General features: G+C 71.8%; 56 protein-coding genes and 1 pseudogene (2 of these 57 running past the window's edge). 23 read left to right on the forward strand and 34 right to left on the reverse strand.

Annotation, left to right across the window (positions count from 1 at the left end; all coding sequences use genetic code 11):
• From ACFZDI_RS34350 to ACFZDI_RS34385, 8 genes are all read right to left on the reverse strand, one after another.
• A protein-coding gene (locus ACFZDI_RS34350; protein WP_391256172.1) for a substrate-binding domain-containing protein crosses the window boundary here: on the reverse strand, positions 1–363 show its beginning. The gene continues 684 nt to the left of window position 1, outside the view; only the first 363 of its 1,047 coding nucleotides appear in the window; its start codon is at positions 361–363; its stop codon lies off the left edge, out of view.
• Positions 364–380: 17 nt separating this feature from the next.
• Complete coding sequence (locus ACFZDI_RS34355; protein ID WP_234847710.1) at positions 381–1,397, reverse strand: ABC transporter permease; 1,017 nt, start codon at positions 1,395–1,397, stop codon at positions 381–383.
• Entirely contained in the window at positions 1,394–2,911 is a 1,518-nt protein-coding gene (locus ACFZDI_RS34360; RefSeq protein ID WP_391256175.1) for an ATP-binding cassette domain-containing protein, read from the reverse strand. Before ACFZDI_RS34360 ends, ACFZDI_RS34355 begins: the two co-directional genes overlap by 4 nt.
• An 88-nt stretch (positions 2,912–2,999) precedes the next feature.
• Positions 3,000–4,181, reverse strand: a complete 1,182-nt coding sequence (locus ACFZDI_RS34365; RefSeq protein ID WP_234847712.1) for an ROK family transcriptional regulator — start codon at positions 4,179–4,181, stop codon at positions 3,000–3,002.
• Between the two features lie 232 nt (positions 4,182–4,413).
• Positions 4,414–5,091, reverse strand: coding sequence for an FCD domain-containing protein (locus ACFZDI_RS34370; RefSeq protein ID WP_391256178.1), 678 nt, complete (start codon positions 5,089–5,091; stop codon positions 4,414–4,416).
• 156 nt (positions 5,092–5,247) lie between these two features.
• Positions 5,248–6,186: a beta-ketoacyl-ACP synthase 3 gene (locus ACFZDI_RS34375; protein ID WP_391256181.1), complete on the reverse strand. Its 939-nt coding sequence runs from the start codon at positions 6,184–6,186 to the stop codon at positions 5,248–5,250.
• Positions 6,187–6,368: 182 nt separating this feature from the next.
• A complete protein-coding gene (locus ACFZDI_RS34380) occupies positions 6,369–6,509 on the reverse strand; it encodes a hypothetical protein (RefSeq protein ID WP_234847715.1) in 141 nt (46 codons plus the stop codon).
• A complete protein-coding gene (locus tag ACFZDI_RS34385; protein WP_234847716.1) occupies positions 6,478–7,812 on the reverse strand; it encodes an OFA family MFS transporter in 1,335 nt (444 codons plus the stop codon). The genes ACFZDI_RS34380 and ACFZDI_RS34385 overlap by 32 nt, the downstream gene beginning before the upstream one ends.
• Positions 7,813–7,952: 140 nt before the next feature.
• Between ACFZDI_RS34385 and ACFZDI_RS34390 the strand changes: the two are divergent.
• Positions 7,953–8,243, forward strand: a pseudogene (locus tag ACFZDI_RS34390) (Fe-S-binding domain-containing protein); the annotation flags it as partial.
• Positions 8,244–8,250: 7 nt separating this feature from the next.
• Positions 8,251–9,099, forward strand: coding sequence for a formate dehydrogenase accessory sulfurtransferase FdhD (gene fdhD, locus ACFZDI_RS34395; protein WP_391256185.1), 849 nt, complete (start codon positions 8,251–8,253; stop codon positions 9,097–9,099).
• A 213-nt stretch (positions 9,100–9,312) separates the two neighbouring features.
• On the opposite strand, the gene ACFZDI_RS34400 is transcribed toward fdhD, so the two are convergent.
• Positions 9,313–9,750 carry a MarR family transcriptional regulator gene (locus ACFZDI_RS34400; RefSeq protein ID WP_391256187.1) on the reverse strand — a complete coding sequence of 146 codons (438 nt, stop codon included), beginning with the start codon at positions 9,748–9,750 and terminating at the stop codon, positions 9,313–9,315.
• A gap of 103 nt (positions 9,751–9,853) precedes the next feature.
• On the opposite strand from ACFZDI_RS34400, the gene ACFZDI_RS34405 reads away from it, so the two are divergent.
• The 3 genes from ACFZDI_RS34405 to ACFZDI_RS34415 all read left to right on the forward strand — a co-directional run bounded on the left by ACFZDI_RS34405 (position 9,854) and on the right by ACFZDI_RS34415 (position 14,027).
• Positions 9,854–10,771, forward strand: coding sequence for a zinc-binding dehydrogenase (locus ACFZDI_RS34405; protein ID WP_391256190.1), 918 nt, complete (start codon positions 9,854–9,856; stop codon positions 10,769–10,771).
• 137 nt (positions 10,772–10,908) lie between these two features.
• Positions 10,909–12,780 (forward strand): exo-alpha-sialidase, encoded by a 1,872-nt coding sequence (locus tag ACFZDI_RS34410; protein ID WP_391256192.1) that lies wholly within the window; start codon positions 10,909–10,911, stop codon positions 12,778–12,780.
• 11 nt (positions 12,781–12,791) lie between these two features.
• The gene (locus ACFZDI_RS34415; protein WP_391256195.1) at positions 12,792–14,027 is read left to right on the forward strand and encodes a DUF4185 domain-containing protein; all 1,236 of its coding nucleotides are present in this window, start codon (positions 12,792–12,794) and stop codon (positions 14,025–14,027) included.
• Here ACFZDI_RS34415 and ACFZDI_RS34420 read toward each other — a convergent pair.
• Positions 13,963–14,976, reverse strand: coding sequence for a bile acid:sodium symporter (locus ACFZDI_RS34420; RefSeq protein ID WP_391256414.1), 1,014 nt, complete (start codon positions 14,974–14,976; stop codon positions 13,963–13,965). The two genes, ACFZDI_RS34415 and ACFZDI_RS34420, sit on opposite strands and share 65 nt — an antisense overlap.
• A 159-nt stretch (positions 14,977–15,135) precedes the next feature.
• On the opposite strand from ACFZDI_RS34420, the gene ACFZDI_RS34425 reads away from it, so the two are divergent.
• From ACFZDI_RS34425 to ACFZDI_RS34435, 3 genes are all read left to right on the forward strand, one after another.
• On the forward strand, positions 15,136–16,014 hold the full coding sequence (locus ACFZDI_RS34425; RefSeq protein ID WP_391256198.1) for a LysR substrate-binding domain-containing protein: 879 nt from the start codon (positions 15,136–15,138) through the stop codon (positions 16,012–16,014).
• 323 nt (positions 16,015–16,337) lie between these two features.
• Positions 16,338–18,164 (forward strand): long-chain fatty acid--CoA ligase, encoded by a 1,827-nt coding sequence (locus tag ACFZDI_RS34430; RefSeq protein ID WP_234847723.1) that lies wholly within the window; start codon positions 16,338–16,340, stop codon positions 18,162–18,164.
• A gap of 157 nt (positions 18,165–18,321) precedes the next feature.
• On the forward strand, positions 18,322–19,113 hold the full coding sequence (locus tag ACFZDI_RS34435) for an aldo/keto reductase (protein ID WP_391256417.1): 792 nt from the start codon (positions 18,322–18,324) through the stop codon (positions 19,111–19,113).
• A 72-nt stretch (positions 19,114–19,185) separates the two neighbouring features.
• Here ACFZDI_RS34435 and ACFZDI_RS34440 read toward each other — a convergent pair whose 3' ends face one another.
• From ACFZDI_RS34440 to ACFZDI_RS34450, 3 genes are all read right to left on the reverse strand, one after another.
• Complete coding sequence (locus ACFZDI_RS34440) at positions 19,186–19,887, reverse strand: SDR family oxidoreductase (RefSeq protein ID WP_234847724.1); 702 nt, start codon at positions 19,885–19,887, stop codon at positions 19,186–19,188.
• 82 nt (positions 19,888–19,969) lie between these two features.
• A complete protein-coding gene (locus ACFZDI_RS34445; RefSeq protein ID WP_391256201.1) occupies positions 19,970–20,875 on the reverse strand; it encodes a methyltransferase in 906 nt (301 codons plus the stop codon).
• Between the two features lie 129 nt (positions 20,876–21,004).
• Positions 21,005–22,720: a glycoside hydrolase family 6 protein gene (locus tag ACFZDI_RS34450; protein WP_391256204.1), complete on the reverse strand. Its 1,716-nt coding sequence runs from the start codon at positions 22,718–22,720 to the stop codon at positions 21,005–21,007.
• Between the two features lie 449 nt (positions 22,721–23,169).
• On the opposite strand from ACFZDI_RS34450, the gene ACFZDI_RS34455 reads away from it, so the two are divergent.
• Entirely contained in the window at positions 23,170–26,088 is a 2,919-nt protein-coding gene (locus ACFZDI_RS34455) for a glycoside hydrolase family 48 protein (RefSeq protein WP_391256206.1), read from the forward strand.
• Between the two features lie 399 nt (positions 26,089–26,487).
• On the forward strand, positions 26,488–26,802 hold the full coding sequence (locus ACFZDI_RS34460; protein ID WP_391256208.1) for a hypothetical protein: 315 nt from the start codon (positions 26,488–26,490) through the stop codon (positions 26,800–26,802).
• On the opposite strand, the gene ACFZDI_RS34465 is transcribed toward ACFZDI_RS34460, so the two are convergent.
• Together ACFZDI_RS34465 and ACFZDI_RS34470 are read right to left on the reverse strand one after the other, a co-directional pair.
• Positions 26,771–27,514 carry a methyltransferase domain-containing protein gene (locus ACFZDI_RS34465; protein WP_391256210.1) on the reverse strand — a complete coding sequence of 248 codons (744 nt, stop codon included), beginning with the start codon at positions 27,512–27,514 and terminating at the stop codon, positions 26,771–26,773. The two genes, ACFZDI_RS34460 and ACFZDI_RS34465, sit on opposite strands and share 32 nt — an antisense overlap.
• Positions 27,515–27,518: 4 nt before the next feature.
• Positions 27,519–27,824, reverse strand: a complete 306-nt coding sequence (locus ACFZDI_RS34470; protein ID WP_234847729.1) for a 4a-hydroxytetrahydrobiopterin dehydratase — start codon at positions 27,822–27,824, stop codon at positions 27,519–27,521.
• 126 nt (positions 27,825–27,950) lie between these two features.
• Between ACFZDI_RS34470 and ACFZDI_RS34475 the strand changes: the two genes are divergently transcribed.
• Positions 27,951–28,757, forward strand: a complete 807-nt coding sequence (locus ACFZDI_RS34475) for a helix-turn-helix domain-containing protein (protein ID WP_391256214.1) — start codon at positions 27,951–27,953, stop codon at positions 28,755–28,757.
• Here the strand turns inward: ACFZDI_RS34475 and ACFZDI_RS34480 are convergent.
• Positions 28,739–29,164, reverse strand: a complete 426-nt coding sequence (locus ACFZDI_RS34480; RefSeq protein WP_391256217.1) for a hypothetical protein — start codon at positions 29,162–29,164, stop codon at positions 28,739–28,741. The genes ACFZDI_RS34475 and ACFZDI_RS34480 overlap by 19 nt on opposite strands.
• Positions 29,165–29,405: 241 nt before the next feature.
• On the opposite strand from ACFZDI_RS34480, the gene ACFZDI_RS34485 reads away from it, so the two are divergent.
• Together ACFZDI_RS34485 and ACFZDI_RS34490 are read left to right on the forward strand one after the other, a co-directional pair.
• Positions 29,406–30,269 carry a helix-turn-helix transcriptional regulator gene (locus ACFZDI_RS34485; protein ID WP_234847732.1) on the forward strand — a complete coding sequence of 288 codons (864 nt, stop codon included), beginning with the start codon at positions 29,406–29,408 and terminating at the stop codon, positions 30,267–30,269.
• Between the two features lie 134 nt (positions 30,270–30,403).
• The gene (locus ACFZDI_RS34490; RefSeq protein WP_234847733.1) at positions 30,404–30,871 is read left to right on the forward strand and encodes a nitrate reductase molybdenum cofactor assembly chaperone; all 468 of its coding nucleotides are present in this window, start codon (positions 30,404–30,406) and stop codon (positions 30,869–30,871) included.
• 99 nt (positions 30,872–30,970) lie between these two features.
• On the opposite strand, the gene ACFZDI_RS34495 is transcribed toward ACFZDI_RS34490, so the two are convergent.
• The gene (locus ACFZDI_RS34495) at positions 30,971–31,357 is read right to left on the reverse strand and encodes a helix-turn-helix domain-containing protein (RefSeq protein WP_234847734.1); all 387 of its coding nucleotides are present in this window, start codon (positions 31,355–31,357) and stop codon (positions 30,971–30,973) included.
• 103 nt (positions 31,358–31,460) lie between these two features.
• Here ACFZDI_RS34495 and ACFZDI_RS34500 point away from each other — a divergent pair, with 103 nt between their 5' ends.
• Positions 31,461–32,306, forward strand: a complete 846-nt coding sequence (locus ACFZDI_RS34500; RefSeq protein WP_391256221.1) for an NAD(P)H-binding protein — start codon at positions 31,461–31,463, stop codon at positions 32,304–32,306.
• Between the two features lie 235 nt (positions 32,307–32,541).
• Here ACFZDI_RS34500 and dnaK read toward each other — a convergent pair whose 3' ends face one another.
• The 5 genes from dnaK to ACFZDI_RS34525 form a co-directional block, all read right to left on the reverse strand.
• Positions 32,542–34,419: a molecular chaperone DnaK gene (gene dnaK, locus ACFZDI_RS34505; RefSeq protein WP_391256224.1), complete on the reverse strand. Its 1,878-nt coding sequence runs from the start codon at positions 34,417–34,419 to the stop codon at positions 32,542–32,544.
• 67 nt (positions 34,420–34,486) lie between these two features.
• A complete protein-coding gene (locus tag ACFZDI_RS34510; protein WP_391256227.1) occupies positions 34,487–35,227 on the reverse strand; it encodes a glycerophosphodiester phosphodiesterase family protein in 741 nt (246 codons plus the stop codon).
• Between the two features lie 273 nt (positions 35,228–35,500).
• Positions 35,501–35,929 carry an OsmC family peroxiredoxin gene (locus ACFZDI_RS34515; RefSeq protein WP_062930137.1) on the reverse strand — a complete coding sequence of 143 codons (429 nt, stop codon included), beginning with the start codon at positions 35,927–35,929 and terminating at the stop codon, positions 35,501–35,503.
• 148 nt (positions 35,930–36,077) lie between these two features.
• Positions 36,078–38,153, reverse strand: coding sequence for a phage holin family protein (locus ACFZDI_RS34520; RefSeq protein ID WP_391256230.1), 2,076 nt, complete (start codon positions 38,151–38,153; stop codon positions 36,078–36,080).
• A gap of 113 nt (positions 38,154–38,266) precedes the next feature.
• Positions 38,267–38,668: a hypothetical protein gene (locus ACFZDI_RS34525; protein ID WP_030843767.1), complete on the reverse strand. Its 402-nt coding sequence runs from the start codon at positions 38,666–38,668 to the stop codon at positions 38,267–38,269.
• Positions 38,669–38,752: 84 nt separating this feature from the next.
• Here ACFZDI_RS34525 and ACFZDI_RS34530 point away from each other — a divergent pair, with 84 nt between their 5' ends.
• Together ACFZDI_RS34530 and ACFZDI_RS34535 are read left to right on the forward strand one after the other, a co-directional pair.
• Positions 38,753–39,526: an MBL fold metallo-hydrolase gene (locus tag ACFZDI_RS34530; RefSeq protein WP_234847739.1), complete on the forward strand. Its 774-nt coding sequence runs from the start codon at positions 38,753–38,755 to the stop codon at positions 39,524–39,526.
• A 62-nt stretch (positions 39,527–39,588) separates the two neighbouring features.
• On the forward strand, positions 39,589–40,170 hold the full coding sequence (locus ACFZDI_RS34535) for a VTT domain-containing protein (protein ID WP_391256235.1): 582 nt from the start codon (positions 39,589–39,591) through the stop codon (positions 40,168–40,170).
• 105 nt (positions 40,171–40,275) lie between these two features.
• On the opposite strand, the gene ACFZDI_RS34540 is transcribed toward ACFZDI_RS34535, so the two are convergent.
• The 5 genes from ACFZDI_RS34540 to ACFZDI_RS34560 form a co-directional block, all read right to left on the reverse strand.
• Positions 40,276–41,328, reverse strand: a complete 1,053-nt coding sequence (locus tag ACFZDI_RS34540; protein ID WP_391256237.1) for an MBL fold metallo-hydrolase — start codon at positions 41,326–41,328, stop codon at positions 40,276–40,278.
• Positions 41,325–42,572, reverse strand: coding sequence for an aminotransferase class I/II-fold pyridoxal phosphate-dependent enzyme (locus tag ACFZDI_RS34545; RefSeq protein ID WP_391256240.1), 1,248 nt, complete (start codon positions 42,570–42,572; stop codon positions 41,325–41,327). Before ACFZDI_RS34545 ends, ACFZDI_RS34540 begins: the two co-directional genes overlap by 4 nt.
• Positions 42,573–42,839: 267 nt before the next feature.
• Positions 42,840–43,517, reverse strand: coding sequence for a hypothetical protein (locus ACFZDI_RS34550; RefSeq protein WP_344368098.1), 678 nt, complete (start codon positions 43,515–43,517; stop codon positions 42,840–42,842).
• 336 nt (positions 43,518–43,853) lie between these two features.
• On the reverse strand, positions 43,854–44,648 hold the full coding sequence (locus ACFZDI_RS34555; protein ID WP_234850317.1) for an RNA polymerase sigma factor SigF: 795 nt from the start codon (positions 44,646–44,648) through the stop codon (positions 43,854–43,856).
• 248 nt (positions 44,649–44,896) lie between these two features.
• Entirely contained in the window at positions 44,897–45,082 is a 186-nt protein-coding gene (locus ACFZDI_RS34560; RefSeq protein ID WP_234850318.1) for a hypothetical protein, read from the reverse strand.
• A 158-nt stretch (positions 45,083–45,240) separates the two neighbouring features.
• On the opposite strand from ACFZDI_RS34560, the gene ACFZDI_RS34565 reads away from it, so the two are divergent.
• The 4 genes from ACFZDI_RS34565 to ACFZDI_RS34580 all read left to right on the forward strand — a co-directional run bounded on the left by ACFZDI_RS34565 (position 45,241) and on the right by ACFZDI_RS34580 (position 47,464).
• Entirely contained in the window at positions 45,241–45,642 is a 402-nt protein-coding gene (locus tag ACFZDI_RS34565; RefSeq protein ID WP_391256245.1) for a DUF2795 domain-containing protein, read from the forward strand.
• Positions 45,643–45,714: 72 nt separating this feature from the next.
• Positions 45,715–46,146, forward strand: a complete 432-nt coding sequence (locus ACFZDI_RS34570; RefSeq protein WP_234850320.1) for a CBS domain-containing protein — start codon at positions 45,715–45,717, stop codon at positions 46,144–46,146.
• Positions 46,143–46,916 (forward strand): diguanylate cyclase, encoded by a 774-nt coding sequence (locus ACFZDI_RS34575; RefSeq protein ID WP_391256250.1) that lies wholly within the window; start codon positions 46,143–46,145, stop codon positions 46,914–46,916. The genes ACFZDI_RS34570 and ACFZDI_RS34575 overlap by 4 nt, the downstream gene beginning before the upstream one ends.
• A gap of 5 nt (positions 46,917–46,921) precedes the next feature.
• Positions 46,922–47,464, forward strand: a complete 543-nt coding sequence (locus ACFZDI_RS34580) for a type 1 glutamine amidotransferase domain-containing protein (RefSeq protein ID WP_234850321.1) — start codon at positions 46,922–46,924, stop codon at positions 47,462–47,464.
• 65 nt (positions 47,465–47,529) lie between these two features.
• Here ACFZDI_RS34580 and ACFZDI_RS34585 read toward each other — a convergent pair whose 3' ends face one another.
• The gene (locus ACFZDI_RS34585) at positions 47,530–47,817 is read right to left on the reverse strand and encodes a DUF6158 family protein (protein ID WP_234850322.1); all 288 of its coding nucleotides are present in this window, start codon (positions 47,815–47,817) and stop codon (positions 47,530–47,532) included.
• Positions 47,818–47,881: 64 nt separating this feature from the next.
• On the opposite strand from ACFZDI_RS34585, the gene ACFZDI_RS34590 reads away from it, so the two are divergent.
• Positions 47,882–48,982 carry a Vms1/Ankzf1 family peptidyl-tRNA hydrolase gene (locus tag ACFZDI_RS34590; protein WP_391256254.1) on the forward strand — a complete coding sequence of 367 codons (1,101 nt, stop codon included), beginning with the start codon at positions 47,882–47,884 and terminating at the stop codon, positions 48,980–48,982.
• An 88-nt stretch (positions 48,983–49,070) separates the two neighbouring features.
• On the opposite strand, the gene ACFZDI_RS34595 is transcribed toward ACFZDI_RS34590, so the two are convergent.
• Positions 49,071–50,690: an ATP-binding cassette domain-containing protein gene (locus tag ACFZDI_RS34595; RefSeq protein ID WP_391256257.1), complete on the reverse strand. Its 1,620-nt coding sequence runs from the start codon at positions 50,688–50,690 to the stop codon at positions 49,071–49,073.
• A gap of 185 nt (positions 50,691–50,875) precedes the next feature.
• On the opposite strand from ACFZDI_RS34595, the gene ACFZDI_RS34600 reads away from it, so the two are divergent.
• Both ACFZDI_RS34600 and ACFZDI_RS34605 read left to right on the forward strand, forming a co-directional pair.
• A complete protein-coding gene (locus ACFZDI_RS34600; protein ID WP_391256260.1) occupies positions 50,876–51,697 on the forward strand; it encodes a methyltransferase domain-containing protein in 822 nt (273 codons plus the stop codon).
• 42 nt (positions 51,698–51,739) lie between these two features.
• Positions 51,740–51,910, forward strand: a complete 171-nt coding sequence (locus ACFZDI_RS34605; RefSeq protein ID WP_031136400.1) for a hypothetical protein — start codon at positions 51,740–51,742, stop codon at positions 51,908–51,910.
• A gap of 55 nt (positions 51,911–51,965) precedes the next feature.
• Here the strand turns inward: ACFZDI_RS34605 and ACFZDI_RS34610 are convergent, their stop codons facing one another.
• The 5 genes in view from ACFZDI_RS34610 to ACFZDI_RS34630 are tightly spaced (at most 35 nt apart) and all read right to left on the reverse strand, a layout consistent with a single transcriptional unit that may run on beyond the window.
• Positions 51,966–52,229 carry a gas vesicle protein K gene (locus ACFZDI_RS34610; RefSeq protein WP_031108664.1) on the reverse strand — a complete coding sequence of 88 codons (264 nt, stop codon included), beginning with the start codon at positions 52,227–52,229 and terminating at the stop codon, positions 51,966–51,968.
• Positions 52,230–52,264: 35 nt separating this feature from the next.
• Entirely contained in the window at positions 52,265–52,453 is a 189-nt protein-coding gene (locus ACFZDI_RS34615) for a gas vesicle protein (protein ID WP_003994122.1), read from the reverse strand.
• 16 nt (positions 52,454–52,469) lie between these two features.
• Entirely contained in the window at positions 52,470–53,225 is a 756-nt protein-coding gene (locus ACFZDI_RS34620) for a GvpL/GvpF family gas vesicle protein (protein WP_391256263.1), read from the reverse strand.
• Entirely contained in the window at positions 53,222–53,560 is a 339-nt protein-coding gene (locus ACFZDI_RS34625; RefSeq protein ID WP_031108661.1) for a gas vesicle protein, read from the reverse strand. The genes ACFZDI_RS34620 and ACFZDI_RS34625 overlap by 4 nt, the downstream gene beginning before the upstream one ends.
• Positions 53,557–54,333: the 3' portion of an SRPBCC family protein gene (locus tag ACFZDI_RS34630; RefSeq protein WP_391256267.1), read on the reverse strand. Its footprint extends 375 nt past the window's final position; only the last 777 of its 1,152 coding nucleotides appear in the window; the start codon falls outside the window, past its right edge — the gene reads right to left on this strand; the stop codon is at positions 53,557–53,559. The genes ACFZDI_RS34625 and ACFZDI_RS34630 overlap by 4 nt, the downstream gene beginning before the upstream one ends.

The following is a 54,333-nucleotide window of genomic DNA, read 5'->3' on the forward strand; positions in this document are numbered from 1 at the left end:
GCCGTCGGCCGGCAGCACGACCAGGACGTCGACCTTCTTGTTGATGAGGGTCTCGATCTGGCCGATCTGCTGGGCGGTGTCGTTGGAGCCCTCGGTGATCTCCAGGGTGACGTCGGAGTACTTCTCGGCGCGGCTCTTGGCGTTGTCGTTGATGGCGTTGAGCCAGCCGTGGTCGGCCTGCGGTCCGGCGAAGCCGATGGTGACCTGCTTGCCGGGCTTGTCGTCGGCGGCCGGCTGGTCGTTGCCGGCCTGCTGGTCCTCGGACTGGGACGGCTCGTTGCTCGTGCACCCCGTGAGGAGGGCACCGGCGGAGACGGCGGCGGCCCCGAAGAGCAGCCCTCTGCGGCTCGTGATCTCTGGCATGGCGGTCAACCCTTTCCTCAGGTCGTGCTCGCGGTACGGCGCTGGACCAGCACGGCGGCGACGATGATCGCGCCCTTGGCGATCTGCTGGACGTCGCTCTGCAGGTTGTTCAGGGCGAAGATGTTGGTGATCGTGAAGAAGATCAGGACGCCGAGCACGGAGCCGGTGATGGTGCCGCGGCCGCCGGTGAGCAGGGTGCCGCCGATGATCGCGGCGGCGATGGCGTCGAGTTCGTAGAGGTTGCCGTTGGTGTTCTGGCCGGAGCCGGACAGGACGATCAGCAGGAAGGCCGCGATGCCGCAGCACAGGCCGGACAGCAGGTAGAGGTAGAGCCGCTGGCGGCGGACGTCGATGCCGGCGAGCCGGGCCGCCTCGGGGTTGCCGCCGACGGCGACCGTGCGGCGGCCGAAGGTGGTGCGGTTGAGCACCAGCCAGCCGATGACCGTCACGACGGCGAACACCAGGACCAGGGGCGGGATGCCGAGGACGTAGGCGTCGCGCTCCCCCAGGTCGAGGACGGACGGCACGGTGACGATCTGGGTCTTGCCGTCGGTGATCTGCAGGGCGAGGCCGCGGGCGGAGGCCAGCATGGCGAGGGTGGCGATGAACGGCACCATCGAGCCGTAGGCGATGAGCACTCCGTTGACCAGGCCGCAGCCGACTCCGACGACGATCGCCGTGAAGAGGATGCCGGCGAAGCCGTACTCCTGGGTGGCGACCGTGGTCGCCCACACCGAGGCGAGGGCGACGATCGCGCCGACCGAAAGGTCGATGCCGCCGGAGACGATGACGAAGGTCATGCCGACGGTGACGACGCCCACCACGGAGGCCTGGGTGAGGACCAGTTGCAGGTTGCGGGTGTCGAGGAACTCGTCGGGCTTGGTGATGCCGCCGACGACGATCAGCGCGGCGAGCACGCCGAGCAGGGAGAGGGTGCGGACGTCGGCGCGGGCCAGCAGGCCGCGCCAGGCCGGAGGCCGGTCCTCGGGCACCGTCGCGGTGCTGTCCCGCGGCGGGGAGACGGGCTGCGTCATGACGCCGGGCTTCCTTCCATGACCAGGTCGAGTACGCGGTGTTCGTCGAGTTCGCGCGCGGGTGCCGTGTGGACGACACGGCCCTCACGCAGCACCAGGACGCGGTCGGCGAGGCCGAGCACCTCGGGCACCTCGCTGGAGACCAGCAGCACGGCGAGGCCCTCGTCGGCGAGCCGGCGGATGACCGCGTAGAGCTCGGCGCGGGCGCCCACGTCGACGCCGCGGGTGGGTTCGTCGAGCAGCAGTACCTTGCAGCCGCGCAGCAGCCAGCGTGCCAGGACGGCCTTCTGTTGGTTGCCGCCGGACAGGGTGCGCACGGGCACGGACGGGTTGTCGGGCCGGAGCGACAGCTCGCGGGTGGCGGCCCGGGCGGCTCCGAGTTCGGCGCCCCGGTCGATCCAGCCGCCGCGTGCGAAGCGGGACATGGAGGAGACCGACACGTTGCGGGTGACGGACTCCAGCATGAGCAGGGCCTGCGCCTTGCGTTCCTCGGGGGCGAGCCCGAGTCCGGCCCGGACGGCGGCCCGTACGCTGCCCGGCTTCAGTGCCCGGCCGCCGACCCGTACCTGACCGGTCGTCGGTTTGCGGGCACCGTAGACGGTTTCGAGGATCTCGGAGCGGCCTGAGCCGACCAGGCCGGCGAGGCCGACGATCTCGCCCGGCCGGACCTCCAGGTCGAGCGGCTCGAACTCCCCTGGCCGGGACAGCCCTTGGACGGTCAGGACCGGTGCGCCGGGCGGCGGGGAGACGGGGCGGTCGGGGAAGACGTACTCGACGTTGCGGCCGGTCATCAGGGCGACGACCTCGCGGGTCGGTGTCGACTTCGCCGGGAGTCCGTTCGCGACGGCCCGTCCGTCCTTCAGGACGGTCACCCGGTCGCCGATGCGGCGGATCTCCTCCAGGCGGTGGGAGATGTAGACGACGGCCACTCCGGCGGCGGTCAGGTCGCCGACGATGCGGAACAGGTTGTCTACCTCGTCCGGGTCGAGTGCGGCGGACGGTTCGTCCATCACGATGAGCCGCACGTCGTGGGAGAGCGCCCGCGCCATGGACACGATCTGCTGCTGCGCCGCCGACAACTGTCCCACGAGCCGGGCGGGATCGATCTCGGCATGACCGAGTCGCTTCAGCAGGGCGGCCGTCGACGCCCTGGCCGCCCTCCCCCGCACGACGAAGCCCGCGGTGGTCGGCTCATGCCCGAGGTGGACGTTCTCGGCGACCGACAGGTGCTCCACCAGGTCGAGTTCCTGGTAGATGGTGGCGATGCCGAGGCGCATGGCGTTGATCGGCGAGCGGAGGATGACCTCCTCGCCGCGCCAGCGGATGCTTCCGGTGTCGGGCTGGTGGGCGCCGGCCAGCACCTTGATGAGGGTGGACTTGCCGGCGCCGTTCTGGCCGAGGAGGCAGTGCACCTCACCGGCCTGGACGTCCAGGTCGACGCCGTCCAGGGCCCGGACTCCGGGGAACGACTTGGTGATACCGGACATGCTGAGCAGCGGTGGTTCTGATGCCATGCGGATTCCCCTTGGCGGGCGTGCGGGCCGGTTTCAGGGCAGGGCAGAGCAGGGCGCTGTGCTGAGGGAGCCGTGCTGTCGGAGAGGACTACGCGGGTGAGAACAGGTGGTCGCTGATGAGCCGGGCCGCGCCGGTCACTCCGGCGGCGGAACCCAACTCCCCGAGGACGATGGGGAGGTTGCCGGTCGCCAGCGGCAGCGACTGGCGGTAGACCTGGGTGCGGATCGCGGCGAGCAGCGTGTGGCCGAGGCCGGTCACCCCGCCGCCGATCACCACCAGGCCCGGGTTGAAGAAGCTGACCAGGCCGGCGATGACCTGGCCGGTGCGGTTGCCGCCCTCGCGGATCAGATCGAGGGCGGTGGCGTCACCGGCCGCGGCAGCGGCGGCGACGTCCACGGCGGTGAGCGCGCCGTTGGTGTCCAGCCGCGAGGCCAGTTCGGCGGAGAGCCCCTGCTGGGCGGCCTCCGTCGCGTCGCGGGCCAGGGCGGCTCCACTGAAGTGGGCCTCCAGGCAGCCCCGGTTGCCGCAGGCGCAGGGGCGGCCGTCGGGGACGGCCTGGATGTGCCCGATGTCGCCGGCGCTGCCCGTCGTGCCGCGGTAGACCTCACCGCCGACGACGATGCCGCAGCCGATGCCGGTGCCGATCTTGACGCAGAGGAAGTCGGCGACGGTGCGGGCGACGCCCGCGTGCTGCTCCCCCATCGCCATGAGGTTCACGTCGTTGTCGACCATGACGGGGCAGCCGAGTTCCTGGCTGAGCGCCTCCCGCACCGGGAAGCCGTCCCAGCCGGGCATGATCGGCGGTGCCACCGGGATGCCCTCGGGGAAGCGGACCGGGCCCGGGACGCCGATGCCGGCGCCGTCGAACCCCTCCGCGAGCCCGGAGGCCCTCAGCTTCGCGGCCATGGCCAGGACCTGCTCGAAGACCGCGACGGGCCCTTCGCGCACGTCCATGGGGTGGTTGAGGTGCCCGAGGGTCTCCAGCTCGGCGTTGGTGACGGCGACGTCGACGGAGGTCGCGCCGATGTCGACGCCGAGGAAGCGGAGTTCGGGGTTGAGGCGGATGTTGTGGGAGCGGCGGCCACCGCGCGAGGCGGCGAGTCCGTCGGCCACGACCAGCCCCGTCTCCAGCAGCCGGTCCACCTCCACGGCGAGCTTGGACCGCGAGAGGTCGACCTGGTCTCCCAGCTGGGCACGGGAGTTGGGGCCGCCGTCGCGCAACAGCGTGAGCAGTCGGGCCTGATGGGCGTTTCCGGGTCGTGCGGTCATACGTCTCACGAGCCCCTCCCCGCCTCGATCGGCCTGTGCGCGCCGGTTTTCCGCCACCTCGGTGGCTTGCTTTCGGAGGGAACGTAGCAGCGGCTGCCGGGAGTGGGAAGAAGTCGCGCAGGAATTGCCCCGCACTTTCTCCACTCAGTGGACAAAGAAGCGGTGACGGATGCCCCGCCTCGCAGGAGAGGCAGGGCAGGCCGAACTGCCGTACTACGGGCTCGTGGTGGCGCTAGGCACGTGAACGCGCGTGGTACGACCGTCGCGTGTGCTCGGTGTGTTCGCGCATCAGCCGGGTGGCGCGCTGTTCGTCGCGGTCGGTGACCGCGGCGATCAGTTCGCGGTGCTCGATCCAGGACTGGTGACCGCGCCGGCGGGCCACCGGCGTGTAGTACCAGCGCACGCGCCGGTCGACCTGGGCGGCGAGTTCGGCCAGGACCGCGTTGCCGGCGAGCTCCATGATCTTGGCGTGGAAACGGGCGTTCATCGCCACGGCCCCGTCCACGTCGTCGGCGTCGACCGCCTTCTCGCCCTCCGCGCACAGCGCTTCCAGGGCGGCGATGCCCGCGCTGTCGGCGTTGGCCGCGGCGAGCCGGGCCGCCTCGGCCTCCAGGAGCGTACGGACCGTGAGGAGCTGGTCGGCCTCCTCCTCCGTCGGCTCGTGCACGAACGCGCCCTGGGCAGGCCGCAGATCGACCCACCCCTCGGTGTTCAGCCGCTGCAGCGCCTCGCGCACCGGCTGCCGGGAGACTCCGAGGTGCCCGGCGAGTTCGCTCTCGACGAGGTGCCGGCCGGGCTGGAGCGCACGGGTGGTGATGAGTTCGAGCAGTGCCTCGTAGACACGGTCGCGCAGCGGACCCGGGCGTTCCAGCTTGGGTACCGCCCCCTGGGGCAGGCCTGTCGACAGCATCGCGGTCCCCCTCCTCGGCAGGGCCGCGCACAGCGGGGCGCGAGCCGGTGTCGCCACAGAGTCGGTATTGATTGTCTTTCGTCTACAGTCCACGGCGCACAAAGGACAGGCTTGGGGGGAGTTGAGCGCGTCACACCCCGAGGAACCGAGACGGGCTCAGGGGCAGCGGACGACCTGGCCCGCGTACGACAGGTTCCCGCCGAAGCCGAACAGCAGCACCGGGTCGCCCGTGCTGAGCGCGCCCTGCTCGACCAGTTTCGAGAAGGCCATCGGGATGCTCGCGGCCGAGGTGTTGCCGGACTCCGTGACATCGCGTGCGACGACCGCGTTGACGGCGCCGATCTTGTCCGCGAGGGGCTCGATGATGCGCAGGTTCGCCTGATGCAGGACGACCCCGGCGAGGTCGGCCGGCTCCAGCCCGGCCCGTTCGCAGGCCCGGCGGGCGATGGGCGGGAGCTGCGTGGTGGCCCAGCGGTAGACGCTCTGGCCCTCCTGGGCGAAGCGCGGCGGAGTGCCCTCGATGCGCACCGCGTTGCCCATCTCGGGCACCGAGCCCCACAGCACCGGACCGATGGCCGGCTCGTCCGCGGCCTCCACCACCGCGGCGCCGGCCCCGTCGCCGACGAGCACGCAGGTGCTGCGGTCGCTCCAGTCGGTGACCTCGGACATCTTGTCCGCCCCGATCACCAGCGCCCGGCTCGAGCCCCCCGCGCGGACGGCGTGGTCGGCGGTGGCCAGGGCATGGGTGAACCCGGCGCACACCACGTTGAGGTCCATGGTGGCGGCCTGCGGGATGCCCAGGCGGGCCGCGACCCGGGCGGCCGTGTTGGGCGAGCGGTCGACGGCGGTGGAGGTGGCGACCAGCACGAGGTCGATGTCGGCCGGGGCCAGTCCGGCCGCGGCGAGGGCCTTGGCGGCGGCGTGTCCGGCCAGTTCGTCGACCGGCTCGTCGGGGCCGGCGATGTGCCGTGTGCGGATGCCCACCCGGCTCCGGATCCACTCGTCACTGGTGTCGACCAGGCCTGCCAGGTCCTCGTTGGTGAGCACCTTGGCGGGCTGGTAGTGGCCGACGGCGGCGATGCGCGAGCCGTTCATTGGGTGGATCCCCCTCGTGCCTTGGGTAGCGGATCCACCAGTCTGATCAGTGACTCACGGGTACGACGGCAGCCAAGGCGACAGGAAACCGGCGCCCGGGTTGTCAGCTTCGGTCAGGAGCTCGGACGCCCGGGCACCTGTCGAACGCCGCCGGCGGCCTCGACCGCCGCCCGCCCCGGCTGCTACCCGGTGAACAGCTGCGTCGCCTTGCGGACGAGCTCGTACAGCCCGTAGGCGAGCGGTACGCCCACCCACGCCCAGGCGAGGGCGATCAGCCACCGCCGGTCCGGGCTAGGCGGACTCTGACTGCTGTCGCTCGACATGCGCGGCCTCCTTCGGGGCGGGGACGTGGTGGCGGGGGTCGACGGGCCGGACCAGTTCGTTGGCGACGAAGCCGACGACGAGCAGCCCGATCATGATGGCGAACGACAGCCCGTACAGGGACGCGCCGTGCCGGCCCGCCTCCTCCTGGCGGTCGGCGATCCAGTTCACGATCAGCGGGCCGAGCACCCCGGCCGTGGACCAGGCGGTGAGCAGCCGCCCGTGGATGGCACCGACCTGGTACGTACCGAACAAATCCCTCAGATAGGCGGGAACCGTGGCGAATCCACCGCCGTAGAAGGAGAGGATGACCAGGGCACACAGGATGAACAGCGGCTTGGAGGAGTCGCCGAACAGGGCGATGAGGGTGTACATCAGGGCGCCGACACCCAGGTAGAGGCGGTAGATGTTCTTGCGGCCGATGAGGTCGGACGTCGAGGACCAGCCGATGCGGCCCGCCATGTTCGCCGCCGACAGCAGCGCGACGAATCCGGCGGCGGCCGTCACCGACACCGGCGTGGAGGTGTCCGCGAAGAAGTCCGTGATCATCGGCGCGGCCTTCTCCAGGATGCCGATGCCCGCGGTGACGTTCATGCAGAGCACGATCCACAGGAGCCAGAACTGGGGGGTGCGGAGGGCCTGGTTCGCGGAGACCTGCGGGCCGGTGGGGGCTTGTCGCGCAGTTCCCCGTGCCCCTGCGGCGTGACGCGGAACCCGGACCAACAGCACACCCAGCAACATGAACACGGCGTACGACAGCCCGTGCACCAGGAAGGCCAGTGCGATGCCGGTGCTGTCGCCGCCGAAGGACTCCAGCATCTGGGCCGACCACGGCGAGGCGATGAGCGCGCCGCCGCCGAAGCCCATGATGGCGATGCCGGTGGCCATGCCGGGCCGGTCCGGGAACCACTTGATCAGCGTGGAGACGGGTGAGATGTAGCCGATGCCGAGACCGATGCCGCCGACGAAGCCGTAGCCGAGGACGATCAGCCAGTACTGCTCCAGGGACGCGCCCAGCGCGGAGAGCAGGAAGCCGGAGGAGAAGCAGAGCAGGGCGACGGTCATCGCCCAGCGGGGGCCCTTGCGCTCCACGAGGGTGCCGCCGAACGCGGCGGACAGGCCCAGCATGACGATGCCCAGTTGGAAGGGCAGCGCGCTCTGCGTGCCGCTGAGGCCGAGCGCGGACTCCAGGGGCGGCTTGAACACGCTCCAGGCGTAGGCCTGGCCGATGGAGAGATGTACGGAGAGAGCGGCGGGCGGAACGAGCCAGCGGCTCCAGCCCGGGGGCGCGACGGGGGGACTCATGAACCCCGGACGGTAGGGATGCCGACAGGCGTTGGGAAGACGGGCCGTCGACCGTATGCGGTGAGCGGTATCCGGCATGCGCCGAACGGTCGGCGCACGCATCCTTGCCCAGCCGACCTCCATACGGCGGACACCCTTTGCTGACCGGCTCCGCGTGCGTGTACTGCGGGAACCGCATCGAGGTGTGCCCCACGGGCGCGCTGTCGTTCAAGGCCGAGTTCGACATGCGCGCGGCGGGTACCTGGGACGAGGCGTGGCAGACGGTGACCACCACGGGGTGCGCGTACTGCGGAGTGGGCTGCGACCTGACGCCGCACGTACAGGACAATGGGATCGTCAAGGTCACCTCGCCGCTCGACAACCCGGTGACCCACGGCCATCTCTGCATCAAGGGCCGCTTCGGCCACCAGCACGTACAGAACCGGGACTGATCAGGACATGGGACGAGTCACGGAACGACGCAAGGTGATCCGCATCCGGGACGGGGTGGTCTCCAGCCGTCCGGACACGCTCGTCGCCGAGGAGCCGATGGAGATCCGGCTCAACGGCAAGCCCCTGGCGATCACCATGCGTACCCCGGGTGACGACTTCGCATTGGCGGCGGGTTTCCTGGTGAGCGAGGGAGTGCTGGCCGGGCGGCAGGACCTGCAGAACATGGTCTACTGCGCCGGGGCGACGGCCGAGGGGGCCAACACCTACAACGTGGTCGACGTGAAGACGGTCCCGGGCGTGGTGATCCCCGACATCACACTGGAGCGCAACGTCTACACAACGTCCTCCTGCGGGCTGTGCGGCAAGGCGTCACTGGACGCGGTGCGCACCACGGCCCGGTGGCCCGTCGCCGACACTCCCCCGGTCCAGGTCTCCCCCGAGTTGCTCGCGAGCCTCCCCGACCGGCTGCGCGCGGCCCAGCGGGTCTTCGACCGGACCGGGGGCCTGCACGCGGCGGCTCTGTTCTCGGAGGAGGGCGAGCTGCTGGACGTCCGGGAGGACGTGGGCCGGCACAACGCGGTCGACAAGCTGGTCGGCCGGGCCCTGCAGAACGGGGAGCTGCCGCTGTCGCGGGCGATCCTGCTGGTGTCGGGCCGGGCCTCCTTCGAGCTGGCGCAGAAGGCCGTGATGGCCGGCATTCCGGTCCTGGCGGCCGTGTCGGCGCCGTCCTCGCTGGCGGTGGACCTGGCCGCCGAGACGGGCCTGACGCTGGTGGGCTTCCTGCGGGGCAGTTCCATGAACGTGTACGCGGGTGAGGACCGGATCGCCGTGCGGGCCGCGGCCGCCCAGGGCTGAGCAGGTCCCTCCCACGGACACGGGGTCCCTCCCGCGACACGGCCCCTCCCGCGACACGACGGCGTGGCCCCGACCGGCGGCGCCCCCTGCGCCGCAGGGCCCCGTCTCCGCCTGCCCGCTCGGGGGCCGCCGGGTCGTCGGCCGACCGTACCGGGTCTCCGGAGCGGCACTGCCGTCGGTCGGCCGTACCGGACGTCCGGAGCGGCACTGCCGTCAGTCGGCCGTATCGGATATCCGGAGCAGCATCGCCATGAACTGATCCCGCTCGGCCGCGGACAGCGGTGCGAGCAGTTCGTCGTTGGCGGCGCGGGCCGCCTTCTCGCAGCGCTTCAGCAGCCGCGCTCCCCGCTCCGTGAGGGACACCGCGTTCTTGCGGCGGTCCTTCGGGTCGGGCTCGCGGACCACCAGGCCGGCCGACTGGAGGTCATTGAGCACGCCGACCAGGTCCTTGGGGTCCAGCCCGATCCCGCGGCCGAGGTCGGCCTGGGCGACGGGGGCGAGGTCGCGGACGGCGGACAGCACCACGTGGTGCCACATCCGCATGTCCTCCGCGGCCAGCGCCTCGGCCACCAGGGCCCGGCCGCGGGCGGCGGCGCGGCCGAGCAGCCAGCTGGGCAGGGAGCGGATCGCGGGGAGGGGGGCTTCCGGCATGGACTCAGCCTAACCAAGAAATCGTTGGCTCTTCCTACGATCCTCCTATACCGTTGGGCCTCCCAACGATCCCGTTGGGATCACCAACGCCCCCGGAGGTGCGATGCGCCGCGTCCGCTACGACGTCCCAGGCGGCCCCCTGTTCCTGGAGGAGGCACCGCTCCCCCGGCCCGGCCCCGGCGAGCTGCTCGTGCGCACGGAGGCGATCGGCGTCACGCTCCCGGTCGTGCGCAAGGTCAGCGAGGCGGCCGAACCGATCCCGCTCGGCGGCGAGATCGCCGGGCAGGTCACGGCCGTGGGAGAGGGTGTCACCCGCTTCGGCACGGGCGACCGGGTGACCGGCCCCTGTTTCGGCCATGGCTACGCGGACTTCGCCGTGCTGCACGAGGCCATGGCCTCCCCGGTCCCCGGGGACGCGAGCGCCGTCGACGCCATCGCCCTGGTCCGCAGCGGTCTGGTCGCCCTCGGCGCACTGGAGGCGGCCCGCCCCGAACCGGGCGAGGCGGCCCTGGTCACCGCGGCCGCGAGCGGCGTCGGCCATCTGGCCGTGCAGCTGGCCAGGACACGCGGCGCGGGGCGTGTCGTGGGCGCCGTCTCCGACCCGGGCAAGGCCGACTTCGTGCGTGGTCTCGGTGCCGACCACGTCATCGCGTACGGCGACCGGAGCTGGGGCACCCCGGTCGACTACGTGCTGGACGCGGTCGGCGGCGAGTTGCTCACCCGCGCCCTGCACGCGCTCGTCCCCGAGGGGCGGCTGGTGGCGTACAGCTCGGGCGGCGGCGCCATCCAGGCGTACGACCTGCTCGTGGACGCCAAGTCGGTGACCGGCTTCCAGATGGCCCGGATCGCCCGCGGGAAGCCGGAGGTGTACGAGCACTGGCGCGAGGAGCTGTGGCGGCTGTTCGGCGCCGGAGAGCTCAGGCCCGCCGTCCACGGGGAGTTCGCCCTGGAGGACGCGGCGAAGGCGCACGCGGAGATCGAGGGCCGGTCCAACCTGGGCAAGGTCGTCCTGATCCCCTGACGCGGGTCCTTGTGGGGGGTCTGTGAGCCAAGTACCGTCTGTGACCCACACAGGGGACGTGGAATGTCCGGATGACCGGATGTCTGTTCCATGACCAGGTGGTCCAGCCGACAGACGCATGAAGGGCAGGTCGCACCATGCCGTCAAGTCTTCGCACACGTCTGAGATCCACCCTGACAGCCGCCGTCACCGCCGGGGCGCTGCTCGTGCCGGCCGTCCCGGCCCACGGCCGACCCGCCACGCCGTTACCGGAGTTCGAGCAGCAGGTGCTGTTCAAGACGTCCCAGGACCCCGGCTACGCCTGCTTCCGGATCCCGGCGATGGTGCGCACCACCCGCGGCACCCTGCTCGCCTTCGCCGAGGGCCGGGTCCTCAACTGCGGCGACGCGGCCGACATCGACATCGTCGTCAAGCGCTCCACCGACGGGGGCCGCACCTGGGGGCCGCTCCAGGTCGTCACCGAGGGCGCGGGCGACACGCACGGCAACCCGGCGCCCGTCGTGGACCGTAGGACGGGCCGGATCCTGCTGGCCGAGACGTACAACACCGGCCGGACGGACGCCGGCAACTGCGCCGTGCCCTGCGACCGCACCCCGCACCTGCAGTACAGCGACGACGACGGCCGGACCTGGTCGCAGCCGCGCGACCTGAGCGACGAGATCCTGCCCGAGGACTGGAACTCCTGGTACGCGACGGGTCCCGTGCACGGCATCCAGCTCACCCGCGGCAAGCACGCCGGGCGGCTGGTGTTCGGCGTCAACACCGAGACGTGGAACGGCAGCCGGGTCTCCGCCAACCACGCCGCGCTCGTGATCAGCGACGACGGCGGCGACTCCTGGCAGATCGGCGCCACGGACACCTGGCCCATAGCGCCGGACGGCACGTTCCGGCAGAAGCCGTCGGAGGTGACGCTCACCGAACGCGCCGACGGCGCCCTGCTCGTCAGCGGCCGGGAACAGGACGGCACCGACCTCGGCCACCGCTCCCAGACCCTCAGCCGGGACGGCGGGGACAGCTTCGCCACGCCCTTCCGCGACCTGCCGGACCTGTACACCCCGCAGGTCCAGGGCGCGATCCTGCGCCGCGGCGACCGGATGCTGCTGTCCGCTCCGGCCGACCCCGACCGCCGCCGCACGATGATGGTCCGCTCCTCCTACGACGGCGGGCGCACCTGGGAGAGCGTGGACCGGGGCACGGTCGTCACCACGGACTGGTCCGGTTACTCCGACATGGCACCCGTCGACGGCACCACGGTCGGGCTGCTGTACGAGGGCGGCGCCGTCGACGCGCGCGACGAGATCCGCTTCGCCCGCTTCACCGAGGACTGGCTGATGCCGCGCCGGGGCGCCGACCCGACCACGCGGGACGCGGCGGCGGGCGCCCGGCCCGCGGCCGTGCTCGGCGGTGCCGCGCGCACGGCCGGTGTCCGCGGCGGCGCGCTCTCCTTCGACGGCGCCGACGACGCCGTCCGGCTCCCCTACCGGTCCCGGCTGCCGCTCGGGGACGGGGACTTCACGGCGTCGCTGCACTTCCGCTACACGGCCACGACCGGCGAACAGCCCTTCCTGTGGATGGGCGGCATCGGCACCACCCAGCCGCAGATCTGGCTGCGCGGGGAACCGGCGAGCGGCCGGGTCCGCGGGCTGATGACCACCCGGTCGGGCGCGACGACCGTCAGGTCCGCCTCGGTGTCCACCGACGGCGCCCACAACGACGGCCGCTGGCACCATCTCGCGCTGCGCCGCGGTGGCGGGCGGTTGACGCTCTTCCTCGACGGCGAGGCGCTCGGCACCGCCGACGTGCCGGGCTCGGTCAGCCGCAACTCCCCGTTCGGCGTGCACATCGGGCAGCGCATGGACAGCCGGGCGTTCCTCACCGGGGCGATCGACGACGTCCGGGTGTGGAACCGGGCCCTGAGCGACGGGGAGCTGGCCTCCGGCGCCTCGGGCGCGGCCTCCCGGGGCACGGTGCTGTGGCTGCCCATGGACCAGGTGAGCGGCAGCAACTAACGTCACGGGGCGTGCCCGACGCCTCAGGAGCCTTACGAGCCCGGCAGCGCACGGGAACCGGGATCGGCCTGCTGCTGGTCCTGGTTCTCGGCGCGGCGCTGCTCATCGCCCTGCCCGACGACGAAGGCGGTTCGAACGACGCCTGCCGGGCGCTCACGGTCGGCTCCTGGAAGGCGGACGCCGGTCTCGACGCCGAGTTCGCCCGCTACGGCGACGACCCGACCCGCACGGACGACTGGACCGGCGGCGACGGCACCCACTCGGTGCGGTTGCCGGACGGCCGGGTGCTGTGGCTGTTCTCGGACACCTATCTGGGCCGGGTGTACGGACCGCCCAACCCGCACGGCGAGTCCTACGCCTGGCGGGACGCCGGCACGCCGCTGGTGCGCAACTCCGCCGTGCTCATGCGCCAGGGCCGCCTCGAAACCACTTTGCCGGCCCCGCTGTTCGCCGACCCCGCACCCGGCAAGTGGCGCTGGCCGGTCGCCGCCCGCGTCGAACCCCGCGCCCCCGGCTCCTCGGAGCAGGTCGTGCGGGTGCTGCTGTGGGTGCGCACGGCAGGCCGGTCCCCCTGGATCTACGGGGTGCCCACCGCGACCGAGGTCGCCACGCTGTCCCTGCCCGGGCTGCGTCTGGAGTCGATCGTCGAAGTGCTCGGCCAGCAGCTGGTCCCGGACCCGTCCGGGCGGGTGCTGTTCGGTACGACGCTGGTGGAAGAGGACGGCTGGACCTATGTGTTCGGCGGCGACGACGGCCGGGCCGCGTCCCGTCCCGTTTCGCACGCGTACGCGGCCCGGGTGCCGGAGGGCCGGCTCGCGGATCCGGGGGCCTGGCAGTACTGGAGCGGTTCGGCGTGGGTGCCGGGTGCCCGCCCCCGGCCGGTGCTCGGGGACGGGCGGCGCACGGGTGTGGGCAGCGCGTTCTCGGTGGTCCGGGAGGGCGGGACGTACGTGCTGTTCACGATGGCCGCCGGCCCCGAGGGGCTCACTTCGGTGGCGTCCTACTGGGCCTGCTCCCCGGCCGGCCCGTGGCACGGCCCGGGCAAGGAGTTCGCTCCGCCGCTGCCCCCGGGGCAGGTCGCCGCCTACAATCCGCAGGCGCACCCGGTGCTGAGCGGCGACGGACGGCTCGTCCTGAGCTACGACGTCAACTGGCTGGAGACGACGGGCGCCGCCGACCGGCTCAGCCGGAACGTGTCCCTGTACCGACCACGGTTCCTGTCGTTGCGACTGACTGCGGCGCGGTGACTTCCGCCGCCGCCTCCCGCGCGCGCCGCTTGGCGATCACTGCGCACACGATGAGCTGCATCTGGTGGAAGAGCATCAGCGGCAGCACGGCGAGCGCCGCCTGCGCGCCGAACAGGACGCTGGCCATGGGCAGTCCGGCGGCCAGGGACTTCTTCGAACCGGCGAACTGGAGCGCGATCCGGTCCGCCCGGCCGAACCGCAGCGCCTTGCCGCCGTACCAGGTGAGCACCAGCATCACGGTGAGGATCACGGCCTCGACGACGGCCAGGCCGCCCAGCCGGGCGGGGCTGACCCGGTGCCAGATGCCCTGGACCATGCCCGCGCTGAACGCGGTGTAGACCACCAGCAGGATCGAGCCGCGGTCCACCAGGCCGAGGACCTGCTTGTGGCGGGTGACGAAACCGCCGACCCAGCGGCGCAGCACCTGCCCGGCGAGGAACGGCACCAGCAGGTGCAGCACGATCTTCAGCAGCGACTCGGCGGAGAACCCGCCACCGCTGCCGCCGAGCAGGCAGGCCGCGAGCAGCGGGGTGGCGACGATGCCGACGAGGGAGGAGAAGGAGCCCGCGCAGATCGCGGCGGGCACGTTGCCACGGGCCATGGAGGTGAAGGCGATCGACGACTGGACGGTCGACGGGACCAGCGTGAGGAAGAGCAGGCCCTGGTGGAGCGGGTGCGTCAGGATCACCGGCACCAGCCCGCGGGCCGCGAGACCGAGCAGCGGGAAGACCAGGAAGGTGCAGGCCAGGACCGTCAGGTGCAGCCGCCAGTGCCGCAGGCCGTCGAGCGCCTCACGCGTGGAGAGCCGCGCGCCGTACAGGAAGAACAGGAGGGCGACCGCCGCCGTGGAGGCACCTGAGGCGACCTCGGCGGCCGAGCCGCGCGCCGGGAGGAGTGCGGCGAGGCCCACCGTCCCGAGCAGCAGCAGGATGTAGGGGTCGATCGGCATCCGGTTCGGCCGGCTCAGGCGTTTCACGGTGCTCCACTTGCTTGGCACTTCGGTCGGTCCGGGCCGCAGCGGCCCCGCTCCATCCTGCGCCCGTTACCGGCGATCGGGAATCCCGTACACCGCTCTCACTGTCATCGCGATCTGCGATAGCTTGGAACTATGTACGATCCGTCGCATCTGCGCACGTTCCTGTCGGTGGCGCAGACGCTGAGCTTCACGCAGGCCGCGCGGCGGCTCGGACTGCGGCAGTCGACGGTCAGCCAGCACGTGCGGCGACTGGAGGACGCCGCCGGGCGGACGCTGTTCACCCGGGACACGCACTCGGTGGAGCTGACCGAGGACGGCGAGGCCATGCTGGGCTTCGCGCGCCGGATCCTGGAGGTGCACGAGCAGGCCGCGGCGTTCTTCACCGGCACCCGGCTGCGCGGCCGGCTGCGCTTCGGAGCCTCGGAGGACTTCGTGCTGACCCGGCTGCCCGAGATCCTTGAGGGCTTCCGGCACGAGCACCCGGAGGTGGACCTGGAGCTGACGGTCGAGCTGTCGGGCACGCTGCACGAGCAGCTGGCCGACGGCAAGCTGGATCTGGTGCTGGCCAAGCGGCGCCCCGAGGACCCGCGGGGCGAGCTGGTCCGGCGCGACCGGCTGGTGTGGATCGGCGCCGAGCGTCTCCGGCTCGACCCGGAGCGTCCGGTGCCGCTCATCGTCTATCCGCCGCCCGGCATCACCCGCGCGCTCGCCCTGGAGGCCCTGGAACGGCAGGGCCGGGAATGGCGGGTCGTGTGCACCAGCGGCAGCCTGAACGGTCTCGTCGCGGCGGCCCGGGCCGGTCTCGGCGTGATGGCCCACTCCCGCGGTCTGATCCCGCCGGGTCTGGTCCGGGTCCCGGACCGGGCGGGGCTGCCGGAACTGAGGCAGGTCGACTTCGTCCTGGTCCACGGCAGGCGCAGGCCGTCCGCGCAGGGTGCGGCGGACGCTCTGGCGACGGCGATCCTGGCGGGCGGGGACCGGCTGCACCGCAGCGGGCGCAAGGGTCTGTGATCTGCCCGGTCCCTCACCTCCGAGGGAAGCGGAGTGACAGAATCCGCCGCGGCTCCGCTGTCAGGAGAGGCACCGTCGCAAAGCGCGTCGCACCACGGCCGGCTCGTACAGATTCAGTGGAGATTACGGCACCGAAACTTACTCAACCGTCAGTTTTGTGTCCGACCCTTCCCCATGTGAGCGCTTTTTCCCTGACTGACCAGCGCATACAAGAGCGCTGCCCGTCTTCGCACCCCCTCCCGCCCCCTGCCCGGGTGGGGTAGCTTTCACGGCGCTGTGCGGGGCGTCACTCGACTGAAGCGCTGAGGAGCGGGGAGCGGGGTTTGCGCGAGTTCACCAACCCTCCGTTGGCGTTGGCACCTCCGGTGGGTGGTCTGGCCGACGTGGTCTTCGAGCATGCCCAGGAGGACCCGCTGCACATCGCGCTGGGCCGCAAGGACGACTCCGGTCAGTGGCGGGACGTCACCAGCGCCGAGTTCCGTGACGAGGTGCTCGCCCTGGCCAAGGGGCTGCTGGCGAGCGGCATCCGGTTCGGCGACCGGGTCGCGATCATGTCCCGTACGCGCTACGAGTGGACCCTCTTCGACTACGCGCTGTGGACGATCGGCGCGCAGGTGGTGCCGGTCTACCCGACGTCCTCGGCCGAGCAGTGCTTCTGGATGCTCTACGACGCCGAGGTGACGGCCGCGGTCGTGGAGCACGAGGACCACGCCATGACCATCGCCACCGTCATCGACCGGCTCCCCCGGCTGCGCCGGCTGTGGCAGCTGGACTCCGGCGCCGTGCACGAGCTGTACGACGCGGGCGCGCACCTCGACGACGAGGTGGTGCACCGCCACCGGCAGGCCGTCACCCCCGACTCGGTCGCCACGATCATCTACACCTCGGGCACCACCGGACGCCCCAAGGGCTGCGTCATCACCCACGGCAACTTCATGTACGAGGCGGACACCGTCATCGAGCGCTGGGAGCCGGTGTTCCACTCCAAGCGCGGCGACGAGGCGGCGACCCTGCTGTTCCTGCCGCTCGCGCACGTCTTCGGACGGATGGTCCAGGTCGCCGGGATCCGCGGCAAGGTCAAGTTCGGCCATCAGCCGCAGCTGAACGCGGCGGCCCTGCTGCCGGACCTGGCCGCGTTCAAGCCGACGTTCTTCCTGGCCGTGCCGTACATCTTCGAGAAGGTGTTCAACGCGGCCCGCCGCAAGGCCGAGAAGGAGGGCCGTTCCGGTCCCTTCGAGAAGGCCGTCGACATCGCGATCAAGTACGCCGACGCGATGGAGGCCAAGGCCTGGGGCACCGGCCCCGGCCCGTCGGCGGGCCTGCGCATGCAGCACCAGTTGTTCGACAAACTCGTCTACACCAAGATCCGCGCCGCGATGGGCGGCCGCATCAAGCACGCCATGTCGGGCGGCTCGGCGATGGACCGCCGCCTCGGGCTGTTCTTCGCCGGCGCGGGCGTCCACATCTACGAGGGCTACGGCCTGACGGAGTCCACGGCGGCCGCGACCGCCAACCCGCCGGGGCGCACCCGCTTCGGCACGGTGGGGCAGCCCATCCCGGGCACGACCGTGCACATCGCGGACGACGGCGAGATCTGGCTGCACGGCGAGAACGTCTTCCAGGGGTACCTCAACAACCAGAAGGCCACCGACGCCACCCTGCACGACGGCTGGCTCGCCACCGGTGACCTCGGCACGCTGGACGAGGACGGTTTCCTCACCATCACCGGCCGCAAGAAGGAGATCCTGGTCACGTCCGGCGGCAAGAGCGTTTCACCCGGTGTGCTGGAGGAACGCGTCCGGGACCATCCGCTGGTCAACCAGTGCATCGTCGTCGGCAACGACCGCCCGTACATCGCCGCCCTGGTCACCCTCGACCAAGAGGCCGTGGAGCACTGGCTGGCCATGCGGGCCAAGCCGCAGATGTCCCCGGCGGAGCTGGTGCGCGACGCGGATCTGGAGACGGAGGTGCGCCGCGCGGTGGTCGCCGCCAACACCCTCGTCTCGCAGGCCGAGTCGATCCGCACCTTCCGCATACTCGCCCAGCCTTTCACCGAGGAACACGGGCTGCTGACCCCGTCGCTGAAGCTGAAGCGCAAGGCGATCGAGAAGGCGTACGAGAACGAGGTCGAGGCGCTCTACCGGGCGTGACCCCCGCTCCTTGGGGCAGGTGTGGCTTCGGAATTCTCCCGTCAGGAATGCATCACCGCCCGTGATCGTTGACGATGGGAGCCCACCTGACCACTTACCGAAGGATCGAGAGCTCGTGAGCAAGGTCCCCCCGATCATCCTGAACAACGGCGTCGAGATGCCCCAGCTGGGCTTCGGCGTCTGGCAGGTGCCGGACGACGAGGCCGAGACGGCCGTCGCGACGGCACTGGAGGCCGGGTACCGCAGCATCGACACCGCGGCGATCTACGGCAACGAGGAGGGCACCGGCAAGGCCATCGCCGCCTCCGGTCTGCCCCGCGAGGAGCTCTTCGTCACCACGAAGCTCTGGAACGCCGACCAGGGATACGACTCCACGCTGCGCGCCTTCGACACGTCGCTGGAAAAACTCGGCCTGGACTTCGTCGACCTGTACCTGATCCACTGGCCGATGCCGGAGCGGGGTCTGTACGTCGACACCTACAAGGCGTTCGAGAAGCTGCACGCCGACGGCCGCATCCGGGCCATCGGTGTCTCCAACTTCCTTCCCGAGCACCTGGAGAAGCTGATCGGTGAGACGTCGGTCGTCCCGGCTGTGAACCAGATCGAACTGCACCCGCACCTGCAGCAGGGCGCCTCCCGCGAGTACCACGCGCAGCAGGGCATCGCCACCGAGGCCTGGTCGCCGCTCGGCCAGGGCAAGGGCCTGCTGGAGGTCCCGGCGATCGTCGCCATCGCCCGGAAGCACGACCGCACCCCCGCGCAGGTCGTGCTGCGCTGGCACATCCAGCTGGGCAACGTGGTGATCCCGAAGTCCGTGACGCCGTCGCGGATCAAGGAGAACATCGACGTCTTCGACTTCAGCCTCGACGACGAGGACCTGGCGGCCATCAGCGCCCTCAACGAGGACCGGCGCATCGGCCCGGACCCCGCGGAGTTCAACGCCGCCTGAGCCGTACCGGCAGCGCCCCGGTCCCGGAGCCCCTCGCGGGGCCCGGACCGGGGCGTCGTCCATCCCGCCGCCTCAGACCGGCTGCCCCACCGGCCGTACGACGACCGTGTTGACGTCGACGCCCTCCGGCTGGCTCATCGCCCAGACGACCGAGTCGGCGATCTGGCCGGCGGTGAGAAGACGACCGGGCGGGAGGCTGCCGTAGGAGTCCCAGAAAGGCGTCTCCGTCCGGCCCGGCGCGACCAGGGTGACGCCCACGCCCCACTCGGTGACCTGCCGCCGGGTGTTCTCGGCGAGCCCGGTCACCGCCCACTTCGTCGCCCCGTAGATGTTGCCCGGCCCGTGCACGAACCCGGCGACGCTTCCGACCAGGACGATCCGGCCGCGCGTCTCCTTCAGGGCGTCGATGGACGCCCGGATCAGCAGGGCGGGCCCGAGGACGTTGGTCAGCACCATGTCCCGCCAGCCGTCGGGGTCCCCCTCGGCGACCGTGTCGTGGGTCGCGGAACCGGCGTTGGCGACCACCGTGTCCAGCCGTCCGAACGCCTTGACCGTGGTGTCGACCGCCGATCGGACGTCGTCGTACACGGCGGTGTCACCGGCGATGGTCAGCAGCCCCTCGGGACGTCCCAGATCCTCGGCGAAGTCGCGCAACCGCTCCTCCCCGCGGCCGGTGACCGCCACCCGGTTCCCGGCGTCCAGCAACTTCCGTGCGACGGCGGCGCCGATGCCGCTGCCACCACCGGTGATGAGCGCGACCTGTGGGTCGGACATGGATTCCCCCTGTGATGTGGTCCGGAGCGCGATGCCGGGGAGTCCATCAGTTGAAGTGCTCTCGAAGTCAAGCGCGGCCGCGCTAACCCGGCCGGACCGCCGTGTGCACCGTGTGGGCCTCCAGGACGAACACGTCCGGGCGGCGGTGCAGGCCCGCCTCGTCGTCGGGGTCGAGCAGTCGGTCGACGGTCGCGAGGTCCTCGGCGTCGAGCCCCTCGGCGAGCTTGTCGCGCATGTGCGACAGGGAGGCGACGACATAGGCGCGGGCCCGGTCCGATACGGGGGCCGGCAGGTCGAGCAGGAAGCTGTGCGTCCTCGTCGGCTTGAGTCCCGCGGCGGTGAGCAGGGCCGGCCAGTCCTCGGTCTCGGCCACGTGCCCGGGCAGGTCGGTGCGCATCCGGGTGAACCACTCCGCCTCCACCGCGTCGATCCGCGCCTGGAGACCGGGACGGCCCATGCCGATGTCACGCGGCAGAAACCGCAGGGGCAGACCGCCCTCCATGAGGGCCAGCGTGCCGCCCGGCGCGAGATGCCGGGCGAAGGCGGCCAGCGCGGCCCGCTGGTCGCCCAGGTGATGCAGACTGCGGCTCGCCCACAGCAGGTCGGCGGGGTAGTCCAGTTCGGCGAGCACATCGGGCAGCTCGCCGGCGAGCGTGCCGAAGCGGTCGGCGACGCCCTGTCGCCCGGCGCGCGCCCGGGCCCGCTCCAGCAGCGCCTCGGAGCCGTCCACCGCCAGGATCCGGGCGCCCGGAAACGTCTCAGCGAACAGGCACGACACGACACCCGGACCGCTGCCCGCGTCGACGATCAGACCCGGCTCGGTGACCTCCTGCGCCAGCCAGCCGAACGCCCGCTCGTACAGGGGCGCGAACAACTCCGCCGAGGACTCCAGCACCGGGCCCATCTCGGCCCAGTCGAGGTCCGTGTGGCCGTGGTGAGCGCCGTGCTCGTGGCCGGGCTCGTGCTCGTCGTGGTGGTGGTGCGCCATGGTGGTCAGCCTCTCGCTCGGATGCGGTCAGCGTGCGCCGACGCACCGGGCGGAGGCCAGTGCTGTTGCCGGTCCCGCAAATCCGCCGGGGACGTGGCCCCGGCGGATCGGCGGTTCACCGCGAACCGGTCAGGACAGCGGCGGGTAGGCGTTCTGCATCAGTTGCCGGAACTGGGCGGAGAACCAGTGCCCGGACACCGGCGCGTCCGGCAGGGCACCGGACATGTTGTTGTTGTTGCGCGGGTTGCCGGTGTAGGTCGGGTCGCACATGCGGTCGAAGCCCTTGCCCTCGTCGTTGGGGATGGCCTTGCTCGACCCGTCGGACTCACCCGGAGGCTTCATCCACACGTACGCGTCGATCCCCGCGGCCGGGGCGGCCTTCGGGCGCTCGCCGAGACCGGCTCCGGACTGGTTGCACCAGTTGCCGGCGTTGAAGCGACGGTCGTAGCGCCCGCCGTCGACATAGGTGTCGACGCTGGTGGTCGCGCCCGGTCCGGTGGGCCGTGCGGCGCCGCCCCAGCCGTTGCGGGAGGTGTCGATCAGCATGCCGATGTTCGAGGCGAAGCCCGCCGAGACCAGCTGGTTGCGGAAGGCCTGGGCGTAGGACAGCTCGTCGAGGTAGCGGTTCCAGTCGACCCACTTCGACTCGCGGACGGACTTGCCGGCCACGGTGTCGTCGAGGGTGAAGTTGTTCTCCTTCAGGGCGCTGTAGTTCGCCGTGTTGGTGATGAAGCCGTGGACGTCGTCGACCGTGGCGCCCTCGGCGGTCGCCGCCTCCTTCATGATGGTGGCGGTGGGGCCGAAGTTGTCGTCCCAGCCGATCCAGCCGTGGTGCCCGGCGTCGACGTAGTTGTAGACGTTGGGCACGTCGCCGAGCTTGTTGAGCGCGTAGCCGACGCCCTTGACGTAGTTGCCGTTGGCCTTCATCACGTCGCACTGCGGGACGGCCGTCGGGCGGCTGCCGGTGTTGGTGACGAGGTTCGGCAGCGAGTCGATCTCGACCGTGGTGACGATCCGCAACGAGGCGTACTTCGGGTCGGCGAGGATCGCCTTGATCGGGTCGATGTACTCCGTCTTGTAGCGGCCGATCTCGTCGGCCTTCAGCTCGCCGTTGGAGGCGAGGGCGGAGCAGTCCCGGCCCGGCAGGTTGTAGATGACGAACTGGACGACGAGCTCGCCGGATCCCTTCTGGCGAAGCGCCTCGTCGAGGTGGTCGCGCAGGCCCATCTTCCCGCCGGCGCCGTTGATCGCGGCGATGCGGTCCAGCCAGACACCGGTCGGCTGGTTGGAGACCCGGCTGCCGCCCGGCTCGGCGGCGGCGTTCGCGGACCACTCCGGGTTCACGTACACCTTCGCGCCCTCGTAGGGGTTGTTCACGCGGCTGGACGGTCCGCCCGGGTCCGGCGGGTCCGTGGGGCCGCCACCGCCGTCGACGTTGCAGGTCACGCCGTCGAGGGTGAAGGTCGCCGGGATCGCGTTGCTGCCGCTGTAGCTGCCCTGGAAGCCGAAGCTGACGGAGCCGCCGGTCGCCAGCTGTCCGTTGTACGTCTCGTTGGCGGCGGTGACAGCGGCACCGCTCTGGCTGATCCTGGCGTTCCAGCCGCTGGTCACCTTCTGGTTCCCGGCGTACGACCACTTCAACGACCACGACGACTTGGCCGCGCTGTTGTTGGTGAGGGTCACGGCGGCGGTGAAGCCGTTGCTCCACTGGTTCTGGATCGTGTAGTCGACGGTGCAGGGGACGGCGGCGGTGCCGGCGCCGCCCGGGTCGACGGCGAAGGCGGTGCCGGTCGCGCCTGCGACCAGAGCCATGGCGGCCAGTAACGCGGTTCTCGTACGGCTCATGAGTGGGGGTCCCTCTTCCGTTGGGTTCCTTGCGATTTCCGCGGTTCCGTGGGGGTTCAGAGGTGCGGTGAGGTCGTCGCCGGGCATGCCGGAGCGAGCGGCGCCGTATGCGGCCTGCGGAGGGCGGTGACTGGCCGCCGCGCGCGGCTGACTCACGCCGGCGGCGGCTCAAAGCACTGAACGCGGGGGTGTCGCATGAGCGACTCCTTGCAGGTCGGGCGCGCCGTGACGGACGCGTCGACTGATGGAACCGCTCCCACTGGTGCCATGGAAGGTAGCGGCAAGTGACGGTGAAGAACAGGGGAGTTGCCGACTTTTGCGCAAGGCGGCGCATCGAATCTTTTCGACTCTTCGAGGACCTTGACCGGTACCTGACGTATCCGCACTATGGGAGCGCTCCCACTGGTTCAGGCCTTGACTTCTCCGAGCCGCAAGGAGGAACCAGCACCATGCATCCCCCACCCCGGAGGCGGAGAGCCGCGCGGCGTCTGTGGACCGCCGCGCTCGCCGCTCTCGCCCTTCCGCTGACGATGCTCTCCTCAGGGTCGACTCCCGCGCAGGCGGCGGCACTCCAGTGCAGTGTCGACCACAAGACGAACGACTGGGGCTCAGGTTTCACGGTGGACCTGACCCTCACCAACCGCGGCACGGACGTCATCGACGGCTGGACGCTGACCTACGCCTACTCCGGCAACCAGAAGCTGGGCAACGGCTGGAACGGCACCTGGTCGCAGGCCGGCCAGAACATCACCGTGAAGAACGCCTCCCACAACGGGCGGATCGCGGCGGGCGCCGCCGTCTCCACCGGTGCCCAGTTCTCCTACAGCGGCTCCAACACCGCGCCCACGTCCTTCTCGGTCAACGGCACGCCCTGCACCGGCGCGCACCAGCCGCCGATCACCGTGCTGACCAGTCCGAGCGCGGGCGCCGTCTACACCCAGGGCCAGGCGGTGCCGCTGGCGGCCACCGCCGCCGCCGCGGACGACGCCACGATCAGCAAGGTGGAGTTCTACGACGACACCAAGCTGCTGGGCACGGACACGAGCGCGCCCTACGCCCTGTCCGTCTCCGACCTGGCCGTGGGCAGTCACTCGCTGGTGGCGAAGGCGTACGACAGCATGGGCGCATCCGCGGACTCCACCCCGGTCGGCATCACCGTCTCCTCCGGCCCGACCGTCGTCGCCTCGCCGCCCCAACTGGGCGTCCAGTCCGGCAAGTCGGGCACCTACGAGGTGAAGCTGTCCAAGCAGCCCGCCTCCAACGTGACGGTGACGTCGGCCCGCGCGAGCGGCAACTCGGGGCTGTCGGTCTCGGCCGGCGCCTCGCTCACCTTCACGCCGCAGAACTGGAACACCGCGCAGAAGGTGACCGTCACGGCCGCCGACTCGGGCACCGGATCGGCCGTGTTCGAGTCGACGGCCGCGGGCCACGCCAAGGCCTCGGTCACCGTGACGCAGCTGGCGGCGGCGAAGGTCTACGACGCCCGCTTCCTGGAGCTCTACGGGAAGATCACCAACCCGGCGAACGGCTACTTCTCCCCCGAGGGCATCCCCTACCACTCGGTCGAGACGCTGATCGTCGAGGCCCCGGACCACGGCCACGAGACCACCTCGGAGGCGTACAGCTACCTCCTGTGGCTCCAGGCCATGTACGGCAAGGTGACGGGTGACTGGTCGAAGTTCAACGGCGCCTGGGACCTCATGGAGAAGTACATGATCCCCACTCACGCCGACCAGCCGACCAACGCGTTCTACAACGCCTCCAAGCCGGCCACCTACGCGCCCGAACTGGACACGCCCGACGCGTACCCGGCCAAGCTCGACAGCGGTGTCCCGGTCGGCCGCGACCCGATCGCCGCCGAGCTGAAGAGCGCGTACGGCACGGACGACGTCTACGGCATGCACTGGCTGCAGGACGTCGACAACGTCTACGGCTACGGCAACGCGCCCGGCAAGTGCGAGGCGGGCCCGGCGGACACCGGCCCGTCGTACATCAACACCTTCCAGCGCGGCGCGCAGGAGTCGGTGTGGGAGACGGTGCCGCAGCCGACGTGCGACGCCTTCAAGTACGGCGGCAAGAACGGCTATCTCGACCTGTTCACCGGTGACGCCTCCTACGCCAAGCAGTGGAAGTTCACCAACGCCCCGGACGCCGACGCGCGGGCCGTGCAGGCCGCCTACTGGGCGGACCTGTGGGCGAAGGAGCAGGGCAAGGGCTCCGCCGTTTCCGCGACGGTCGGCAAGGCCGCGAAGATGGGCGACTACCTGCGCTACTCGATGTACGACAAGTACTTCAAGAAGGTGGGCAACTGTGTCGGGCCCGCGGCCTGTCCGGCGGGCACCGGCAAGGACGCCTCGTTCTACCTGATGTCCTGGTACTACGCCTGGGGCGGCGCCACCGACACGAACGCCGGCTGGGCCTGGCGCATCGGCTCCAGCCACGCCCACGGCGGCTACCAGAACCCCCTGGCCGCCTACGCGCTCGCCAACTACGCGCCGCTGAAGCCGAAGTCGGCGACGGGCGCGGCGGACTGGGCCAAGTCCATGGACCGGCAGCTGGAGTTCTACCGCTGGCTGCAGTCGGACGAGGGCGCCATCGCGGGCGGTGCGACCAACAGCTGGGCGGGCCGGTACGCGACCCCGCCGTCGGGCAAGTCGACGTTCCACGGCATGTACTACGACGAGAAGCCCGTGTACCACGACCCGCCGTCCAACCAGTGGTTCGGCTTCCAGGCGTGGTCCGTGGAGCGCGTCGCCGAGCTGTACCAGCAGACGGGGAACGCGCAGGCCAAGACGGTCCTCGACAAGTGGGTCGACTGGGCGCTGTCCAAGACCACGTTCAACCCGGACGGCACGTTCCGCATCCCGTCGACGCTGCAGTGGTCGGGCCAGCCCGACACCTGGAACGCCTCCAGCCCCGGCGCCAACAGCGGCCTGCACGTCACCGTCGCCGACTACACCGACGACGTCGGTGTGGCGGCCGCGTACGCCAAGACCCTGACGTACTACGCGGACCGCTCCGGTGACACGGAGGCCGCGGCGGCGGCGAAGAAGCTGCTGGACGGCATGTGGGCCAACCACCAGGACGCCCTCGGCGTCGCGGTCCCGGAGAACCGGGCCGACTACAACCGCTTCGGCGACCGGGTGTTCATCCCGAGCGGCTGGACGGGCACGATGCCGAACGGTGACGCGATCAGCTCGTCGTCGACGTTCGAGTCGATCCGCTCCTTCTACGAGGACGACCCGGCCTGGTCCAAGGTCGAGAGCTATCTCGCGGGCGGTGCGGTTCCGTCGTTCACGTATCACCGGTTCTGGGCCCAGGCGGACATCGCCCTGGCCATGGGCTCGTACGCGGAGCTTCTCGAATAGCGCCGCCGGGCGCTCCGCGGGTGGGGCCGTGGCCGACTGCGGGTCCGTCGGGGCTGGTCGCGACCACGCGGCGGAGCCGCATATCGATGCAGCCCCGCGCCCCCGAGAAGCAGGTGCGTCCGAAGCTCTGCGTTCGTTCTCGTCACCTGACGACGAGGCCGACCCGCCGGGCGGCCCCTCAGCACGGGGAGCCGCCCGGCCCTCGCACGTCCCCCTTACGCCGGGAAGAGCGCCCGGATCGACGGGGGCGGGTTCGTGCCCGGCATCGTCTTCAACCGCTCCGGGAGGAATCTGGCCTACAAGCTGGGTGAGCGGACCTGCGCGGTTGTCTGAGCGGGCGGTCACCGGCGGAAGGGGGCGCACTGCCGTACCGCTCCTCCAGTTCCGCCGCCGTCCGGCATGCCGCACCTGTCGGCGAAGGGGGCGACGCTGCGGCTCTTCGACCGGGAGAGGGAGCAGTGGTCCCTGTACTGGGCCTCCAGCATCAGTGGGACGCTGTTCCCGCCGGTCGTCGGCCGGTTCGAGGGGGGCATCGGGACGTTCCACGGCGACGACACCTACGACGGCAAGGACATCCGGGCGCGGTTCGTCTGGTCGGGCGTCTCCGCCACGTCCGCCCGCTGGGAGCAGGTGTTCTCCGTCGACGCCGGGGACACCTGGGTGACCAACTGGATCATGGAGTTCACCCGGCCTTCTGGAACGACCGCAGGCTGAACACCGGGTCGGGGCGTGGCCGGTCCTGGTCGGGGAGCCGGGCGAGGCGGTCGGCGAATCCGTCGGCGAGGGGGTGGCCCGGCGGCAGTGTGACGAACCAGCCCCTGCGCAGGTCGGCGATCGTACGGCGGGGGCTGCGGCCCTGGCCGTGACCGGTGAAGCGGGCCTGTCCGGCCGGGACCAGGCCGTGGGCGGCGGCGCAGGACTCGACGTCCGCCGCCGCGTCCCGGACCGGGCCGGGCGGCCGGGAGGACAGCACGACATCGATGTCACTGCCCACGTTGTGGGAGGCGGCCTTGTCGACCGTGGTGACGTAGACGCCGCCGGGGCGCAGCACCCGGGCGCACTCGGCGACGAAGGCCCGCACCTCGGCGGGCCCGGCGGCCAGGTGCAGCAGCCACACGGTGCACACGGCGTCGAACTGCCCGTCCCGGAAGGGCAGCCGGCGGCTGTCGGCGCGTACGACGGCACCGGGGAGCCGGGTGGAGGCCTGCCGGGCCATGGCCGCGGCGAGGTCGACGCCGGTCACCCTCATGTGGTCGCGGGCGGCGGCGAGCCGGCGGGTCACGATGCCCGTGCCGCAGGCGACGTCGAGCAGACGGCGCGTGTCCGGCGGTACGAGGCTCAGGACGCCCTGTGCGGCGGCGGCCGCCCGGGGCTCGCCGCCGCGCGAGGCGTCGTACCGCTCCGCTTCCTTGTCGTAGTCGAGCACCCGGTCAGTGTGCCCCGTGCCCGGGGGCGAGGTCCTCCACCCTGCGGGCGAGCTCGAAGTCCTTCTCGGTGACGGCGCCGCCCGCGCTGTGCGTGTGCACGGACAGGGAGACGGTGTTGTAACCGAGCGTGAGGTCGGAGTGGTGGTTCAGTTCCTCCTGGACCTGGGCGATGTGCACGACCATCGCCGTCGCCGAGAAGTGCGAGCCGAGCCGGTAGGAGCGGACGAGTCGGTCCTGGTCGAGCGACCAGCCCGGCAGCTCGGCCAGCCGGTCCTCGACCTCTTTCTGCGACAGCGGTTCGACGGGCATGGGCTGCGCTCCTTCCCAGACTGCTGTGTCCCCGGTGTCCTCTCAGCCTGCCACAAGGGGGCGGCCGAAGCCCTGGTCAGACGGTGCGTCTGTCCGGGACGACCGGATCTCGACTACGGTCCCGGCATGACCACTCACCCGTCCACCGCCGAGCGGGGCGTGGGCCCGCTGCTGCGGGCCTGGCGGGAGCAGCGGCGGGTCAGCCAGCTGGAGCTGGCCCTGCGCGCGGACTCCTCGGCCCGGCACATCAGCTTCGTGGAAACCGGCCGTTCCCGGCCCAGCGAGGACATGGTGCTGCGGCTGGCCGAGCATCTGGACGTGCCGATGCGGGAGCGCAACGCGCTGCTGCTGGCGGCCGGTTACGCCCCCCGCTATCCGGAGACCCCCCTGGAGGACCCGGCGCTGGGCGCGCTGCGGGAGGGCATCGAGCGGCTGATCGGTGGCTACGAGCCGTACCCGGCCCTGGTGGTGGACGCGCTGTACGACGTCGTGGCCGCCAACCGGGGGGTGATGACGCTGGTCGAGGGTGTCGGCGAGGAACTGCTCGCACCGCCGCTGAACGCGATGCGGCTGGCCCTGCACCCGCAGGGCCTCGCACCCCGCATCCGCAATCTGCGCGCCTGGCGGGGTCATCTGCTGGAGCAGATGGAGCGGCAGATCGCCCTGCACCGCTCGCAGCCGCTGCGGGCGCTGTACGAGGAGGTGGCGGCGTATCCGGTGCCCGACGCGGATCCGGCGGACGAGCCGGACGAGCCGGTGCCGTACTTCGCGCTGCCGCTGCGGATCGAGCACGAGGGGCGCACACTGTCGTTCATCTCGTCGATCTCCACGTTCAACACGCCGATGGACGTGACGGTCGCCGAGCTGGCCATCGAGACGCTGCTCCCGGCCGACCCGGCGACCGCCAAGTACCTTCAGACGCTGGTGTCCTGACGGGCCTTCAGCGCCGTGTGCTGCAGGGCCGCGAAGCCGGCCACGACCAGGGCCTGGAGCACCGTCCACACCGCTCCCGGCGTGCTGGGCGAGAGCCACAGCGCCAGGGCCACGAGGCTCACCACCGCCCAGGCGAGGTTGGCCTCGACGACGGCCCGCACGCCGCCCGCCGGCGGCTGTCGGCGGGCGGCCAGCAGGCCCACGCCCGCCGCGTAGACGGCGAGAAACGCGCCCAGGGCGAGGAGCAGCGTGGCGTCGGCGCCGAGGAACCGCCCGAGCGGGCCGGAGAACGCGAGATAGGCGAGCGCGTTGCCGCCGGTCACGACGGCGTCCAGGGCGAGGAAGCGGCGCAGCATCGACTGCGGCTCACGGGTGCGGGCGAGTGCGGCGAGCTGGAACGCGGACATGGGGAATCACCCTCATTCGGGTCGTGGTGCGGCGGCTGGGGCCGGGTCCCGGGGCGGAGTGCGCCGGCCCGGGACCCGGTGCGTCCACGATCCCTTCCGGGTGGCGTCCGGTCGATTACCCGCGAGGTCATGCCCGCTTGACGCCTCCGCTTCCGGCGATCTTCTCGCTCCGGGCCCTGTCACGCCGCCGACCGTCCGTGACAGACTGATCGCAGGCTTGGGCACGTTGGGGAGGCGTGGCGTGAGTGAACGGCGGGCCGCACCCACCGTGGGCCAGGTGGTCCTGGGCAAGCGGCTTCAGGAGCTGCGGGAGGCCGCGGGTCTCAGTCGGGACGAGGCCGCGAAGGTGCTGCGGGTCGCCCCGGCGACGGTCCGGCGGATGGAGACCGCCGACGTCGCGTTGAAGATCCCGTACGTGCAGATCCTGCTGACGGCGTACGGGGTGGCGGCGGACGAGGTCGCCGCCTTCGTCGACCTCGCCGAGGAGGCGAACCGGCCGGGCTGGTGGCAGCGGTTCCACGACGTGCTGCCGGAGTGGTTCAGCCTGTACGTGAGCCTGGAGGGCGCGGCCCGGATCATCCGGTCGTACGAGCCGCACTTCGTGCCGGGGCTGCTGCAGACCGAGGGGTACGCCCGGGCCGTGCTGCAGGGCGGCACCATCGCGAACGCCGGGCCCGAGGCCGTGGACCGGCACGTGTCGCTGCGCATGGAGCGCCAGCGGCTCCTGGACCGGCCGAACCCACCGCACCTGTGGGTCATCATGGACGAGACGGTGCTGTGCCGCCCGGTGAGCGCGGACGGCCGGGTGATGCGCGACCAGCTGGACAAGCTGCTGGAGTACGCCGGGCGCGACCGGGTCACCCTGCAGATCGCGGAGTTCGCGGACGGCCCCCACCCGGGGACGTACGCCCCGTTCTCGCTGTTCCGCTTCGCCGAGCCGGAGCTGCCCGACATGGTCTTCACGGAGTACCTGACCGGCGCGCTGTACCTGGACTCCCGCAAGGAGGTCTCCGCGCACCTGGAGGTGCTGGACCACATGACGGCCCGGGCGGGCTCCGCGCAGCGCACGGAGGAACTGCTGCGGGAGTACCGCGAGCGCTACTGAGCCTTGCGGCCCCGCCCTCGACGTCATGGGACGGGTTCTGACCCGTACGGGCGCCGTCGGCAGGTGTGCCCCCCGGCCCGCCCCTAGCGTCGGGATGACCGCACGGGCGGGCGAGCGCACGTGAAGGAGGTCCGATGCCCGGATTCGAGCTGCTGTACCAGGCGGCCGCGCTGTGCCTGATGTACCCCGACGACGGCTTCCGCGCCCGGCTGCCGCTGCTGCGTGAAGCCGCCCCACAGCTGCGGGAGTTCGCCGACCACGCGGCCGTCACCCCGCCGCGGGAGCTGGCCGCGCACTACGTGGAGGTGTTCGAGGCCGGGCAGGACCACAGCCTGTATCTGAGCGCCTGGCGCGAGGCGGCCCCGGCACCGTCCGAGGAGCTGTACCGCGCGCACGGCCTGGAGACGACCGGTGAGGAGCCGCCGGACTTCCTGCCCGCGGTCCTGGAGTGCGCGGCCCGCACCGGCGACACCGAGCTGCTCGCGGAGCACCGGGACGGCCTGGACCTGCTCCGGTCGAAGCTCACCGACTTCGGCACGCCGTACGCGACGGTCCTGGACGCGGTGTGCGCGACGCTGCCGCCGGTGGCCACGGGGCGCTAGTGCCGCGGCAGGCAACGTTCGCCCGGTCGCGACGCCCGGCACGCCCTCTCGCCGCACCGGACGCCGCTCCTTCACGGGCAAACGTTGCCTGCCGCGGCACTAGTTCTCGCTGTCGTAGGCGTGGCGGGCCTGCTCGACCTTCTCCAGATGGGCGGCCGACCAGTCGGCGAGGTGCGCGAAGAGCGGGGCGAGGCTGCGGCCGAGCTCGCTGATCTCGTACTCGACCCTGGGCGGGACCTCGGGGTGGTATGTGCGGACGACCAGGCCGTCCCGTTCCAGTTGCCTGAGGCGCTGGGTCAGCACCTTCGGCGTGATGGTGCCGATGCGCCGTTCCACCTCGACGAAGCGCTGCCGGCCGTGGGTGTGGAGAGTCCACAGGATGGGCGTGGTCCACCGGCTGAACACGATGTCCACGACCGCGCTGATCGGGCAGGCGAGTTCCGGCAAAGTCGCGGCGGACGCCGCCCCGGTCGTGTGAGTGGCCATGCGCGCCCCTTTGGGATAGTCACTTTCCTCTAGGTACCTACTATATCGGCGGTGCTAGCGTCCACGACATCGGCAACCAGGCCGTGTGACAGGGGAGTTGCTCATGATCGTGGTGACCGGTGCGACCGGAAACGTGGGCCGATCACTCGTACAGGCCCTCGCCGGGGCCGGGGAGAAGGTGACCGCGACCTCGCGGAGGGTCTCGGACGCGGACGTGCCGGAAGGCGTCCAGGCGCGCCCGGCCGATCTGACCGACGCCGGCAGTCTCCGTCCCGTGCTGGACGGCGCCGACGCGCTGTTCCTGCAGAACGGCGGAGCCGCCGCGCACCTGCTCGACCCCGGGCGGATCCTCGACGCCGCCCGGGCCGGCGGAGTCCGGCGCGTCGTACTGCTGTCCTCCCAGGGGGTGGCGACCCGTCCGGAGTCGGTCTCCCACGGGAGTGTCGGACGGGCCATCGAGGACGCCGTGCGGCGGTCGGGCCTGGACTGGGTGATCCTGCGCCCCGGCGGTTTCGCCTCCAACGCCTACGCCTGGGCCGGTCCGGTCCGTACCCGGCGGACCGTCGCCGCGCCGTTCGGTGACGTCGGTCTGCCCGTGATCGACCCCGACGACATCGCCGAGGTCGCCGCGACGGCCCTGCGGGAGAACGGGCACACCGGGCAGGTCTACGAGCTGACCGGGCCCGCCCTGAGCACGCCCCGCCAACGCGCCGAGGCACTGGCGGAGGCCCTCGGCGAACCGGTCCGCTTCGTCGAGCAGACGCGTGAGGAGGCCCGTGCGCAGCTGCTGGAGTTCATGCCCGGGCCCGTGGTGGAGACGACCCTCGCCATCCTCGGCGAGCCCACTCCCGCGGAGCAGCGCGTCAGCCCCGACGTGGAGCGAGTACTGGGCCGCGCACCCCACCCCTTCACCCACTGGGCCCACCGCAACGCCGCGGCGTTCCGCTAGGCGTGCCGGGCACCGCAGGGCGGGTGGCCGTCGCGGGCACGCCCCAGGGCCTGCGGCATCTGGTCGTCGACACCGGCGTCCGGGTTTCGGCCGCAGCGTCCTGGTGCCGGCGCGGCGGGGGGGCAGTGATGCCGGCCTGCGGGTGGACGCCGGCCGCATTCGCCCGCGGCGGTTCGGCCCCGACAGGTGCCGCCCATGTCGCCGCCTTCCGCCAGGGCCCCTCGCCCCCAGCGGTTCAGCCCTGGGCGGGGCCTGCCTTCTCGTCCCCGGTGTGCTTCTCCTCGTCCACGATCTCCGCGTCGACCACTCCCTCCTCATCGGATGAGGCGGTGGAGGGCCCCTCGGTGGGGGGCTGGGGCTGCTGCGCCTGGGCGTACATCGCCTGGCCCATCTTCTGGCTGACGGAGGCGAGTTTCTCGACACCGGCGCGCAGGGCCGCGGTGTCCGCCTGCTGTTCCAGTCGCTCCTTCACCTCGGCGACGGCCGACTCGACCTCGGACTTCGTGTCGGCCGGGATCCGGTCGCCGTTCTCGCGGAGGAAGTTCTCGGTCTGGTAGACCAGTTGCTCGGCCTGATTGCGTGTCTCGGCGGCCTCGCGCCGGGCGCGGTCCTCCTCGGCGTACTGCTCGGCCTCGCGCATCATGCGGTCGATGTCGTCCTTGGGCAGGGCCGAACCGCCGGTCACGGTCATCTTCTGCTCGCGGCCGGTCGCCATGTCCTTCGCGGAGACGTGCATGATCCCGTTGGCGTCGATGTCGAACGCCACCTCGATCTGCGGCACACCGCGCGGCGCCGGCGGCAGGCCCGTCAGGTCGAAGACACCGAGCTTCTTGTTGTACGCGGCGATCTCCCGTTCGCCCTGGTAGACCTGGATGCCGACGGAGGGCTGGTTGTCGGCGGCCGTCGTGAAGATCTCCGAACGCCGGGTCGGAATGGTCGTGTTGCGCTCGATGAGCTTCGTCATGATGCCGCCCTTGGTCTCGATGCCCAGGGACAGCGGGGTGACGTCGAGCAGCAGCACGTCCTTGACGTCGCCGCGGATGACACCCGCCTGGAGCGCCGCGCCCACGGCCACGACCTCGTCGGGGTTGACGCCCTTGTGCGGTTCCTTCCCGGTGAGTTCCTTGACCAGGTCGGTCACCGCGGGCATCCGGGTGGAGCCGCCGACGAGGATGACGTGGTCGATCGCCGAGAGCTGCACGCCGGCGTCCTTCACCGCCTGGTGGAAGGGCGCCTTGCAGCGGTCCAGCAGATCGGCGGTGAGCTCCTGGAACTGGGCCCGGGTCAGCTTCTCGTCGAGATGCAGGGGCCCTTCGGAGGAGGCCGTGATGTAGGGCAGGTTGATGGTCGTCTCCGTCGAGCTGGACAGCTCGATCTTGGCCCGCTCGGCGCCCTCGCGCAGCCGCTGCACCGCCATCTTGTCGCCCGTGAGGTCGACGCCGTACTGGCCCTTGAACCGCTTGATCAGGTACTCGACGATCCGCTGGTCCCAGTCGTCGCCGCCGAGGTGCGTGTCGCCGTTGGTGGCCTTGACCTCGATGACGCCCTCGCCCATCTCCAGCAGCGACACGTCGAAGGTGCCGCCGCCGAGGTCGAAGACGAGGACCGTCTGGTCGTTCTCCTTGTCCAGGCCGTACGCGAGGGCCGCGGCCGTCGGCTCGTTGATGATGCGCAGCACCTTCAGGCCCGCGATCTCACCGGCCTCCTTGGTGGCCTGCCGCTGGGTGTCGTCGAAGTAGGCGGGGACGGTGATCACCGCGTCGGTGACGTCCTCTCCGAGGTAGGACTCGGCGTCCCGCTTGAGCTTCTGCAGCACCCGCGCGGACAGCTCCTGGGCCCGGTAGCGGGTGCCGTCCACGTCACCCTCGCCCGGGAAACGCCAGTGCGCGTCGCCCATGTACCGCTTGACCGAGCGAGCGGTGCGCTCCACGTTCGTCACGGCCTGCCGCTTGGCCACCTCTCCGACGAGGACCTCGCCGTTCTTGGCGAACGCCACGACCGAGGGTGTGGTCCTGGCCCCCTCCGCGTTGGCGATGACCGTGGGCTCGCCGCCCTCCAGCACCGCGACCACCGAGTTCGTGGTTCCGAGGTCGATCCCGACCGCTCGTCCCATCGCTGTCCCCTTCCGCCAGGGCGACGACCCGTCCCACACTCCAGCACAAAACTTGAGTGCGCCGTTGTCAATGCCGCGAGCGGGTGATCGGTCCGCGCAGCGCGACGGCGCGCCGGGGCCGGTCGGTGACGAGCACGTCGACGCGCGGGTGGGTGAGGAAGGACCGCATGAGGCTGTCGTCGTTGACGGTCCAGACCATGGTGAACAGGCCGCGCCGGGTCGCCTCGCGCAGCACATTGGTCCTGGCCAGCCGCTGGTGCACGGCGACGCCGTGGGCCCCGCAGGCCCGGATGCGGCGGGCCGGGAACAGCTCGCTCAGCCGGGTCCCGGGCAGCCGGGCCAGGGCGAGCTCTCTGCGGTCACGGCCGAGGGACAGGGCGGTGCGCACTTCGGGGAAGCCCCGGGTGACGGCCGCGACGGAGCAGTCCTCCAGCGTCGTCACGACCAGCCCGTCCGCTCCCAGCAGGGCGACGGCCCGGTCGATCACCTCCCGCTCGTAGCCGATCTCCTTGAGGTCGAGGTGGGCCACGAGTTTCCCGGCGATCAGGGCCATGACGTCGTCCACCACGGGCACGGCGTATCCGGCCCGGTCGCACAGCTCGGCGTGGGTGACCCGCGCCAACGGCGGCCCGGCCGGGCCGACCCGGGGGTCGTGGTAGACGACGAGGACTCCGTCCCCGGTGCGGCGGATGTCGAACTCGACGTACTCCGCGCCGGACGCGATCGCGTCCTCGTACGCCTCCCAGGTGGCGGGACCGGCGCGTTCGGAGCCGCCCCGGTGGGCGGAGACGGCGGGGCGGGGCGTCATGGCCGTCGGTTCCCGGAGGGCGAGCGGGGCGGTGGCACGGGCGCGAAGTCGTCGGCGGATGCGGGCAGCAGGGAGCCGGAGCGGGTGCGGACCCGTCCGAGCAGGACGTATCCGATCACGACGAGGACGTCGAAGGGAAGCCGGGCAGCATCGCGCTCCTTCCGGCCCGGTGTTCCAGGCGTCTGGTTCCTACCCCGGCCGGGGGTGGTGAACCGACGAGGCCGCGCGGGCCGCCCCCGGTGGGCCGGCCCGCGCGACGCCAGGTGCCGCAGGTCAGGCGAGCTTGGCGGTCAGCGTGATGGGCGTGGCCTTGAGGGCCTGGCTGACCGGGCAGCCGACCTTGGCCTCGTCGGCGGCGGCCTGGAAGGCCGCCTCGTCGATGCCGGGGACGGTGCCCTCGACGGTGAGGTGGATGCCGGTGATGCCCTCACCGGGCTGGAAGGAGACGTCGGCCGAGGTGATGAGCTTGGTGGGCGGCGTCCCGGCCTTGTTGAGGATGTTGGAGAAGGCCATGGAGAAGCAGCTGGAGTGGGCGGCCGCGATCAGCTCCTCGGGGCTGGTCTTGCCGTTCGCCTCCTGGGCGCGCGAGGCCCACGTGACCGGCTGCTCGCCGATGGCACCGGAGGAGTCGAAGGTGACGACACCGTTGCCCTCGAGCAGGTTGCCTTCCCAGACCGTGTGTGCGGAGCGCGTGGTAGCCACGAGTTCTTCCTTTCGCGTGCGGACTCGCGTGCGGGCCCGTCTCCGGGCCCCGTGTCCCCCATCCGATCACACTACGGCTCAACTCACGCGGAAGACCTGTCCTCTGGGACGGTGTGCGTACGGTCCGGCGGCCGGGTGGTGCCGCCTGTCAGGCGGCGTGTTCCTCCTCGGTGGCCGTCAGCGGCACCTGCGGTCCGTTCGCCTCGCGCAGCCAGCGCCGCAGGACCCGGTGCACGTGCTCGGCGCCGACGAGTTCCTCGTCCTCGCCGACCGGTGCCGAGACGCCGAGCGGGGACAGCAGGAAGGGTCTGCCCTGGGCGCCGCCGAGGCCGCCGTGGGAGCCGATCTGCTCCTCGAACGCGAGAACTTCGCCGTCGGCCGGGTCGTGGAAGGAGTTGACCATGACGTCGGCGGTGTGCGGGAAGGAGTGCGTACGGCGTACGGCGTCGGCGGCGCCCGGGCCGAAGGGGGCGAGCGGGCCGGGATTGTCGTCGAGGTCGGCCAGCGGGATCTCGGCGCCGTACGCGCCGAGGACGACACCTCCGTGCTCCTCGCTGCGGACCAGCAGGAAGCCGACCCCGGGGTGGTTGGCGAGGGTCGGCAGCAGCGCGGGGTGACGGGCGTCGATCTCCTCCTTGCTCATCCGGTGCGGGACGTCCGGGAAGGAGACCAGGCCGAGGTTGCCGGAGGCCAGCACGATCGGTTCGGAACCGCGCGCGGGGCGGTGCTGGTCGCCGGTCTCCGCGACGGGGAAGCGCAGCGCGGCGCGCACGGCGGCGCGGGCCTCGGCCCCGCTGCGAGTGCGCTCCGCCTTGCGCGGCACGGGCATGCCGCAGCCGGCCCGCACCAGGTCGCCGAGGGTGAGGCCGTAGCGGGAGCGGAAGGTCTCGCCGGGGCTCTGGCCGTGGTCGGACAGCACGACGATCCGGTACGGACGCGGGGCGTGCTCGGCGACGTTCTCGATCAGGGCGAGCGAGCGGTCGAGGCGTTCGAGGACCTTCTGCGCGTCGCGGCTCGCCGGGCCGGAGTGGTGGGCGACCTCGTCGTAGGCCACCAGATCGGCGAAGACGGCCGTACGGCCGACGAGCATGTCGCCCGTGACGGCGGCGACGACGACGTCCCGCTCGACGACCGTCGCGAAGGCCCGGACGAGGGGGTAGAGGCCGCCGCGGGAGACGCGCGGGCGCTGCTTGCGCAGGAGGGCCCGGGTGGACTGGCCGACCTCACGGCCGACCTCGGCGATGAAGGAGAGCGCCGTGCGCACCGCGTTGGCCGGGTCGGAGAAGTAGGCGAAGTAGCCCGCGCGGGAGCGGTTCTCGCGGCTGCGTCTGCGGGCCGCGATGGACAGCACGAGGGCCTGCTGTTCGGCGCCGCCGCTGAACAGGTTGCCGCGGCTGGCGCCGTCGACGGCGAGCAGCCCGCCGTGCCCCGCGTGCTCGACGGCGCGGCGCTGCAGTTCGGCGGCGCTGGTCGGGCGGTTGCAGACGACCACCTCGCGGGTGTCCTTCTCGTACCAGCGGAAGGCGGGGACGTCGTGGTTGCTGCCGTGCAGGATGCCGAGCTGGCTGGCGCCGGTCTGGCTGGACCAGTCGGTACGCCAGGGGGTGAGCCGGTGGGTGGGGCGGCCGCCGTCGCCGGTGTCGAGCCAGCGGGCGACGGTGGGCATCAGCCCCTTGCCGACCGCGTCGAGCAGGGTGTCGTGGCCGACGCCGTCGAGCTGGACGAAGACCGTGCCGGGACCGGCCGGGGAGGGCGGGGCGGAGCGGCGGCGGCGGTCGGAGAGGCGGTACAGCCTGCGGCGGTAGGCGTCGTCGTCGCGCACGGCCAGGGCGGCGCCGGTCGCGGACGCCACGGCCGACATCACGGCGGCGACCACGACGGCGGTCTCCGGCGCGGCGGCGCCGCGCTCGGCGGGGTTGAGGTGCAGGGCGAGCAGCAGCAGGGCGCCGTTCAGGAAGAACACCAGCAGCCCCAGCACCAGCGCCGGTACGAGGAGCAGCAGCCGCACGAGCAGCGGCCACACCAGGGCCGACAGCAGACCGAAGGCGCCGGCCCCGAAGGCCGCCGTGACGGCTATGTCCGTCGCGCTGTCGCCGTTCTCCGAGCGGAGGCGGAAGTCCGGGAGGATCCCGGCGAGTACGAGCATGGTGACGGTGGAGACCGCCCACACGGCGACGCTCCGCCCCACCTGACTGGCGACCCGCCGCCACCGCACGCCCCGCACGCCCAGCCACCTCACGTCCCTGGCCCGCGGAAGCCGCGGGTCCTCCCCCACAGTGTCTCAACGCCCGGTCGCGCCGGTTCGTCCCCGGACCGCACACCGGTGAGGGGACGGCTTCAGCGCCCGTCGTAGCCGGCCGTCGGCATCGACAGCCGCCGGTGCACGCACGCCTTCATCGCCGCGTCGTACGCAGGCTCCGCATGCCCCACGGTCTCCACGCGTACACCGCGCCGGGCACATTCGGCGGTGAACTCCTCGACGGAGGCGAGCGCACTCTCCAGGACCCGGCGGCTGGGCGCCACGAACAGGTCGAGGCCGGGCCGGACTCCGTCCCACAGGGCGCCGTGGTCGGGGCGCAGCCCCCGGACCAGTAACTCCCGGCTGACCACGTAGCCCCGCTCGGCGGCCCAGCGGGCGCACATCGCGTGCTGACTGCGGGAGTCGACGAGGAACGGATCGTCGTCCAGCTCCTCCAGCGGCGTCAGACTCGCGATCGCCGTGACCCGCACCGGCACCATGGCGTCCCCCCTCACCTCCGGTTTCGCCGCCGACCCTACTCCTGCACGTAGGCTTCGGGGGAGTCGCGCGAAGGAGGCAAAGAAGTGCCGGTGGAGATCACCTGGTGGGGTCACGCCACTTGCACCGTGCAGGACTCGAACGTGCGCGTGCTCACGGATCCTCTGTTCGCACGCCGGCTCGCACACCTGCGCCGCCGGCGCGGGGCTCTGCCGCCGCCGGGCGCCCCGCGCGCGGACGTGGCGCTGGTGTCGCATCTGCACGCCGACCACCTGCACGTGCCGTCGCTGATGCGGCTCGCCGAGGGCACGCGCCTGCTCGTGCCCCGGGGCGCGCGCCGGGCGGTTCCGGGTCTGCGCCGGCTCACGCACCTGCGGGTGAGCGAGGTGGCCCCCGGGGACGAGACCCCGGTCGGCGACATCGTCGTACGGGCGGTGCCCGCGCGGCACGACGGGCGGCGGCTGCCGTTCGGGCCGCACCGCTCCCCCGCGCTCGGCTATGTCATATCCGGCGAGGCCCGGACGTACTTCGCAGGGGACACGGGCCTGTTCGACGACATGGCCGAGGAGGTCGGGCCGGTCGAGGTGGCGTTGCTGCCGGTGGGCGGCTGGGGACCGTACCTGGGCGAGGGGCACCTGGACGCGGGCCGGGCGGCGCAGGCGCTGGCCCGGCTGGCGCCCCGCAGTGCGGTGCCGGTGCACTACGGCACGTACTGGCCGATCGGCATGGACGCCGTGCGCCCCCACGAGTTCCACGCGCCGGGGGACGAGTTCGTGCGGCTGGCGGCCCGTCACGCGCCGGCGGTGTCGGTGCACCGGCTCGGGCACGGGGAGAGCGTGCGCCTGGAGACCGCGCGGTGAGCTCTTGCGCGCCTTTGGCGCTCGCGCCCCTGCTCGCAGCATCGGCCGTCACACCCGCGTCCGTGGTTCCGGCGTCCACGCAGCAGGCTATCGGCTACCCGACGCTGTTCCTGCTGGTGCTGGCCGGGGCGTTGGTGCCGGTGATTCCGACCGGTGCGCTGGTGAGTTCGGCGGCGGTGGTCGCCATGCACCGGACGGCGCCGTTCTCGCTGGCGATGGTGTTCCTGACGGCGTCGCTGGCGGCGTTCCTGGGGGACGCGGCGCTGTACTGGCTGGGGCGGCGGGGGCTGAAGTCGAAGAACGGGTCGCGGTGGCTGAACGGCATCCGGTCGCGGGCACCCGAGGACCGGCTGGAGCAGGCGCAGGAGAAGCTCGCGGCGCACGGGGTCGCCGTGCTGGTGCTGTCCCGGCTGGTGCCGGCCGGGCGGATTCCGGTGATGCTGGCGTGTCTGCTGGCGGAGTGGCCGATGCGGAGGTTCGCCCGGGGGAACTTCCCGGCGTGTCTGGCGTGGGCCGTGACGTACCAGCTGGTCGGGATCCTCGGGGGGGCGTTGTTCGACGAGCCGTGGGAGGGTGTCGTGGCGGCGATCGGGCTGACGTTGCTGATCAGTGCGGTGCCGGCTGTTGTGCGGCGGGTGCGGTAGCGCCGTGGGGGTTGCGGTTGCCGTAGCGCCGTGGGGGTTGCGGTTGTCCTTCATGGTGCGGGTGCGTGCTGGTTCTTCGCGCAGTTCCCCGCGCCCCTTGCACCTCTACAGCACCTTTGACGCGCCGATCGGCATGTCCCACAGGTTTTCCCGGGGCAGGCCCGCCTTGTCCCAGGCCGCGCGGACCCGGGTGAGGGGCTCCAGGACCGGCTCCGCCGAGAGGACGAACGTGGCCCAGTGCATGGGGGCCATCCTGGTCGCGCCCAGGTCCTGGGCCGCTCGGACCGCTTCCTCCGGGTCGCAGTGCACGTCACGGAGCCACCAGCGGGGGTCGTAGGCGCCGATGGGCAGCAGGGCCAGGTCGATGCCGGGGTAGCGGCGGCCGATGCGGGAGAACCAGTGGCCGTAGCCCGTGTCCCCCGCGAAGTAGACGCGCCGGCCGTCCCGGTCGGTGAGGACCCAGCCGCCCCACAGGCTGTGGCAGGTGTCGGTGAGGGTCCGCTTGGACCAGTGGTGGGAGGGGACGAAGTCGAAGCGCACGCCGTCCAGTTCGGCCGCCTCCCACCAGTCGAGCTCCGTCACGCGCATGAACCGGCGGCGGTGGAACCAGCGGGCGAGCCCGGCCGGGACGAACACCGGGGTGTCGCGCGGGAGTCGGCGCAGCGTGGGGGCGTCGAGGTGGTCGTAGTGGTTGTGGCTGATGACGACGGCGTCGACGCGCGGCAGGTCCTCCCAGGGAACGCCCACGGGGGTGATGCGGGCCGGGGTGCCGAGGATGCGGCGGGACCACACCGGGTCGGTGAGGACCGTCAGTCCGCCGATCCGGAGCACCCAACTGGCGTGCCCCGCCCAGGTGACGGCGACGGTGCGGGCGTCGACGCGGGGCATCGGGCCGGGGGCGTAGGGCAGCCGGGGGATGTCGGCCAGACCCTGTGGGCCGGGTCTGACCGCGCCCTCGCGGGCGAAGCGGGCCATGGCCTTCAGGCCGGGGAGCGGTGCGGTCAGCCGGTCGTGGAAGGTGCGCGGCCACACTCGCCGCTCGGCCAGGGGACGTGGTTCGGCCAGGGGCGGGTACGGGGGTGCGACGGGCGACGGGAGCGGGGGCCCGTCGGCTGCCCGGGTGGTGGCGCTGGTGGTCGACTCGGACTGCTGCGTCATCGAGGAGGCTCCCATCGCTGAGCGTCGTCGCGGAGATCGTCGAAGACCGACTTCAGTCGGATCAACGCTTGGTGCACGTGCGGCAGTTCCAACGGTGTGGGCGAGGTGAGGCATTCCGCGCGTTCGGCGTCGGAGCCCGCCACCAGCGCGCCGGTGGAGAGCCGCACGCGCGGGGCTTCGAGGCCGTCGCCGAAGCGGTGCCCGCCCGGGGCGGGCATGCCGAGGCGTGCGGTGAGGAAGTCCTCCAGTTCCTGTGCGTCGCCCACGCCGTGCGCGGTCAGCGCGGGGCGCAGCGGGGCCAGGTCCACGTACAGGTGGCGGCCGGACCGCGGGGGCCGGGCGAGGGCGCCCGCAGCGACGACGGCGGAGTGCACCTCGGCGGCCAGGAGTGCGTGCAGGCGCACGCCGGCCGCCACGCGCGCGGTGACCGCCTCGGGCTCCCCCAGGGCGTACCCGGCTGCCGCGGCGACGGGCGCGGCGACCCGGGCGTCGAGGGCGGTGAGGATGTCGAGGACGCGTGCGTGCAGACCGTCGCCGTCCTCCCCGGCGGGGAAGCGGGCCACGGCGGCCGGCCAGCCGGGCGGGAGCAGTGCCCCGGCCAGGTCGGTGACGACGGTGACCCGGTCGGGCACCATCTCGGCGGGGCTGAGCAGCACGGTGTCGTGGGGGTCGTGCAGGGTGTCGCGCCAGGTCTCGTCGCTGACCAGGTGCAGGCCGGCGTCCTGGGCGGCCTCGACGGTCTCGTGGAGCAGTTCCGGCGGGGCGACGGTCGCGGTGGGGTCGTCGGCGACGGACAGCACGAGCAGGCGCGGGTCGCCGCCCTCGTCGCGCACCCGGCGCACGGTCTCCAGCAGGGCGTAGGGGTCGGGCACCCCGCCGCTCTCCGGCGGGGTCGGCACGTGGAAGGCGGGGCGGCCCAGCAGCCGTGCGTAGGGCGCCCACCAGGCGGCGCAGGGTCTCGGCACGAGGACGTCCCCGTCGAGGGCCGCGGTCAGGGCGAGCAGCAGGGCGGGAGAGCCGGGCGCGGCGGCCACCCGGTCCGGGTCGCAGTGCAGTCCGCGCCGGTCCCAGTACCCGCAGGCGGCCTCACGCAGGGGCCGGCCGCCGCCGACCGGCTCGTGGCCGCCGCGGGACGCGGCGGCGGCCAGGACCGCGGACAGTTCCGGCAGGACGGGCAGCCCGTCGTCGGGGAGCGGCGGCCCGAACCGGACGGGGCCGTGTCCTTCCGGGGCCGTCCGCCGCATCCGTACCTCCGCAGTGCCAGTGCCTGTGCCGCCGTGTCGTGCCGCCGCGGTGTGCGCCGTCCGTACTCGGGTGGGCCGTTCGGTGCGGCGCGTGCCCTCGGCCACCGAGTACCCAGAGCGCCACCGCCCCATGGGCGTCCGGCGGGTCGTGACGGTCACAGCATGAGCGGGCCCTGCCGGGGAAGCCGTGGTCTTCCGGGGCGGTCAGCCGGGTCTTCCGGGCGGAGAGGACCTGGTCCTCCGGGGCGGTGGACCAGGCCCGGCGGGTCAGCGGTGGGGGTCGCTCCGCCGGTTGCGCAGCCGGTGCACGGCGGCTCCGAACGCGCCCGCGATCAGCACCCCGCCCGCGGCCAGGGCCGGTACGGAGTCGGTGAAGGCACCGCCGTCACCGGCCCGCACTCCGCGCTGCACCGGCGCCTCGCCGCACTCGGAGTGCCACGTCTCGCGGTGGTGCGAGGGCTCGGGGCACGGCTTGTGGGTGGGTGGGTGCGTGGGTGTGTGCGACGGCTTGTCGGGCCCGGAGCCGTGGGTCACGGTGAACGTCGCGCTCCACGGCTTGCCCTCACCGCCGGGGGCGGCCGGGCAGATGCCGTCGACGGTCCACGCCGAGTCCTCCCCCGTGGCGTCCGGGTCACCCTCGAAGTTCTCCGCGGGGGCGATGAGGGCCGTCCCCCGGTAGGCCGGGCCGGAGACCTCGTCGTCGTTGCCGGTGACCCGTTGCAGGGGCACCGTGCCCTCGTCGAAGGCCTGCGAGGTGGCGTCGATGCTGTCGGGCGGCGGTCCCCCGGTCGGGTCGCAGCTGACCGAGACGGTGAGCGTGTCTCCGGGCCGGACGGTGGCGGGACTGACCTCGGCGGCCGGTTCGGAGAACTCGGCCGGCGCGAAACCCACCAGGGCCGTGCCGGCGAGGACGGTGACGGACAGTGCGTACAGGCTGCGGCGCATCGAGGGGACTCCTTCGGTGGTCAAACCCCTCTGCCATGACAGCCATGCCACCATGGCGTCGCGCGCGGCACGGCCCCATTGGCGGGACAGCGCCACTCAACCGAGTGAATCGAAGCGCGCCGGGGGCGCGGGAAGCGCAGCGCCTCGGGAACGCGTCGCACGCGACGCCTCGGGGGCACGGGGAACGGCGCGCCAAGCCACAACGGACCCGCACCCGCACGACCGCGCAACCCCTACGGCGCTCATCCACACGACCGCGCAACCCCCACGACGCTCATCCACACGACCGCGCAACCCCCGCGACGCTCACCGCACGACCGCGTCACTCCTACGGTGCTAGGCGACGTCCCGCATGACCTGCTCCCGCACCCGGCCGCAGCACCGGCTGATCAGCCGGGACACGTGCATCTGCGAGATCCCCAGCTCCTCGGCGATCCGGCTCTGCGTCATGTCCCCGAAAAACCGCATGTGGAGAATGGCCCGTTCCCGCTCGGGCAGGGCGGCCAGCCGGTCCTTGACGGCCTCGCGGTCGACGACCGTGTCCAGGGCCGGGTCGGTGGATCCGAGCGCGTCGCTCAGGGAGTACCCGTCCTCGCTGCCGGGCAGCTCCGCGTCCAGGGACAGCGCGGTGAAGCTTTCCAGCGCCTCCAGGCCGGCCCGGACGTCCTCCTCGCTCATGTTCGCGTGCTCGGCGAGTTCGGCCACGGTGGGCTGCCGGCCGGACACGGTCTGGGACAGTTCCTGGCCGGCGACCCGGACGCGGTTGCGCAGGTCCTGGACGCGGCGGGGTACATGCAGGGTCCACATGTGGTCCCTGAAGTGCCGCTTGATCTCGCCGGTGATGGTGGGCACGGCGTAGCTCTCGAAGGCGTTGCCGCGCTCGGGGTCGTACCGGCTGACGGCCTTGACGAGGCCGAGGGCGGCGACCTGGCGCAGGTCCTCGACGTTCTCGCCACGGTTGCGGAAGCGTCCGGCGAGGCGGTCCGCCATGGGCAGCCAGGCCTCGACGATCTCGTCGCGGAGTGCGTCGCGCTCCGGGCCGACGCGCATCGAGCTCAGCCTGCGGAAGGCCTCGGCGGTGTCGGGGGCGTCGTCGTGCGAGTGCTGCCTGGCGTTGGTTCGGGTCGGCATGATGCGTCCCAATTCCCTTGAGTGTGCTCGGGGCTGGACGGTCACCGTGGAAGCGCATCCGCTGTGGGACAGGGGCCTCGGTGGCGTGGCGTGACGCCGCTTCCACGGGCGTGCCTCCTGTCCGAAGCACTGAGGGGCGCCTGCCCCCCGGCCCCACCCGCAAACCCGGAGAGGAACTCGGTTCTACGGGACGAACTGCCGTACGCGACCGGCTCGATCGGCCTGCCGGGCCGAACGGGCGGGCGTTCTCAGGGTGAAGGAGCAGGGGTTCCCGCCGGGGCGGGTGAGGAGGCCACCACCGGGCCGGTGGACGGAACGGCGGCCGACTGAGCGCGGTCGGCGTCCTCCCGTGGCAGCAGCAGCTCCTCGTAGCGGCCCAGGACCAGCACCACTCCGAGCATGAGCAGCGGTATGAGCACAGCGAGCAACGCCATGACGTGTCCTTCCCCAGGATGGTGTGGGGGGTGCGGTCCGGGTCTCCCGCAGGGCATGGCGCAAACCAGTACGGCGGCGGCGATCGGGCTGACGGAACCCGTGTCGCCCCGCGGTGTTCGGGTACGCGGTGCGGGCCCCCGAACGTCTGGAGGGAGACATGCAGCGAGGAAGCGACCGGCTGAGCGTCCACCGGGACGAGGAGATGAAGCACGAACTGCAGGGTCTGCTCAGGTCCGGGCACCCCACGCGCAGTGAGGAGTGGCACGACCCGGAGCCGACCGCCGAGGACGACCCCCCGGTCGCCCACGGGCCGGTGACGCCGAGCCGTGCGCCGACGTCATTGGAGTCGGTCCGGCTGGAACTGGCCCGGATCCTGGGCCGCAAGGCGTTTCCGGCGACTTCGCGGGAACTGACTCGCGAGCTGCGCGAGCACCGGGCGCCCGACGTCCTCGTCGAAGCGCTGGAGGAGCTGCCGCGCCAGGAGCGCTACGGCAACGTCCAAGAGCTGGCCCAGGCCCTGGTCCGGGCTCGCGAGACCGGGCCGGAGGAGTACGCGTAGGGACCGCGGCGGGGGCGCCGCGGCACGCCGCGGCGCCCCCGTCGGCATGGAAACGGAGGGAAGGGCCGAGTGATGGCCGAGTACGTCAAGGACGTGATGACGGCGGGTGTGGTCGCGGTGCGCCCGGATGCCTCACTCGTCGAGGCGGCGCAGCTGATGCGCACGCAGAACATCGGCGACGTGGTGGTGGCCGAGGGCCAGGACGTGATGGGTGTGCTCACCGACCGTGACATCACCGTACGGGCCGTCGCGGACGGCGCCGACCCGATGACGGTCAGCGCCTGGAGCGTGTGCACGGGGAATCCGGTGACGGTGACACCCGACGACCGGGTGGCGACCGCGGTGACACTGATGCGTGAGCACGCGGTGCGCCGCCTGCCCGTGGTGGAGAACGGGCTGCCCGTCGGGATGGTCAGCCTGGGCGACGTGGCCGAGGTCGAGGATCCCGCGTCGGCGCTCGCGGACATCAGCCGGGCCGAGCCCGACAGCCGGGGTGACGCATGAGCACGGACCAGGCCCGGCGGATCAGCGCCTCCGGCGTCACCGTCGACGTCGGTGACGCCACGACCCGGTACCTGCTCTACGGACTGCTGCCCGGCTGGTTCGTGCCGGGCCTGGCCGACTGGGTGATGCACCGGCGGACCCGCATCGAGGACACCGCGGGGACCAAGGAGTCCCTGATCCACTCGCCGATGATGGCCGAGGTAGGCCTCCCGATCGCGCTGACGCTGCGCTACGAGGTCAATCCGCTGCTGCTGAGCGTGCAGCTGGGCGGGGCCGCGGTGCACGAGGCGACGGCGCTGTGGGACGTCCGCACGGCCGTCGACAGCGAGCGCGAGGTCAAGCCGGTCGAGCAGCACATCCACAGCTTTCTGGAGTCCCTGCCGTTCGCTGGACTGGCCGCCCTCATGTGCCTGCACGCCGATCAGGTCACGTCGCTCCTGCGGGGCGGCAGGGGCGATCCCGACGCGTGGCGCCTGGTGCCTCGCAGGCGGCCGCTGTCGCGCGGCTACCTGGCGGGCATCGCGGCCGCCATCGGCACGTGCGTGCTGCTGCCGTACGGCGAGGAACTGCTGCGCTGCGTGCGCGCGGGCCGCAGGCGCAGGAAACACGCGCGCAACGAGCGCCTCGGTGACCGCACCGACAACGACATCCGCAAGCACAACGACAACCACGAGAACCGCGAGAACCACGCACTTCACGAGGACTACGAGAACGACGTGTGGGGCGACGCGGCGCACTGGAGCGCCGCTCGCTCCGGGAAAGGACGTTGAGCATCATGCGCATCGCGTTTCTGGTCGCACCCGAGGGCGTCGAGCAGATCGAGCTGACCGATCCGTGGCAGGCGGCGAAGGACGCCGGTCACGAGCCCGTGCTGGTGTCGACGCAGCAGGGCGAGATCCAGGCCTTCAACCACCTCGACAAGGCGGACACCTTCCCGGTGGACGAGGTCGTGGGCGACACCGCACCGGACTCGTTCGGTGCGCTCGTGCTGCCGGGCGGCGTCGCCAACCCGGACTTCCTGCGGATGGACGACAAGGCCGTCGCCTTCGTGCGGGACTTCTTCGAGCACGGCCGGCCCGTGGCGGCGATCTGCCACGCGCCGTGGACGCTGGTCGAGGCGGACGTCGTGCGCGGCCGGGTCCTCACCTCGTGGCCGAGCCTGCAGACGGACATCCGCAACGCGGGCGGCACCTGGGTCGACCAGCAGGTGCAGGTCTGTGACCACGGGGCGAACAAGCTGGTCACCAGCCGCAAGCCGGACGATCTGAAGGCGTTCTGCGAGACGTTCCTTGACGTGTTCGCCAAGGAGACCGCCTGACCGGATCCCGGCAGGGCTTCTGCCACGCCTTCGGGGCGTGGAAGAGGCGGTTCCCTTCGAGGGGCTCAGGTGCCGGGGGTGGTGGGAGTCGCCGACTCCCCGCTCCCCCGCTCCCGGGCCCCTTCGCGTGTGCGGCCCGCGGCCACCGGGCGGCTCGGGTTGCGGCGCAGGTACTCGCCCTCGAGCTGCGCCATGCGCTCGTTGTGGGCGCGCAGCGCGTCGTTCGAGCCGTAGAGCAGCGTGTCGTGACGCGTGCGGTGGATGGTCTCCAGCTCTTTCATGAGCTGCTGGTCGTCCAGCCGGTCAGGGTCCACTCCGGTCATCGTGTCGCCCCGTTCGTCGTATTCGTTCATGCGGCCCGGGTACCCGCCCCCGCAGCACCTGAGCACTGCCCCCGAGCGACATCCGGGAGGAACCATGGATCTCGCCTTTCTGCACCCACTGTACGAACACCCCGGGCCTTGGGCCTCCGTGTACGTCGACACCTCACGGCACACGGAGGGCACCGCGCACGAGCGGGAGCTGACGGCCCAGGCGATGGCCGGGTCGCTGGCAGAGCAGGGGGCGGACGAGGCGACGTGCCAGACCGTGCGGAGCGCGATCGAGGATCTGAGGCACTCCTCCGAACCGCACGGCCGGGCCCTGTTCGCGCGCTCCGGCGAGGTCGTCCTGGACCCGCCGCTGGTCCGTCCTCCGCAGGGCGGTGACTGGGCCGAATGGGCGCCGCTGCCCCGGGTCGCGCCACTGCTGGAGCTGGCCGGGGAGGACCCGGTGTGCGTGGTGGCGTACGTCGACCGCAAGGGCGCTGACTTCGAGCTGCGCAGTTCGCTGGGCCGGGAGGACGCCGGGAGCGTCACCGGGCGGCAGTGGCCGGTGCACCGGACGAGCTCCGCGGACTGGTCCGAGCGGCATTTCCAGCTGCGGGTGGAGAACACCTGGGAGCACAACGCCGCGGAGATCGCCGACGCGCTCGCCGTGTGCCAGGAGGAGACCAGGGCCGACCTGCTGATCCTCGTCGGCGACGACCGGGAGCGGCGGGCCGTGCACGAGCACCTGCCCAAGCGGCTGCACGACCTGGTGGTGGAGGCGCCGCACGGCACGGGCAGCCGGCTGCTCGACGAAGACGTGGAGCGGGCCAGGGCCGAGCACGTGAGGCGGCAGGCGGAGGCGGAACTGGAACGCTTCCTCGCCGCCCGCACCCCGGACGACGAGGGCCGGGCCGGGGCCGTCGAGGGCGTGCCCGCCCTGGTCGACGCGGCGCGCGAGCACCGCATCGACGAGCTGCTGATCAGGGTGGACGGGCCCGACGCACACCGTGAGGTGTGGATCGGGGAGGACCCCGACCAGCTCGCGGTGCGCCGGACGGATCTGAAGGTCCTGGGCGAGCAGCACTCCTGGCCGGCCCGGGCCGACGACGCGCTGATCCGCTCCGCGGTGGCCACGGATGCTCCGGCGCTGGCGGTTTCCCAGGAGGAGGTGCCGGTGGGGGGCCTCGGAGCGTTGCTGCGTTGGAAGTGACCGGGGTGCCGCGACCAGCCGCCGCGGGGTGCCCTCACGCATCGCGCGTGCGGGCCCGCGGAGGCCGGTCACGCAGTTCCCCGCGCCCCTAGCGGGCCCGCTCCACCCTGCGTTCGTCCCAGACCGGGTCCGGGGTCTCCCGGACCCGGCCGTCGCTGCCGAAGACCAGGAAACGGTCGAAGGAGCGGGCGAACCAGCGGTCGTGGGTGACCGCGAGGACCGTGCCGTCGAAGGCCTCCAGGCCTTCCTGGAGGGCCTCGGCGGACTCCAGGTCCAGGTTGTCGGTCGGCTCGTCCAGCAGGAGCGCGGTGACACCCTGGAGCTCCAGCAGGAGGATCTGGAAGCGGGCCTGCTGGCCGCCGGAGAGGCGCTCGAACGTCTGCTCCGCCTGCTGGGTGAGCTCGTAGCGGCGCAGGCGGGACATGGCGGCGCCGCGGTCCTGTGCGTGTTCCTTCCACAGGATGTCGAGGAGGGTGCGGCCCTCCAGTTCCGGGTGGGCGTGCGTCTGCGCGAAGTGGCCGGGCACGACCCGGGCGCCCAGCTTCCACTCCCCCGTGTGGGCCACGTCGTCGCCGGCGAGCAGGCGCAGGAAGTGCGACTTGCCGGAGCCGTTGGAGCCGAGGACGGCTACGCGTTCGCCGTAGAAGACCTCCAGGTCGAAGGGGTTCATCAGGCCGGTGAGCTCCAGGTTCGCGCAGGTGACGGCCCGGACGCCGGTGCGGCCGCCCTTGATGCGCATGGTGATGTCCTGCTCACGCGGTGGCTCCGGGGGCGGTCCGGCCTCCTCGAACTTGCGCAGCCGGGTCTGCGCGGCCGCGTAGCGGGAGGCCATCTCATGGCTGACGGCCGCGGCCTGACGCAGGGTCAGCACGAGCTTCTTCAACTGCGCGTGCTTCTCGTCCCAGCGTCTGCGCAGCTCCTCGAAGCGGGCGAAGCGCTCACGCCGGGCGTCGTGGAACGTGGCGAAGCCGCCGCCGTGCACCCAGGCGTCGGCGCCCGCGGGCCCGGGCTCCAGGGAGATGATCTTCTCAGCGGCGCGGGCGAGGAGTTCGCGGTCGTGGGAGACGAAGAGGACCGTCTTGCGGGTCTCCTTCAGCCGCTCCTCCAGCCACCGCTTGCCGGGGACGTCGAGGTAGTTGTCGGGCTCGTCGAGGAGGAGCACCTCGTCCGTGCCCCGAAGCAGCGCCTCCAGCACGAGCCGCTTCTGCTCGCCGCCGGAGAGGGTGCGGACCTCCCGGAACTGTGCCTTGTCGTACGGCACCCCGAGCGCGGCCATGGTGCACATGTCCCACAGCGTCTCCGCCTCGTAGCCGCGGGCCTCGGCCCAGTCGGCGAGGGCCTGCGCGTACTGCAGCTGGGCGGCCTCGTCGTCGACGGTCATGATGGCGTGCTCGGCCTTGTCGACGGCCTGCGCTGCCTCGCGGACACGGGGCGTGGCGACGGAGACGAGCAGGTCCCGCACGGTCGTCTCGTCGCGGACGGATCCCACGAACTGCCGCATGACCCCGAGTCCGCCGCCGACGACCACGGATCCGCCGTGCGGCTTGAGCTCACCGGCGAGCATCCGGAGCAGGGTGGTCTTCCCGGCACCGTTGGGCCCCACGAGGGCCACGACGGCCCCCTCCCCCACCCGGAACGAGACATCACCCAGCAGCGCCCTTCCATCGGGCAGGTGGTACTCCAGGTGTGCGGCTTCGAGGTGTCCCATGGGCGCGATTCTGTGGGGGCCCGGGGGCTGGGGGCAAACGGGTTTCGGCACCGGGCCGCGGACCGGGCACACCTCATCGACGCCGACGAACCGTCAGTCCACATCGTGGGATCCAGGTCTCACTATGTGGCGGACGGGCGTACGGTGATCTCCTGCCGACCCGACCGGAAGGGGTGGGATCCGCCATGCCGGAACCCCGCGAGACCGCCGTCTACACCCACGGGCATCACGAGTCCGTGCTCCGCTCGCACACCTGGCGGACCGCGGCCAACTCGGCCGCCTACCTGGTGCCCTCGCTCAAGCCCCACATGAAGATCCTGGACGTCGGCTGCGGGCCGGGCACCATCACCGCCGATCTGGCGGCACTCGCGCCCGACGGGCGGGTGACCGGCGTCGACCGCGCGCCGGAGATCCTGGAGCAGGCGCGCGCCACGGCCGCCGGGCGCGGGCTGACCAACGTCGACTTCGCGGTCGCCGACGTGCACGCCTTGGACTACCGGGACGACACTTTCTGCGTGGTCCATGCCCACCAGGTGCTCCAGCACGTGGGCGATCCGGTGCGGGCGCTGCACGAGATGAAGCGGGTCGTCAGGCCTGGCGGGATCGTCGCCGTACGGGACGCGGACTACGGGGCCATGACCTGGTATCCGGACGTACGGGGGCTCGACGCCTGGCTGGACCTCTACCACCGGGTCGCCCGGGCCAACGGCGGCGAGCCGGACGCCGGGCGCCGGCTGAAGGCCTGGGCGAGGCAGGCCGGCTTCACGGACATCACGGCGACCTCCGGGACCTGGACCTTCACCACGCCCGAGGAGCGGGCCTGGTGGAGCGGGCTGTGGGCGGACCGCACGCTGGCGTCGGCGTACGGGGAGCGGGCCCGGCTGGGCGGGCACGCCGACGACGGGGACCTGCGGGCGGTGGCCGAGGCCTGGCGGGAGTGGGGCACGCGGGAGGACGGCTGGTTCAGCGTGCTGCACGGAGAAATCCTGTGCCGTAAGGAAGCCTGAAACACCGTTTCGGGGACACCCTGAAAGCAGGAGGTTCGAATTATGGTTCCCATCCTGCTGGTGCTGCTTCTGGCTCTTGTTCTGTTCGGCGCCGGATTCGCAGTGAAGATTCTCTGGTGGATCGCGCTCGCGGTTCTCGTCCTGTGGCTGCTGGGCTTCTTTGTACGCGGTACGTCCGCGGCCGGCGGCAGGGGCCGTTGGTACAGGTGGTAAAGGAACACACGTCTCCCCGGGCACCTTCGTCAGGGCCCGGGGAGACGTGTGACCGTCAGTCCCGCGGAAGCAGCGGTCCCAGCGGCCCGAGGTCCAGGTTGAGGTCCTCGGGCCGCAGTCCGTAGCGCTCGCGCAGTTCCGTCATCCGCTCGTCCAGCAGCATCAGCGTGAGTCCGATCCGCTCCTCCTGCTCCTCGCTCAGGTCGCCCACGTCGAACCGGCGCAGCGCCTGGCGCTCCATGAGCTGGCGCAGCAGCTCCACCACCGTGAGGACGAGCTTGACCAGGTCGCGCTCGACGGTGTCGGGCTCCAGGTCCATCCGCCGGGAGCGCGGCCGGGGGTTCTCCTGGGAGGTCACAGCAACTCCTCGAACGGTGAGGGCACCTGGGCGTTCACCGAGCTGATGAGCGCGTTGAGGTCAATACGGACGAGGTCGACGTCGGCGATGCGCAGGGTGATGTCCCCCGTGATCACCACTCCGCCGGCGAGCAGCCGGTCGAGCAGGTCCACGAGGGCGACCTCACGGCGTTCCACCACGGTCACGCTTTCTCCCCCTTGTTCATGTGGCCTCCCCGGCGAAGGAATAGGCCGCCCAGGGGCCGGTGAGTTCGATGCGCAATCCAGGCATCTCACCCTTCGTGCGGTCCACCAGTTCCACGAATTCCTCGGAATGCGCACGCGGCACGAGATAGGCGGCGTTCAGCACGTTCCGTCCGGTCGCCTTGGAAAGCGCGGGATTCTGCGGGGGATGCATACGGGAATCCTCCGCAAATGCGGAGAGTTCCTCGTGCAGACGGGTCGAGAAGGCTTCGGCTTTCTGCCACATCTCTTCGTGCGACCTGGTCTGCATACGCCGTTGCCGCAGGTAGTCCCGGCCCGACGCGGGCTTCTGCGCGGGCTGGGCGCTCTCCTGGGGCTCGGACTCGGCGTAGACCTTGACGCCCCACTCCACCCGGCCTTCCAGCCGGTCGAGGGTGCGCCGGAAGTCCTCCTCGCGGGCCTCGATCATCGTCCGCACGCCGCTGTCGTCGTGGAAGACGGTGCCGAGCCGCAACGGCAGCGGGGTGGTGACGGTGGTGAGCGCGTCGATGACGCCCTGGTGGGCGCGGGCGGTCTCGGTGAGCCAGTCCAGGTCCTCCAGATGGCGCCGGAGCGGCTCCTCGGCGAAGTCCCGCTCCGGCACGCGGCTCACCACGGCCACCAGGCCGTGGTGAGTCAGCGCTCTGGGCGGATCACCCGCGACCCCCGTCAGCTGGGCCTGGAGCGGTGTGCCGAAGGGGCGGCAGACGGCGTAGACGTACCGCAGTCCGGTCACGGTGCCTCCTTCTTCTCCGCCCGGCCGGGCTCCAGTTCCTCCAGCCGGGCCAGCCTCTCGCGCAACTCGGCGTTCTCACGGGTCAGTTCGTCCCGGCGGGCCCGTGAGCTCAGGGCCGGGTCGGTCTCCCACCAGTCGATGCCCATCTCCTTGGCCTTGTCGACCGACGCGACGATCAACCGCAGTTTGATGGTGAGGAGTTCGATGTCGAGCAGATTGATCCGGATGTCGCCCGCAATGACGATGCCCTTGTCCAGTACCCGTTCGAGGATGTCGGCGAGGTTGGCACCGCTCCCCTGACCGTAGGGCTCGGGCATCCTGCTGGGCGTCGTCATCGCCGGCTCCCCGCCTCGACTTCCTCGTCCTCGTCTTCGTCCTCGTACTCGTCGTCCTCGTACTCCGCGTCAGGCTCCTCCTCCGCGGGCTCCTCCTCCTCGTCGTACTCGTCCTCGGCTTCCTCGTCCTCGGGACGTTCCTCGGCTTCCTCGTCCTCGTACTCGCCCTCGGGCTCCTCCTCGCCCTCTTCCGGCTCTTCGTCGTCCTGGTACTCGTCCTCGGCCTCCTCGTCCTCGGGGCGCTCCTCCTCGGAACCCTCCTCGGACTCCTCCTCGGCGAGTGCGTCCTCGTGGCTGCGGACGACCTCGCCGTCGCGGATCTCGCCGCGCCAGCCGTCCTCCGCCTCGCCCTTGATGGTGATGAAGCGGACGAAGTTCTTCAGGTCGAGCCGGGCGCGGCGGCCCTGGGCACGCCAGATGTTGCCGGTCTTCTCGAAGAAACCGGAGGGGTAGTACTCGATGACGAGCAGGACGCGGGTGAGGTTGTCGGTGAGCCGGTGGAAGGAGACGACGCCCTTCGTGGTGCCCTTGGCGCCCTCGGAGGTCCAGGCGATGCGGTCGTCCGGGATCTGCTCGGTCGTCTTCGCCTTCCAGCTGCGGTTGGACCACCAGATCTTCGCCTGCCAGTCGGAGTGGGTGTCGTCGTCGCGGCTCGCGCTCTTGACGCCCTTGGCGAAGGTGCTGAAGTCCTGGTACTTCGTCCACTGGTCGTACGCCGTGCGCAGCGGCACACCGACGTCGATGTGCTCGATGATGACGGTGGGCTTGTTGCC

The sequence above is a fragment of the Streptomyces sp. NPDC007907 genome (assembly GCF_042959365.1).
Taxonomy (GTDB): Bacteria; Actinomycetota; Actinomycetes; order Streptomycetales; family Streptomycetaceae; genus Streptomyces; species Streptomyces indiaensis.

Bases quoted from the DNA above. Each gene is read 5' to 3' on its own strand.
- ACFZDI_RS34355 (WP_234847710.1), bottom strand. From the start codon at position 1,397: ATGACGCAGCCCGTCTCCCCGCCGCGGGACAGCACCGCGACGGTGCCC.
- ACFZDI_RS34360 (WP_391256175.1), bottom strand. From the start codon at position 2,911: ATGGCATCAGAACCACCGCTGCTCAGCATGTCCGGTATCACCAAGTCG.
- ACFZDI_RS34365 (WP_234847712.1), bottom strand. From the start codon at position 4,181: ATGACCGCACGACCCGGAAACGCCCATCAGGCCCGACTGCTCACGCTG.
- ACFZDI_RS34370 (WP_391256178.1), bottom strand. From the start codon at position 5,091: ATGCTGTCGACAGGCCTGCCCCAGGGGGCGGTACCCAAGCTGGAACGC.
- ACFZDI_RS34375 (WP_391256181.1), bottom strand. From the start codon at position 6,186: ATGAACGGCTCGCGCATCGCCGCCGTCGGCCACTACCAGCCCGCCAAG.
- ACFZDI_RS34380 (WP_234847715.1), bottom strand. From the start codon at position 6,509: ATGTCGAGCGACAGCAGTCAGAGTCCGCCTAGCCCGGACCGGCGGTGG.
- ACFZDI_RS34385 (WP_234847716.1), bottom strand. From the start codon at position 7,812: ATGAGTCCCCCCGTCGCGCCCCCGGGCTGGAGCCGCTGGCTCGTTCCG.
- fdhD (WP_391256185.1), top strand. From the start codon at position 8,251: ATGGGACGAGTCACGGAACGACGCAAGGTGATCCGCATCCGGGACGGG.
- ACFZDI_RS34400 (WP_391256187.1), bottom strand. From the start codon at position 9,750: ATGCCGGAAGCCCCCCTCCCCGCGATCCGCTCCCTGCCCAGCTGGCTG.
- ACFZDI_RS34405 (WP_391256190.1), top strand. From the start codon at position 9,854: ATGCGCCGCGTCCGCTACGACGTCCCAGGCGGCCCCCTGTTCCTGGAG.
- ACFZDI_RS34410 (WP_391256192.1), top strand. From the start codon at position 10,909: ATGCCGTCAAGTCTTCGCACACGTCTGAGATCCACCCTGACAGCCGCC.
- ACFZDI_RS34420 (WP_391256414.1), bottom strand. From the start codon at position 14,976: ATGCCGATCGACCCCTACATCCTGCTGCTGCTCGGGACGGTGGGCCTC.
- ACFZDI_RS34425 (WP_391256198.1), top strand. From the start codon at position 15,136: ATGTACGATCCGTCGCATCTGCGCACGTTCCTGTCGGTGGCGCAGACG.
- ACFZDI_RS34435 (WP_391256417.1), top strand. From the start codon at position 18,322: ATGCCCCAGCTGGGCTTCGGCGTCTGGCAGGTGCCGGACGACGAGGCC.
- ACFZDI_RS34440 (WP_234847724.1), bottom strand. From the start codon at position 19,887: ATGTCCGACCCACAGGTCGCGCTCATCACCGGTGGTGGCAGCGGCATC.
- ACFZDI_RS34445 (WP_391256201.1), bottom strand. From the start codon at position 20,875: ATGGCGCACCACCACCACGACGAGCACGAGCCCGGCCACGAGCACGGC.
- ACFZDI_RS34450 (WP_391256204.1), bottom strand. From the start codon at position 22,720: ATGAGCCGTACGAGAACCGCGTTACTGGCCGCCATGGCTCTGGTCGCA.
- ACFZDI_RS34455 (WP_391256206.1), top strand. From the start codon at position 23,170: ATGCATCCCCCACCCCGGAGGCGGAGAGCCGCGCGGCGTCTGTGGACC.
- ACFZDI_RS34460 (WP_391256208.1), top strand. From the start codon at position 26,488: ATGCCGCACCTGTCGGCGAAGGGGGCGACGCTGCGGCTCTTCGACCGG.
- ACFZDI_RS34470 (WP_234847729.1), bottom strand. From the start codon at position 27,824: ATGCCCGTCGAACCGCTGTCGCAGAAAGAGGTCGAGGACCGGCTGGCC.
- ACFZDI_RS34475 (WP_391256214.1), top strand. From the start codon at position 27,951: ATGACCACTCACCCGTCCACCGCCGAGCGGGGCGTGGGCCCGCTGCTG.
- ACFZDI_RS34480 (WP_391256217.1), bottom strand. From the start codon at position 29,164: ATGTCCGCGTTCCAGCTCGCCGCACTCGCCCGCACCCGTGAGCCGCAG.
- ACFZDI_RS34490 (WP_234847733.1), top strand. From the start codon at position 30,404: ATGCCCGGATTCGAGCTGCTGTACCAGGCGGCCGCGCTGTGCCTGATG.
- ACFZDI_RS34495 (WP_234847734.1), bottom strand. From the start codon at position 31,357: ATGGCCACTCACACGACCGGGGCGGCGTCCGCCGCGACTTTGCCGGAA.
- ACFZDI_RS34500 (WP_391256221.1), top strand. From the start codon at position 31,461: ATGATCGTGGTGACCGGTGCGACCGGAAACGTGGGCCGATCACTCGTA.
- dnaK (WP_391256224.1), bottom strand. From the start codon at position 34,419: ATGGGACGAGCGGTCGGGATCGACCTCGGAACCACGAACTCGGTGGTC.
- ACFZDI_RS34510 (WP_391256227.1), bottom strand. From the start codon at position 35,227: ATGACGCCCCGCCCCGCCGTCTCCGCCCACCGGGGCGGCTCCGAACGC.
- ACFZDI_RS34525 (WP_030843767.1), bottom strand. From the start codon at position 38,668: ATGGTGCCGGTGCGGGTCACGGCGATCGCGAGTCTGACGCCGCTGGAG.
- ACFZDI_RS34540 (WP_391256237.1), bottom strand. From the start codon at position 41,328: ATGACGCAGCAGTCCGAGTCGACCACCAGCGCCACCACCCGGGCAGCC.
- ACFZDI_RS34545 (WP_391256240.1), bottom strand. From the start codon at position 42,572: ATGCGGCGGACGGCCCCGGAAGGACACGGCCCCGTCCGGTTCGGGCCG.
- ACFZDI_RS34550 (WP_344368098.1), bottom strand. From the start codon at position 43,517: ATGCGCCGCAGCCTGTACGCACTGTCCGTCACCGTCCTCGCCGGCACG.
- ACFZDI_RS34555 (WP_234850317.1), bottom strand. From the start codon at position 44,648: ATGCCGACCCGAACCAACGCCAGGCAGCACTCGCACGACGACGCCCCC.
- ACFZDI_RS34560 (WP_234850318.1), bottom strand. From the start codon at position 45,082: ATGGCGTTGCTCGCTGTGCTCATACCGCTGCTCATGCTCGGAGTGGTG.
- ACFZDI_RS34565 (WP_391256245.1), top strand. From the start codon at position 45,241: ATGCAGCGAGGAAGCGACCGGCTGAGCGTCCACCGGGACGAGGAGATG.
- ACFZDI_RS34570 (WP_234850320.1), top strand. From the start codon at position 45,715: ATGGCCGAGTACGTCAAGGACGTGATGACGGCGGGTGTGGTCGCGGTG.
- ACFZDI_RS34575 (WP_391256250.1), top strand. From the start codon at position 46,143: ATGAGCACGGACCAGGCCCGGCGGATCAGCGCCTCCGGCGTCACCGTC.
- ACFZDI_RS34580 (WP_234850321.1), top strand. From the start codon at position 46,922: ATGCGCATCGCGTTTCTGGTCGCACCCGAGGGCGTCGAGCAGATCGAG.
- ACFZDI_RS34585 (WP_234850322.1), bottom strand. From the start codon at position 47,817: ATGAACGAATACGACGAACGGGGCGACACGATGACCGGAGTGGACCCT.
- ACFZDI_RS34590 (WP_391256254.1), top strand. From the start codon at position 47,882: ATGGATCTCGCCTTTCTGCACCCACTGTACGAACACCCCGGGCCTTGG.
- ACFZDI_RS34595 (WP_391256257.1), bottom strand. From the start codon at position 50,690: ATGGGACACCTCGAAGCCGCACACCTGGAGTACCACCTGCCCGATGGA.
- ACFZDI_RS34600 (WP_391256260.1), top strand. From the start codon at position 50,876: ATGCCGGAACCCCGCGAGACCGCCGTCTACACCCACGGGCATCACGAG.
- ACFZDI_RS34605 (WP_031136400.1), top strand. From the start codon at position 51,740: ATGGTTCCCATCCTGCTGGTGCTGCTTCTGGCTCTTGTTCTGTTCGGC.
- ACFZDI_RS34610 (WP_031108664.1), bottom strand. From the start codon at position 52,229: ATGGACCTGGAGCCCGACACCGTCGAGCGCGACCTGGTCAAGCTCGTC.
- ACFZDI_RS34625 (WP_031108661.1), bottom strand. From the start codon at position 53,560: ATGACGACGCCCAGCAGGATGCCCGAGCCCTACGGTCAGGGGAGCGGT.